This window comes from Chryseobacterium echinoideorum, from assembly GCF_007474535.1.
Lineage (GTDB): Bacteria > Bacteroidota > Bacteroidia > Flavobacteriales > Weeksellaceae > Chryseobacterium > Chryseobacterium echinoideorum.
This window is the reverse complement of sequence record NZ_VKNW01000015.1, coordinates 1-57,671: the sequence shown is the minus strand read 5'-3', so window position 1 is coordinate 57,671 and position 57,671 is coordinate 1. Positions and strand designations below refer to the sequence as shown.

55 protein-coding genes (1 of these 55 running past the window's edge) are annotated in these 57,671 nt (G+C 35.6%); 41 read left to right on the top strand and 14 right to left on the bottom strand.

Annotation, left to right across the window (positions count from 1 at the left end; genetic code table 11):
* The 35 genes from FOL89_RS16380 to FOL89_RS16210 form a co-directional block, all read left to right on the top strand.
* A protein-coding gene (locus tag FOL89_RS16380; protein ID WP_144283847.1) for a hypothetical protein crosses the window boundary here: on the top strand, positions 1-746 show its 3' portion. The gene continues 64 nt to the left of window position 1, outside the view; only the last 746 of its 810 coding nucleotides appear in the window; the start codon falls outside the window, past its left edge; its stop codon occupies positions 744-746.
* A gap of 14 nt (positions 747-760) precedes the next feature.
* Complete coding sequence (locus FOL89_RS16375; protein ID WP_144283846.1) at positions 761-1,519, top strand: hypothetical protein; 759 nt, start codon at positions 761-763, stop codon at positions 1,517-1,519.
* A 139-nt stretch (positions 1,520-1,658) separates the two neighbouring features.
* Entirely contained in the window at positions 1,659-2,285 is a 627-nt protein-coding gene (locus FOL89_RS16370; protein ID WP_144283845.1) for a hypothetical protein, read from the top strand.
* Positions 2,286-2,363: 78 nt separating this feature from the next.
* Complete coding sequence (locus tag FOL89_RS16365; protein WP_144283844.1) at positions 2,364-5,453, top strand: DUF6923 family protein; 3,090 nt, start codon at positions 2,364-2,366, stop codon at positions 5,451-5,453.
* 27 nt (positions 5,454-5,480) lie between these two features.
* The gene (locus tag FOL89_RS16360) at positions 5,481-6,017 is read left to right on the top strand and encodes a hypothetical protein (RefSeq protein WP_144283843.1); all 537 of its coding nucleotides are present in this window, start codon (positions 5,481-5,483) and stop codon (positions 6,015-6,017) included.
* Between the two features lie 411 nt (positions 6,018-6,428).
* Complete coding sequence (gene rpoB / locus FOL89_RS16355; RefSeq protein WP_144283842.1) at positions 6,429-10,250, top strand: DNA-directed RNA polymerase subunit beta; 3,822 nt, start codon at positions 6,429-6,431, stop codon at positions 10,248-10,250.
* Positions 10,251-10,364: 114 nt separating this feature from the next.
* Positions 10,365-14,630, top strand: coding sequence for a DNA-directed RNA polymerase subunit beta' (gene rpoC, locus FOL89_RS16350; RefSeq protein ID WP_144283841.1), 4,266 nt, complete (start codon positions 10,365-10,367; stop codon positions 14,628-14,630).
* Between the two features lie 142 nt (positions 14,631-14,772).
* The gene (locus FOL89_RS16345; RefSeq protein WP_089745554.1) at positions 14,773-15,081 is read left to right on the top strand and encodes a DUF3467 domain-containing protein; all 309 of its coding nucleotides are present in this window, start codon (positions 14,773-14,775) and stop codon (positions 15,079-15,081) included.
* A gap of 180 nt (positions 15,082-15,261) precedes the next feature.
* The gene (locus FOL89_RS16340; protein WP_144283840.1) at positions 15,262-16,602 is read left to right on the top strand and encodes a carboxylesterase family protein; all 1,341 of its coding nucleotides are present in this window, start codon (positions 15,262-15,264) and stop codon (positions 16,600-16,602) included.
* Positions 16,603-16,699: 97 nt separating this feature from the next.
* Complete coding sequence (locus tag FOL89_RS16335; protein ID WP_144283839.1) at positions 16,700-17,785, top strand: 2Fe-2S iron-sulfur cluster-binding protein; 1,086 nt, start codon at positions 16,700-16,702, stop codon at positions 17,783-17,785.
* Positions 17,786-17,899: 114 nt separating this feature from the next.
* Positions 17,900-18,838: a 1,2-phenylacetyl-CoA epoxidase subunit PaaA gene (gene paaA, locus FOL89_RS16330; RefSeq protein WP_144283838.1), complete on the top strand. Its 939-nt coding sequence runs from the start codon at positions 17,900-17,902 to the stop codon at positions 18,836-18,838.
* A gap of 124 nt (positions 18,839-18,962) precedes the next feature.
* Entirely contained in the window at positions 18,963-19,244 is a 282-nt protein-coding gene (gene paaB, locus FOL89_RS16325; RefSeq protein WP_039364405.1) for a 1,2-phenylacetyl-CoA epoxidase subunit PaaB, read from the top strand.
* Between the two features lie 73 nt (positions 19,245-19,317).
* On the top strand, positions 19,318-20,067 hold the full coding sequence (gene paaC / locus FOL89_RS16320) for a 1,2-phenylacetyl-CoA epoxidase subunit PaaC (protein WP_144283837.1): 750 nt from the start codon (positions 19,318-19,320) through the stop codon (positions 20,065-20,067).
* Positions 20,068-20,074: 7 nt separating this feature from the next.
* Positions 20,075-20,620, top strand: a complete 546-nt coding sequence (locus FOL89_RS16315) for a hypothetical protein (RefSeq protein WP_144283836.1) — start codon at positions 20,075-20,077, stop codon at positions 20,618-20,620.
* A 157-nt stretch (positions 20,621-20,777) separates the two neighbouring features.
* On the top strand, positions 20,778-21,215 hold the full coding sequence (gene paaD, locus FOL89_RS16310) for a 1,2-phenylacetyl-CoA epoxidase subunit PaaD (RefSeq protein WP_376747137.1): 438 nt from the start codon (positions 20,778-20,780) through the stop codon (positions 21,213-21,215).
* Between the two features lie 128 nt (positions 21,216-21,343).
* A complete protein-coding gene (locus FOL89_RS16305) occupies positions 21,344-22,144 on the top strand; it encodes an enoyl-CoA hydratase/isomerase family protein (RefSeq protein ID WP_144283834.1) in 801 nt (266 codons plus the stop codon).
* Between the two features lie 81 nt (positions 22,145-22,225).
* On the top strand, positions 22,226-23,359 hold the full coding sequence (locus FOL89_RS16300; RefSeq protein WP_144283833.1) for a 3-hydroxyacyl-CoA dehydrogenase NAD-binding domain-containing protein: 1,134 nt from the start codon (positions 22,226-22,228) through the stop codon (positions 23,357-23,359).
* A gap of 103 nt (positions 23,360-23,462) precedes the next feature.
* The gene (locus FOL89_RS16295) at positions 23,463-23,777 is read left to right on the top strand and encodes a hypothetical protein (protein WP_144283832.1); all 315 of its coding nucleotides are present in this window, start codon (positions 23,463-23,465) and stop codon (positions 23,775-23,777) included.
* 2 nt (positions 23,778-23,779) lie between these two features.
* The gene (locus FOL89_RS16290) at positions 23,780-24,193 is read left to right on the top strand and encodes a PaaI family thioesterase (protein WP_144283831.1); all 414 of its coding nucleotides are present in this window, start codon (positions 23,780-23,782) and stop codon (positions 24,191-24,193) included.
* A gap of 91 nt (positions 24,194-24,284) precedes the next feature.
* Positions 24,285-25,490, top strand: coding sequence for a 3-oxoadipyl-CoA thiolase (gene pcaF / locus FOL89_RS16285; protein WP_144283830.1), 1,206 nt, complete (start codon positions 24,285-24,287; stop codon positions 25,488-25,490).
* Positions 25,491-25,623: 133 nt separating this feature from the next.
* A complete protein-coding gene (locus FOL89_RS16280) occupies positions 25,624-26,217 on the top strand; it encodes an acyltransferase (protein WP_144283829.1) in 594 nt (197 codons plus the stop codon).
* Positions 26,218-26,312: 95 nt separating this feature from the next.
* Complete coding sequence (gene paaZ, locus FOL89_RS16275; RefSeq protein WP_144283828.1) at positions 26,313-28,808, top strand: phenylacetic acid degradation bifunctional protein PaaZ; 2,496 nt, start codon at positions 26,313-26,315, stop codon at positions 28,806-28,808.
* A 110-nt stretch (positions 28,809-28,918) separates the two neighbouring features.
* Positions 28,919-29,602, top strand: coding sequence for an SMUG2 DNA glycosylase family protein (locus FOL89_RS16270; protein ID WP_144283827.1), 684 nt, complete (start codon positions 28,919-28,921; stop codon positions 29,600-29,602).
* Between the two features lie 93 nt (positions 29,603-29,695).
* Positions 29,696-30,460, top strand: coding sequence for an enoyl-CoA hydratase/isomerase family protein (locus FOL89_RS16265; RefSeq protein WP_144283826.1), 765 nt, complete (start codon positions 29,696-29,698; stop codon positions 30,458-30,460).
* Positions 30,461-30,550: 90 nt separating this feature from the next.
* Positions 30,551-31,777: a cation:proton antiporter gene (locus FOL89_RS16260; RefSeq protein WP_144283825.1), complete on the top strand. Its 1,227-nt coding sequence runs from the start codon at positions 30,551-30,553 to the stop codon at positions 31,775-31,777.
* A gap of 326 nt (positions 31,778-32,103) precedes the next feature.
* A complete protein-coding gene (locus tag FOL89_RS16255; protein WP_144283824.1) occupies positions 32,104-32,721 on the top strand; it encodes a hypothetical protein in 618 nt (205 codons plus the stop codon).
* Positions 32,722-32,769: 48 nt separating this feature from the next.
* On the top strand, positions 32,770-32,982 hold the full coding sequence (locus tag FOL89_RS16250) for a four helix bundle protein (protein WP_144283823.1): 213 nt from the start codon (positions 32,770-32,772) through the stop codon (positions 32,980-32,982).
* A 144-nt stretch (positions 32,983-33,126) separates the two neighbouring features.
* Positions 33,127-33,417 carry a winged helix-turn-helix domain-containing protein gene (locus FOL89_RS16245; protein ID WP_144283822.1) on the top strand — a complete coding sequence of 97 codons (291 nt, stop codon included), beginning with the start codon at positions 33,127-33,129 and terminating at the stop codon, positions 33,415-33,417.
* 64 nt (positions 33,418-33,481) lie between these two features.
* Positions 33,482-33,769, top strand: coding sequence for a hypothetical protein (locus FOL89_RS16240; protein WP_144283821.1), 288 nt, complete (start codon positions 33,482-33,484; stop codon positions 33,767-33,769).
* Positions 33,770-33,778: 9 nt separating this feature from the next.
* Positions 33,779-34,618 (top strand): metallophosphoesterase, encoded by an 840-nt coding sequence (locus FOL89_RS16235; RefSeq protein WP_144283820.1) that lies wholly within the window; start codon positions 33,779-33,781, stop codon positions 34,616-34,618.
* A 611-nt stretch (positions 34,619-35,229) separates the two neighbouring features.
* Entirely contained in the window at positions 35,230-35,715 is a 486-nt protein-coding gene (locus tag FOL89_RS16230) for a Coq4 family protein (RefSeq protein ID WP_144283819.1), read from the top strand.
* Between the two features lie 17 nt (positions 35,716-35,732).
* A complete protein-coding gene (locus tag FOL89_RS16225) occupies positions 35,733-37,103 on the top strand; it encodes a DUF4153 domain-containing protein (protein WP_144283818.1) in 1,371 nt (456 codons plus the stop codon).
* Positions 37,104-37,120: 17 nt separating this feature from the next.
* Positions 37,121-37,621, top strand: a complete 501-nt coding sequence (locus FOL89_RS16220; protein WP_144283817.1) for a hypothetical protein — start codon at positions 37,121-37,123, stop codon at positions 37,619-37,621.
* Positions 37,622-37,741: 120 nt separating this feature from the next.
* Complete coding sequence (locus tag FOL89_RS16215) at positions 37,742-38,257, top strand: hypothetical protein (protein WP_144283816.1); 516 nt, start codon at positions 37,742-37,744, stop codon at positions 38,255-38,257.
* Between the two features lie 168 nt (positions 38,258-38,425).
* The gene (locus FOL89_RS16210; protein WP_144283815.1) at positions 38,426-38,791 is read left to right on the top strand and encodes a DUF1304 domain-containing protein; all 366 of its coding nucleotides are present in this window, start codon (positions 38,426-38,428) and stop codon (positions 38,789-38,791) included.
* A 52-nt stretch (positions 38,792-38,843) separates the two neighbouring features.
* Here the strand turns inward: FOL89_RS16210 and FOL89_RS16205 are convergent, their stop codons facing one another.
* Positions 38,844-39,305 carry a thioredoxin family protein gene (locus FOL89_RS16205; protein WP_144283814.1) on the bottom strand — a complete coding sequence of 154 codons (462 nt, stop codon included), beginning with the start codon at positions 39,303-39,305 and terminating at the stop codon, positions 38,844-38,846.
* A gap of 128 nt (positions 39,306-39,433) precedes the next feature.
* Positions 39,434-41,506, bottom strand: a complete 2,073-nt coding sequence (locus FOL89_RS16200; RefSeq protein ID WP_144283813.1) for a TonB-dependent receptor plug domain-containing protein — start codon at positions 41,504-41,506, stop codon at positions 39,434-39,436.
* A 167-nt stretch (positions 41,507-41,673) separates the two neighbouring features.
* Between FOL89_RS16200 and FOL89_RS16195 the strand changes: the two genes are divergently transcribed.
* The 3 genes from FOL89_RS16195 to FOL89_RS16185 all read left to right on the top strand — a co-directional run bounded on the left by FOL89_RS16195 (position 41,674) and on the right by FOL89_RS16185 (position 45,021).
* Positions 41,674-42,861, top strand: a complete 1,188-nt coding sequence (locus FOL89_RS16195; RefSeq protein WP_144283812.1) for a homogentisate 1,2-dioxygenase — start codon at positions 41,674-41,676, stop codon at positions 42,859-42,861.
* 186 nt (positions 42,862-43,047) lie between these two features.
* Positions 43,048-44,553 carry a malate dehydrogenase (quinone) gene (gene mqo, locus FOL89_RS16190; protein ID WP_144283811.1) on the top strand — a complete coding sequence of 502 codons (1,506 nt, stop codon included), beginning with the start codon at positions 43,048-43,050 and terminating at the stop codon, positions 44,551-44,553.
* Positions 44,554-44,625: 72 nt separating this feature from the next.
* Positions 44,626-45,021: a hypothetical protein gene (locus FOL89_RS16185; protein WP_144283810.1), complete on the top strand. Its 396-nt coding sequence runs from the start codon at positions 44,626-44,628 to the stop codon at positions 45,019-45,021.
* A gap of 145 nt (positions 45,022-45,166) precedes the next feature.
* On the opposite strand, the gene FOL89_RS16180 is transcribed toward FOL89_RS16185, so the two are convergent.
* The 3 genes from FOL89_RS16180 to tsaE are packed head-to-tail and all read right to left on the bottom strand — an operon-like array spanning position 45,167 to position 47,187.
* Complete coding sequence (locus tag FOL89_RS16180) at positions 45,167-45,538, bottom strand: hypothetical protein (protein ID WP_144283809.1); 372 nt, start codon at positions 45,536-45,538, stop codon at positions 45,167-45,169.
* Positions 45,538-46,731: an alanine dehydrogenase gene (locus FOL89_RS16175; RefSeq protein ID WP_144283808.1), complete on the bottom strand. Its 1,194-nt coding sequence runs from the start codon at positions 46,729-46,731 to the stop codon at positions 45,538-45,540. Before FOL89_RS16175 ends, FOL89_RS16180 begins: the two co-directional genes overlap by 1 nt.
* Before the next feature lie 48 nt (positions 46,732-46,779).
* Positions 46,780-47,187, bottom strand: a complete 408-nt coding sequence (gene tsaE / locus FOL89_RS16170; protein WP_144283807.1) for a tRNA (adenosine(37)-N6)-threonylcarbamoyltransferase complex ATPase subunit type 1 TsaE — start codon at positions 47,185-47,187, stop codon at positions 46,780-46,782.
* A gap of 78 nt (positions 47,188-47,265) precedes the next feature.
* Between tsaE and dnaG the strand changes: the two genes are divergently transcribed.
* Together dnaG and clpP are read left to right on the top strand one after the other, a co-directional pair.
* Positions 47,266-49,239 (top strand): DNA primase, encoded by a 1,974-nt coding sequence (gene dnaG / locus FOL89_RS16165; protein WP_144283860.1) that lies wholly within the window; start codon positions 47,266-47,268, stop codon positions 49,237-49,239.
* A 55-nt stretch (positions 49,240-49,294) separates the two neighbouring features.
* Positions 49,295-49,978 (top strand): ATP-dependent Clp endopeptidase proteolytic subunit ClpP, encoded by a 684-nt coding sequence (gene clpP, locus FOL89_RS16160; protein ID WP_143884171.1) that lies wholly within the window; start codon positions 49,295-49,297, stop codon positions 49,976-49,978.
* A gap of 75 nt (positions 49,979-50,053) precedes the next feature.
* Here clpP and msrB read toward each other — a convergent pair whose 3' ends face one another.
* From msrB to FOL89_RS16125, 7 genes are all read right to left on the bottom strand, one after another.
* The gene (msrB, locus tag FOL89_RS16155) at positions 50,054-51,148 is read right to left on the bottom strand and encodes a peptide-methionine (R)-S-oxide reductase MsrB (RefSeq protein WP_144283806.1); all 1,095 of its coding nucleotides are present in this window, start codon (positions 51,146-51,148) and stop codon (positions 50,054-50,056) included.
* Between the two features lie 23 nt (positions 51,149-51,171).
* Complete coding sequence (locus FOL89_RS16150) at positions 51,172-51,609, bottom strand: DUF417 family protein (protein WP_144283805.1); 438 nt, start codon at positions 51,607-51,609, stop codon at positions 51,172-51,174.
* Between the two features lie 77 nt (positions 51,610-51,686).
* Complete coding sequence (locus FOL89_RS16145; RefSeq protein ID WP_144283804.1) at positions 51,687-51,953, bottom strand: hypothetical protein; 267 nt, start codon at positions 51,951-51,953, stop codon at positions 51,687-51,689.
* 11 nt (positions 51,954-51,964) lie between these two features.
* Positions 51,965-52,519 carry a sigma-70 family RNA polymerase sigma factor gene (locus tag FOL89_RS16140; RefSeq protein ID WP_144283803.1) on the bottom strand — a complete coding sequence of 185 codons (555 nt, stop codon included), beginning with the start codon at positions 52,517-52,519 and terminating at the stop codon, positions 51,965-51,967.
* A 151-nt stretch (positions 52,520-52,670) separates the two neighbouring features.
* Positions 52,671-54,119, bottom strand: a complete 1,449-nt coding sequence (gene asnS, locus FOL89_RS16135) for an asparagine--tRNA ligase (RefSeq protein ID WP_144283802.1) — start codon at positions 54,117-54,119, stop codon at positions 52,671-52,673.
* Positions 54,120-54,255: 136 nt separating this feature from the next.
* The gene (locus FOL89_RS16130; RefSeq protein WP_144283801.1) at positions 54,256-54,855 is read right to left on the bottom strand and encodes a CDP-alcohol phosphatidyltransferase family protein; all 600 of its coding nucleotides are present in this window, start codon (positions 54,853-54,855) and stop codon (positions 54,256-54,258) included.
* A gap of 3 nt (positions 54,856-54,858) precedes the next feature.
* Complete coding sequence (locus tag FOL89_RS16125; protein WP_144283800.1) at positions 54,859-55,095, bottom strand: hypothetical protein; 237 nt, start codon at positions 55,093-55,095, stop codon at positions 54,859-54,861.
* Between the two features lie 103 nt (positions 55,096-55,198).
* Between FOL89_RS16125 and FOL89_RS16120 the strand changes: the two genes are divergently transcribed.
* Positions 55,199-56,143 carry a helix-turn-helix domain-containing protein gene (locus FOL89_RS16120; RefSeq protein ID WP_144283799.1) on the top strand — a complete coding sequence of 315 codons (945 nt, stop codon included), beginning with the start codon at positions 55,199-55,201 and terminating at the stop codon, positions 56,141-56,143.
* Here the strand turns inward: FOL89_RS16120 and rimM are convergent.
* Both rimM and FOL89_RS16110 read right to left on the bottom strand, forming a co-directional pair.
* Positions 56,127-56,669 carry a ribosome maturation factor RimM gene (gene rimM, locus FOL89_RS16115; protein ID WP_144283798.1) on the bottom strand — a complete coding sequence of 181 codons (543 nt, stop codon included), beginning with the start codon at positions 56,667-56,669 and terminating at the stop codon, positions 56,127-56,129. The two genes, FOL89_RS16120 and rimM, sit on opposite strands and share 17 nt — an antisense overlap.
* Positions 56,670-56,769: 100 nt before the next feature.
* Complete coding sequence (locus FOL89_RS16110; RefSeq protein WP_144283797.1) at positions 56,770-57,333, bottom strand: 30S ribosomal protein S16; 564 nt, start codon at positions 57,331-57,333, stop codon at positions 56,770-56,772.
* Positions 57,334-57,671 lie beyond the last annotated feature (338 nt).

Here is a 57,671-nt window from a genome sequence, read left to right as displayed (position 1 = left end):
CCCAAGTAGGGATCAATACTGAAACACCAAGAGCAAGATTGGACGTGCAGGGAAACTTAAATATAAGAAACAGGATATATCTGGGAGGCTCTGATAGCACAAACGGATTGTTGGGTGATGTGGGGTCGGTTTTGGTTTCGCAAGGAGCTAATAATCCTCCGGTTTGGAAAGTCATCAGAAGACCTGACTTTGATCCTTTTTTGTATACAATTTTCAATAATGTTGCTGCAGAAACAAAGTTGGGAGATACTTTTAATTCAACAACGACAGGTGCTGAAATTCATACACTAAATCAGACATTAGCTTCTTTTGGTGGAATTCAGATCTCAGCATTACAAAAGGATTTTCAAATAGACAATCAGGAGAATATTACGATATTGACTTTTGAGACTATAGCACATATGAATTCAACCGATATAAATTCAGCTGTAGAATTTTCTTGTGGCATTTTCGTAGATGATTTGTTAAAGGGAATTCGTGTGTATACTTTAAATCAACCGGGGTCGGCTACGAATCCGTTTTATACTTTTGATTTGGTAGCGTCAGTCAACAACTTGACAATAGCATCACATACAGCTAAGGTATCTTGTAAAAGGAGAGCAAACTTTAATTCTTTTGCAGGGACATTAGGTGTTGGGAAAGCAGTAAGTGGTAATTTAAATGACTTTATGACCAAATCATCTTTGGTAGTAGAAACATATGAAAAACCAAGTACTGGAAATACGGTTCCTGTCTATAATCCTTAATAAGTAAAATTACAATGAAAAAATATATTTTATTGTTATCTCTGATAACAAATCTGAGTGTTTTATTGGCGCAATCTGGAAATGTAGGGGTTGGTACAACAGTACCACGTTCCAGGTTGGATGTTAACGGAACAATGAACGTAAATAATGAAATTAATCTGGGAGGTACAAACTCTACAGTGGGTAACTCCGGTACAGTAGGTGACCTTATTTCTGCTAACGGAGCAGCTAATCCTACATGGAAAAAATTTGATTTACCTAATGGATATCTTGATGGTCTTGTTCTTACAGCATCATCTTTAAAATCAACAACCGTAGGAGTATCTTTCAATGGAGCAGGGGCAGATGGAGTTGCATATAATGAAAATCAGGCACTCCCATCAGATTGGTTAGAAATCAGTGGAGTAAGCGAACCTGCATTCAAGGTTACAAAGGCATCTAATATTGTCAATATCTTTGTACAAACAGTGGCGCAAGTTACCGGAACAAGTGGAACAGGATCTTTCGGCTGTGGAATATATATTGATAACGAATTGAGATTTACGCGAACCGGCATCGTTAGTGGTGCATCTGGCTCGTACCGAATACTTACACTGAACGCTTCTATACCCAATTTAGGGGTAGGAACTCATACTTACAAATTTGCATGTGCCCAAAGAAATGTTCCTGTAGGAAACACTTTAACGATTGGTCAATCGCAGAATACATCAGTTTTGAGTTCCTCTATGGCAGGAACGTCATCTTCTTTGAAAATACTGGAGCCGATTCAGTAATATGATGCGAATAATCTAATTATAAATTGCTTTCTATTGATGAAAGCAATTTTTTTTTAAATATTAATTTAATATTCATATTCTTTACGGGAATAATTGCTATTTTTGCGGCTTACTATTTTTTTTGAAAATACATTTATTGAATATCAATCTACGTAAAAATATTACAATTTCTTTTCCGGAATTGAAGTTCTTTTTGTTTGCTGTTTTTCTTAATCTTAACCTGTTTCTGAGTGCACAGCAAAGTTTTGATAATCATCAGAAAATTACACTTCATGGTGATGTAAAAATATATTCATCTGATAAGTATTTTAATGAAAAAGTTGTTTCAGGATATATTGATGAAGAGTACAACTTAAATGGTAAAAATGTAGTCGTATTTAATGGAATAAACAATACTGTAAAAGAAAAATACGATCTTAAAAAAAATGTAAAAGCAGCAAAAGAAAAAAGAAATAAGCTCGCTTTTAAAGAAATAAAAAAGAAGATTGATGACTTCGAAAAACGTAAGGAATCTTTTGATTTTCATCATTTAAGGGGCTGTTCTTCATCTGAAGATTTCCTTTCTTTATCACGTCTTCTTAAAGATTCTGCAACTACTTTCTATTCTTATCATCTTTTAAAAACCAACTGCATTGCAGAGAATTATATTATTAAAATATCATTAGAGTTTTTACATGATTCGCGTTTTCATTATTATAATAACAAATCTTTAGATTATTGTTTCTCTGAGGTCTTTTCTGTAAGACCACCTCCTGCTTGCTAAATTTTACACATTTAAATTTTTGAACTTTTAATTATATCTTTTTCTAAAAAGGAAAAAGGTATTAAAATTTATTATCATATGACAAGTAAATATATTTTTACAACGATAAAAAAAACAGTAACACTTTTAATGTCGTCATTAGGTTGTGTTGCTTTTGCTCAGTCTATTCCATGTGATTTCAAAGCGGAATCGACACCAATCTATAGTAATACTTTCGGAACAGGAACAGGAACAAGTACAGATCCCAATGTGATTGGTCATACTTTTGTGGCTTCTTCTCCACCAGATGGATCTTATACGGTGACCAGATCGCTTTCACAAACGGCACAACATACACAGACGGATCTTACGGGAAATAGAGATGCAGGCTATAATACAATTACTGATGGTAGCACAGATGGCAGATATCTTATGATCAATATTAATTCTGGTGCAACGCTCAATCAAGCTATCTATCGTATAAGTAATCTAGGTGTAATACCTGGTCAGGAGTATAGATTTAGAATTGATATGGCAGGGTTGTGTAACAACTGTGCTGATATACCTAATCTACGATTGAATATCAGAGATGCAAGTAATAATGTTCTTGCGACTGCGACTTCTTCTGCTTTGGGAATGGCTAATGATGATGTTTGGAGAAGGCTTACTCTTAATTTTGTGGCTAATACTTCTACAGTGAATTTAGAAATTGTTAATCTACAGGGAAATGGGGCAAGTGGAAATGATTTAGGAATAGATAATATTGTATTTACACCGCTTGAGTGCGATTCTGATGGAGATGGCATTGCAAATTCTTTGGATCTTGACGATGATAATGACGGTATTGATGATTGTACCGAAAAAGGAATAGATCCTAATTCTACAGTGAGTGACATTTTTAAGCTTAATGGGAATGCTACACAGATTAACCCAATGCAAGTAAGACTTACTCCTGCTACCAATACTCAAGCGGGGGAGATGTGGTCTTATGGTAAAGTAGATTTTAGTAAAAGCTTTACATTAACATATCAAGCTAATTTTGGAAGTAGTGATGCCGGTGCAGACGGGATTGCCACAGTTTTTCACAATTCTCCGGATGGAGTTGATGCAGTAGGTGCTTCAGGAGGAGGGCTTGGTGCTTCAGGAATCCAAAATGGTATTGTACTCGAAGTGGATACTTATGATAATGGAACTTCTGTGGGAGATATTCCTAATGATCACGGTCAGATTTGGGCTTCTGCAAGTCAAAGTGGAGCTAACTTGCTTACAACTGCTATAGATTTAGGAAATGTTGAAGATAATGTTTGGAGAACGGTTGTTATAACATGGGACTTTCCCAATAAGAGGCTTTCTTACACTGTAGGGGGAGTCTTGGCAGGAAGTTATACCTTCCCAACTTCAAATCCTATTACCAGTTATTTTGGCGGTACGAGTAGGGTTTACTTTGGTTATACAGCCTCTACAGGAGGAGCTGTAAATGAGCAAAGTGTACGTTTTACAAATTTTTGTTCTGATCTTCCTTTAGAGCTTGATACTGATGGAGATGGTATTGCTAATCATTTAGATCTGGATTCTGACGGAGATGGTTGTTTTGATGCAATAGAAGGAGATGAAAATGTAACATTGTCACAAATAAACGCTAACGGAAGTATCAATACGGTTGCTAATGGTGGCGTAAATGCTAATGGTGTTCCCAATTTAGTCAACCCATCAGGTGCTGCAGATATTGGAAGTGATGTTGGACAAGGAATAGGAGCTTCACAAAATTCAGCATTACAGGATGTTCAATGTGCGAGTGCTTTTGGATGTACTAATTCGATGTATCTTTCCCAAAGTGCTACTTTGTACAATGTAAACACGAGCTCAAATCCTTTTACCTATCCTCCGATAGGAACAGCCTCTGTAACTTATAATGCGATAGGATTAAATCCATTGGACGGGCGTATGTATGGAATGGAGACTTTGAATTCTAATAATGTTGTAGTGATTAATACGGATGGCACTTCTATTAATCTAGGTCCTGTGACAGGGCTTCCTGTAGCAACTTATAATTCAGGTGAGATTGATAATTCAGGTAATTATTACGTGAAAGCGAATACTAATAACAACCAGCTCTATCGTATAAATCTTAATACAATGACCGCTACATTAATTACATTGTCATCAAGTATCAATTTGGCAGATTTTGCTTTTAGAACCAGTAATGGCCTTTTGTATGGAGTCAATTCTGGGAATGGTCAGCTTGTATCAATTAACCCTTCCACTGGTGAAGTTATCGGGATAGGGATAACACCTGGAGCGGTAAATTTTGGTGCAATGTTTGGCTCAAGTACAGGAGAAATGTATGGAGCAAATAATACAGGCGGCTTTTATCAGTTTAATCTTAATAATGGGCAAAGAGTTTTGATTTCAAGTTCTCCTGCCAGTTCTGCAAATGATGGGGCGCATTGCGTTACATCTCCTATTGCCTTCAGTGCTGATCTTGCGGTAACTAAAACCGATGGCGTAACAACCTACTCTTCAGGAACCAATACAACCTATACAATAGTAGCAAGTAATAATGGTCCTTTCGGTGTTTTGGGCGCTACCGTTTCTGATCCTGTTCCTTCGGGAATTCCTTCGGCAAATGTAAGTTACACCGCAGCTGTTGCAGGTGGTGCTACCACTTCAGTTAGCGGAACGCAGACGGGGGCAATTAATGATGTCGTTGATTTGCCTGTTGGTGGAACCGTTACCTATACTGTAGTGGTGAGTATTCCTTTTTCATTTAATGGAAATCTTGTAAATACCGTAACTGTGACTCCGCCTTCGAATATTACAGAAACTACTCCTGCTAATAACACGGCTACAGATACAGATACTCAAGCTGTTTGCTACAAACCGGCTGTTACTGCCGGGACTGTTTTAGATACTTCTCATGGAATTACTTCTCTAAACAGAGCGGGTAACAGTGCATCGGGAAATAACTGGCCGATGGTAAGAAAAGGAGCGTGGACTGCTTTGGAATCTAAAACAAAAGGTTTTGTGCTAAACAGATTGACAACAACTCAAATTTCACAAATACCTGCTGCTGATTTGGTAGAAGGAATGATGGTTTACAATACAACATTAGATTGTTTACAGGTAAATACCACAGGTACTCCGGCAGGCTGGGCTTGCTTTAATACACAGACATGTCCTACTAATTAAACAGATTAATAATTAAAGAAATTTAAAATGAAAAATATATTCACAATACTATTTGCGTTGATTTCCGTATCTGTTTTTTCTCAGGTAGCAATCGGAAAAGCAACTGTTGCATCACCATCGGTGTCTTTAGATTTTGGAACAGGAAACCGTGGGATGATTTTACCTTGGGTTACTTCTACAGCGGCAGTTACTGGCGTAGTAAACGGAAGTATGGTGTATGATCTTACAGATAAAAAAGTAAAAGTAAAATATAATGCCGCAGTATGGAAAGACCTTAGTGTAAATACACAAGGGACAACCGTAGATCCTTTAACAAGTGTTGATGGTGCGCTTATACAAAACACAGCAACAGAAAATACTCTTGCTAAATCTGCTATAGGAACGCTTACTGCCACTCCTGGAATTTTAGTTTTGGAAGACACTAATAAAGCGATGGTTTTACCGAAGGTAGCGAGTCCTCATCTCAATATTATCAATCCTGCACCGGGAATGATAGTATATGATACTTTTAATAAGCAATTAGCTGTTTTCAATGGGACGGTTTGGTCTTTCTGGAAACCATAAATAAAATTTAGCAGATAAAATTTTAACCACTTCATTTTGAGGTGGTTTTTTTGTTTAAGAACTAAAAAATATGTAAATTTGCAGTCTCTTTTGGCGCTTAAATTATACATAATACGGTAAAATATTGAAAATCAACTCTTTCGTAAATTGAAAGGGCTTTTCGTGTTTTATGCTTATTCTGTTATTTTAATCCCATAAGATATCATAAAAATATTTTGCACTACACTGTGAAAAGATATACCAGTGTTGCAGTTAGAATTAGATTTTTTAGAATAAAGAATCAAGAACAAAGACCACTTCTGATAGCGCCAAACATCAAATGTCTTTTCTCCTGCTTCTTTTCTCTTTAAAACTTTTTCTGATATTTTTTAATAAAAACAAAATATTTTTTAACCCTTTCTTAAAAGTTTTATGAGTAAAACAACATCAACAACTAAGGGAGTGGAGAGAATTAATTTCTCTTCGGCTAAAGGAAAAATTATTACTCCTGACTTCTTGGATATCCAATTAGAGTCATTCAGAGAGTTTTTCCAGTTAGACACACTTCCTGAAGACAGAAAGAAAGAAGGTTTGCACAAAACCTTCCAGGAAAACTTTCCAATTACCGATTCCAGAAACCAATTTGTATTGGAATTCTTAGATTATCTGGTAGATTCTCCGCGTTATTCGATTGACGAATGTGTGGAAAGAGGTTTGACGTATTCCGTTCCTCTTAAAGCAAGACTTAAACTGTATTGTACAGATCCTGAACATGAAGATTTTCAGACGGTTGTACAGGATGTTTATTTAGGTCCTGTTCCTTATATGACTCCGTCCGGTTCATTTATTATCAATGGAGCGGAGCGTGTTATTGTAACTCAGTTACACAGATCTCCGGGGGTTTTCTTCGGACAGACTTATCACGCAAACGGAACCAAATTATACTATTCAAGAATTATTCCTTTCAAAGGATCTTGGATGGAATTTACTACCGATATCAACAGCGTAATGTACGCGTATATCGACCGTAAGAAAAAATTACCTTTAACTACATTATTAAGAGCAATCGGTTTTGAATCTGATAAAGATATTCTTCAGATCTTCGACCTTGCAGAAGAAGTGAAAGTTTCTAAAGCAGCACTTAAAAAAGTAGAAGGAAGAACATTAGCTGCAAGAGTTTTGAACACTTGGTTTGAAGATTTCGTAGACGAAGATACCGGTGAAGTTGTTTCTATCGAAAGAAACGAAATCATCTTAGACAGAGAAACGATTCTTGAAAAAGAACATTTAGATCTTATTTTGGATGCTGGTGTGAAATCTATTTTGATTCACAAAGAAAATTCAAACGAATTCTCTATCATTCAGAATACATTACAAAAAGACCCTACCAACTCAGAAAAAGAAGCGGTAGAATATATTTACCGTCAGTTGAGAAATGCAGATCCGCCAGATGAGGAAACTGCAAGAGGAATTATTGAAAAATTGTTCTTCTCTGAGCAAAGATATTCTCTTGGTGAAGTAGGACGTTACAGACTAAACAAAAAATTAGGTCTTAACATTCCTACAACTACCGAGGTTCTTACAAAAGAAGATATCATTGCAATTGTAAGACACCTAATCGAATTGGTAAACTCTAAAGCTGAGGTTGATGATATTGACCACTTATCAAACAGAAGAATTAAAACTGTTGGTGAACAATTGGCAGGTCAGTTCGGGGTAGGTCTTTCAAGAATTGCAAGAACAATCAAGGAAAGAATGAACGTTAGAGATAACGAAATCTTTACTCCGCTTGATCTTGTTAATGCGAAAACTTTAACATCAGTTATTAATTCATTCTTTGGTACCAACCAGCTTTCTCAGTTTATGGATCAAACCAATCCGTTATCAGAAATCACGCATAAGCGTAGACTTTCTGCACTAGGACCTGGTGGTTTATCAAGAGAAAGAGCAGGTTTCGAGGTACGTGACGTTCACCATACTCACTATGGTAGAATTTGTCCTATCGAAACTCCGGAAGGACCAAACATTGGTTTGATCTCTTCTTTAGGGATCTATGCTAAAATCAATACTTTAGGTTTCATCGAAACTCCATACAGAAAAGTAAATGATGGTACTGTAGATTTGAATGCAGATCCGATCTACTTAAATGCAGAAGATGAAGAAGATAAAGTAATTGCTCAGGCAAATGTTGAGCTGAATGATAACGGTGGTTTTGAAACAGATAGAATTATTGCCCGTCTTGACGGTGATTATCCGGTTGTTGAACCTTCTGAAGTTAATTTGATTGACGTTGCTCCGAACCAGATTTCCGGTATTTCAGCCTCACTGATTCCATTCCTGGAGCATGATGATGCAAACCGTGCATTGATGGGATCAAACATGATGCGTCAGGCAGTTCCTTTGTTGAAGCCACAAGCTCCAATCGTAGGGACAGGTCTGGAACAGCAGGTTGCTAAAGATTCAAGAATCCTGATCAATGCAGAAGGAAGAGGTACTGTAGAGTATGTAGATGCAGATAAGATTATCATTAAATATGAAAGAAGCGAAGACGAAGACTTAGTGTCTTTCGAATCCGCTACAAAAACATATAACTTAACTAAGTTTAGAAAAACCAACCAAAGTACAACCATCACTCTAAGACCAAACGTAAGAGTAGGGGATACAGTGGAAAAAGGACAGGTGCTTTGTGACGGTTACGCTACTGAAAAAGGAGAATTGGCTCTTGGTAGAAACTTAGTGGTTGCGTTCATGCCTTGGAAGGGGTACAACTTCGAGGATGCGATCGTAATCAACGAAAAAGTTGTGCGTGAAGACTGGTTTACTTCTATCCACGTTGATGAATATTCTTTGGAAGTTCGTGATACCAAATTAGGTATGGAAGAATTGACAGCAGATATTCCGAATGTTTCAGAAGAAGCTACAAAAGATCTTGACGAGAATGGTATGATCAGAATTGGTGCTGAAGTGAAACCTGGAGATATTATGATCGGTAAGATCACTCCAAAAGGTGAATCTGACCCTACTCCTGAAGAAAAACTTTTGAGAGCGATCTTTGGTGACAAAGCTGGTGATGTGAAAGATGCTTCATTGAAAGCAGATTCTTCATTGAGAGGTGTTGTGATCAACAAAAAGTTGTTCTCAAGAAACATTAAAGATAAAAAGAAAAGAACTGAAGAAAAACTTAAGCTTGAGGAAATTGAAAACACCTACAAAGCTAAGTTTGATGAGTTGAGAAATACTTTAATCGAAAAATTAAATACTATGGTTGGTGGTAAGACCTCTCAAGGGGTTACCAATGACTTAGATGAAGAGATTATCGGTAAAGGGGTGAAATTTACTCACAAGTTATTGACTTCAGTTGAAGATTATGTAAATGTAAGTGGTGCAGACTGGACCGTTGATGCTGATAAAAATGAGTTGATCAAGCAGTTGATTCACAATTATAAAATAAAGTACAACGACATCCAAGGAGTTAAAAACCGTGAGAAATTTGCTATTTCAATCGGAGACGAACTTCCTGCAGGAATCATGAAGCTGGCTAAAGTTTACATTGCTAAAAAACGTAAGCTTAACGTAGGAGATAAAATGGCGGGTCGTCACGGTAACAAAGGTATCGTTTCGAGAATCGTTCGTGAAGAAGATATGCCATTCTTAGAGGATGGAACACCGGTAGATATCGTATTGAATCCACTTGGGGTACCTTCGCGTATGAATATAGGTCAGATCTATGAAACTGTTTTAGGATGGGCTGGTCAGAAGTTGGGAATGAAGTTCGCTACACCAATCTTCGACGGTGCAAGTCTTGATCAGATTACTGAATATACTGAGAAAGCAGGTCTTCCTAAATTTGGTCACACTTATCTTTATGATGGGGGTACCGGAGAAAGATTTACACAGGCTGCAACGGTTGGAGTAATTTATATGCTGAAATTAGGACACATGGTTGATGATAAGATGCACGCACGTTCTATTGGTCCTTATTCATTGATTACTCAGCAACCATTAGGAGGTAAAGCTCAGTTTGGTGGTCAGAGATTTGGAGAGATGGAGGTTTGGGCTCTTGAAGCATTCGGAGCATCCAATATCCTTAGAGAAATCTTGACGGTGAAGTCGGATGACGTGATTGGTAGAGCAAAAACTTACGAAGCGATTGCGAAAGGCGAAGCAATGCCAGAACCTGGTATTCCGGAATCTTTCAACGTATTACTTCACGAGTTACAAGGTCTTGGATTAGACGTAAGATTGGAAGAGTAAATTAAAAGATTTAATTATTAAAAAATTAAAGCATTAATTAAACTCAGAGATAATAAGTGCGAAAGTAATTTTTAAATCTTTCAACCTTTTAATCTTTTAATCAAAATAAAAATTATGTCAAATAAAAATAAATCAAGTAGATTTAATAAAATAACCATCGGTTTAGCTTCACCGGAGTCCATTCTTCAGGATTCCAGAGGAGAAGTTCTTAAGCCGGAAACTATTAACTACAGAACGCATAAACCTGAAAGAGACGGTTTGTTCTGTGAAAAAATCTTTGGTCCTATCAAAGATTACGAATGTGCTTGTGGTAAATACAAGAGAATTCGTTACAAAGGGATCGTTTGTGACCGTTGTGGGGTAGAGGTTACAGAGAAAAAAGTACGTAGAGAGAGAATAGGGCATATCAATCTGGTAGTTCCTATTGCTCACATCTGGTATTTCCGTTCTTTACCAAACAAGATCGGTTACCTTTTGGGAATTCCTTCCAAGAAATTGGATATGATCATTTACTACGAAAGATATGTAGTGATCCAACAAGGTATTGCTAAAAAATTAGACGGTTCAGATTTCGATCACATGGAGTTTCTTACTGAGGAAGAATACCTTGATATTATGGAGACTCTTCCGATCGAAAACCAGTATCTTGATGATTCTGATCCAAACAAATTCATCGCTAAGATGGGTGCTGAAGCGGTTGAGGAACTATTAAAAAGAATTGATCTTGATGCATTGTCTTTCGACTTGAGACACAAAGCTCACAATGAAGGTTCAAAACAAAGAAGAACTGAAGCTCTGAAAAGATTAAACGTAGTAGAAGCATTGAGAGGTGCTAATACAAGAATGATCAACAGACCAGAGTGGATGATTATGCGTGTGCTTCCGGTTATTCCACCAGAACTAAGACCATTAGTTCCGTTGGATGGAGGACGTTTCGCAACTTCCGATTTGAATGACCTTTACAGAAGAGTTATTATCAGAAACAACCGTTTAAAGAGATTATTGGAGATCAAAGCTCCTGAAGTAATCTTGAGAAACGAGAAGCGTATGCTTCAGGAATCAGTAGATTCATTATTCGATAATACAAGAAAATCATCAGCGGTAAAATCTGAATCAAACAGACCATTGAAATCACTTTCAGATTCATTGAAAGGGAAGCAAGGTCGTTTCCGTCAGAACCTATTAGGGAAAAGGGTAGATTACTCTGCGCGTTCGGTAATTGTTGTAGGTCCAAACTTACAGCTTCACGAGTGTGGTATTCCTAAAGATATGGCTGCTGAGCTTTACAAACCATTTATCATTAGAAAACTAATTGAGAGAGGGATTGTAAAAACAGTAAAATCTGCAAAGAGAATTATTGATAGAAAAGAACCGGTAGTGTATGATATCCTTGAAAATGTGATGAAAGGTCACCCTGTTCTACTGAACAGAGCACCTACGCTTCACAGATTGGGTATTCAGGCTTTCCAACCTAAGATGATCGAAGGTAAGGCAATCCAGTTACACCCGTTGGTAACAACAGCATTCAACGCCGATTTCGATGGTGACCAGATGGCGGTACACTTACCGTTAGGTCCTGAAGCAATCCTTGAGGCTCAGTTATTGATGCTAGGTTCTCAGAATATTTTGAACCCTGCAAATGGTTCTCCTATTACCGTACCTTCTCAGGACATGGTTCTTGGTCTTTATTTCATGACTAAAGAATTAAGCTCTACGGAAGATATGAAAGTAAAAGGGGAGGGTCTTGCATTCTATTCTCCTGAAGAAGCGGAAATCGCTTATGCTGAAGGTAGAGTATCTTTAAATGCTAAAGTAAGATGTAGACTTCCGATCAAAGAAAACGGAGAAATCGTTACAAGATTGATTGAAACTTCTGTAGGTAGAATCTTGTTTAACCAGATTGTACCTAAACAATCAGGATATATTAATGAACTTTTGACTAAGAAATCATTAAGAAATGTTATCGGTAAGATCCTTGCTGATACAGATTTCCCTACAACAGTTAAGTTCCTGGATGCAATGAAAGACTTAGGTTATTCAAATGCATTCAAAGGAGGTCTTTCTTTCTCATTAGGAGACATTGTTGTTCCTGTTGAGAAAAAGCAGATGATTGCGCAGTCTATTGAAGCCGTTGACGAAATTAGAGCCAACTATAACATGGGTCTTATTACAGATACAGAAAGATATAATCAGGTAATCGACGTTTGGACAAACACAAACGCAGGATTAACTGAAATGATCATGAGCAGAATGAAAGTTGACCAAGGAGGATTCAACTCTGTATACATGATGCTTGATTCTGGTGCGAGGGGTTCTAAAGAACAGATCCGTCAGTTATCAGGGATGAGAGGTTTGATGGCAAAACCGCAAAAAGCTGGTTCTACCGGTGCGGAGATCATTGAAAACCCGATCCTTGCCAACTTTAAAGAAGGTCTTTCCATCTTAGAATACTTTATCTCTACCCACGGTGCTCGTAAAGGTCTTGCGGATACCGCTCTTAAAACTGCCGATGCGGGTTACTTAACGAGAAGACTGGTAGACGTTGCACAGGATGTTATCGTTACAGAAGAAGACTGTGGAACTTTAAGAGGAACCGAAGTTACTGCATTGAAGAAAAACGACGAAATCGTTGAAAGAATCTCTGAGAGAATATTAGGTAGAGTATCTCTTCATAATATTTATGATCCTGAAACTGACGAATTGGTTGCTAATGCTGATCAAATTATTGATGAAGCTTTAGCTAAGAGAGTTGAAGAAATGGGTCTTGAATCTCTAGAAGTACGTTCACCACTTACTTGTGAAACCAAAAAAGGAATTTGTGCTAAATGTTATGGTAGAAATCTGGCAACTGGTAAAAAAATCCACATGGGTGAAGCAGTAGGTGTAATTGCTGCACAATCTATTGGTGAACCGGGAACTCAGCTTACATTGAGAACTTTCCACCAAGGGGGTACTGCGGGTAACGTATCAGAAAATCCTTCCATCGTGGCAAGAAGAGACGGTATCGTTGAAATGGACGAAGTAAGAACTATTACTTCTGAGGATGAAAACGGAAATAAAGCTGAGGTGGTAGTTTCCCGTTCAACAGAATTCAGATTGGTTGCTGATAACGAAGCTAGAACTCCTTTGATGGTTGCCAACATTCCTTATGGTGCTATCTTGGCTGTAAAACCGGGAGATAAAGTAAGTAAGGGAGACATGATCTGTAGATGGGATCCGTATAACGCCGTTATTATTGCTGAAACTGCAGGTAAAGTTGAGTACGAAGACATTATTCAGGGTGTTTCATTCCAATTGGAAATTGACGAACAAACTGGTTTCGAGGAAAAAGTAATCTCCGAATCAAGAAATAAAAAAGCAGTACCTACCTTGAAAGTAGTAGATTCTAAAGGTGTTGAACAAAAAGGGTACAACTTACCGGTAGGAGCTCACTTAATGGTTAATGATGGTGAAAAAATCAAGGCAGGTAAAGTCCTTATCAAAATCCCGAGAAAATCTGCAAAAGCAGGGGATATCACCGGAGGTCTTCCAAGAGTTACCGAATTATTCGAAGCAAGAAACCCTTCAAACCCGGCGGTTGTTACAGAAATTGATGGGGTAGTTTCTTACGGAAAAATCAAGAGAGGTAACCGTGAATTGATCGTTGAAGCTAAAACTGGCGAAAGAAAAATTTATTTAGTTAAATTATCAAACCAGATTTTGGTACAGGAGAATGACTTCGTAAGAGCTGGTTCGCCACTTTCTGACGGTTCTGTTACTCCGGACGATATCTTGAAGATCAAAGGACCAACTGCCGTTCAGGAATATTTAGTAAATGAAATTCAGGAAGTTTACCGTTTACAAGGGGTAAAAATCGACGACAAGCACTTCGAAATCATCGTAAGACAGATGATGACAAAAGTATCTATTGTTGACGGAGGGGATACTCAATTCCTTGAAGGAGCTCTTGAGCATAAATATGATTTCTTGGAAGAAAACAACAGAGTATTCGGTCTTAAAGTAGTTACTGAAGCAGGAGATTCTAAAGCTTTCAAACCGGGACAGATGATTACTGCAAGAGAATTGAGAGACGAAAACTCAAAATTGAAGCGTGAAGATCAGGCTTTGGTTGAAGTAAGAGATGCATTACCTGCTACAGCTACACCAGTATTGCAAGGAATTACAAGAGCTGCTCTTCAGACCAAATCATTCATGTCTGCTGCATCATTCCAGGAAACAACTAAGGTTCTTAACGAAGCTGCAGTTGCTGGTAAAGTTGATGAATTGAATGGTCTTAAAGAAAACGTGATTGTAGGACACAGAATTCCTGCAGGAACGGGTCTTAAAGAATATCAAAGTGTAATCGTAGGTTCTAGAAAAGAATTCGAAGATCTCAACTAATAAAAAGAATTTTGTGTTTCGCTATATGCCTTTCATATACCGAATCCTTAATTCAAAAAAATAATTATAAATTAATGTTCAGGGTTCAAAGTTTTATTTATTTTTGAACCTTGAATTTTAAAACAAAAACATTAAACAAAAAATGGACAATCAAAATCAAAATCCACAAGACGGAAACATCAACATCCAACTAAACGAAATGATCGCTTCAGGAGTGTACTGTAACTTAGCTTTAGTAAACCACTCTCCATCTGAGTTCGTTGTAGATTTCATCCAGTTAATGCCGGGTGTGCAACAAGCAAACGTAAGATCAAGAGTGATCTTGGCTCCGCTTCATGCGAAAAGAGTTTTAGCTGCACTTCAGCAAAATGTTGCCAACTATGAGCAGCAGTTTGGAGAAATCAAAGAAGTTGAACCTTTCGTATTAGGTGGTAACAACGTAAACGCTTAAGATTTTTTCTTAATCAAGATAAAGATGCCTCAGTATAAACTGGGGCATTTTTTGTTTTGAATAAAAATCCTTTAATGATTTCTTTATAAAATAAAGTTAATTTTAATAAAATTAGCTTTACAAAAAACATTTAATTCCTGATTTAATCTTACATTTATAGTTGAAAGTATTATAATTAGAATGCAAAATCAGGCTAAAACTCATACATTTCACACTTCTTTCGGAAATATTCTCGCAATTTGTGAAAATGACGTTTTAAAAATTAAAAATATTCGTTATGCGCGTTCAGAAAGATTTAAGCTTCCGGTTGGCTTAAAAGAAAAAGACTCTGAACAGCTGTTCCATAAAACTCCCGTTTGTCCGCAAAAAATCAGTCCCTTATTAGATCGCTTGATACAAAAGACTGATCCCGATGATTTTCAACCCGACGAATCACCGCAATTTCTTACCATTACTCGTCCTGTAATTTCACAAAGTATCGAGAAATTTCCTGTTATTGTTTGGATTCATGGCGGGTCTTATGAAATTGGATGTGGAAGTTTGCCAACTTCAGACCCTTCAGTTTGGGTAAAAGAGCAAAATATAATGGTGGTTTCACTCTCTTACCGATTGGGTTTGTTCGGTTTTTTAGGCGGAAATGATGAAAGACCTGCTAATTTAGGTTTGTTTGATATTATTAAAGCCTTAGAATGGATTCAGAATTATATTGAAGATTTTGGCGGGGATAAAAACAACATTACACTTTTCGGACAGTCTTCCGGCGGTGATGCTATTGCTCATCTGATGATTTCAGAAGGTGTAGAAAGATTGTTTCACAGGGCTATTATTCAGAGTGCACCCCTCGGTTTCAGGCATAAAAGACAGCAAATGTCAAAAGAATTTTTTCGTAAAACAGAGGTGCTGAAAAATGAAAAAGATGCCCTGAAAATGGTAGACAGCTATGAAGGCGTTTTGCCATCTTTCAGAAAGTACGGGTTAAAGACTTCCATGCCTTTTTGCACTCAATATGGCTTTCCTCCTCTTTGTAAAGAAGAAGAAAGTTTAGGTTTGTGGAAAAAAAATGCTTCTAAATATGACGTTTTGATCGGTTCAAATCATGATGAGACTGCATTTTATGTAAAGACAGCCCAAGAAGGATTGTATACTTATCTTCCTGAAAAAATTCTCAATAGAATTGTACGATCGACCACAAAATCCATTTACGAAAAACCTGCTCATATTTTTGCGGAAAATTATGCGAAGGGAGGTGGAAATATTTATCTGTATAAAATTTATTCTTTGTCAGATAAAAGTTACACCGGAGCTTCTCATTGTATAGATCTTCCCTTGATATTTGCGAATGAAAAGGCATGGAAAAATTCCCAACTTATGAAAGATATTGTATGGAAAGATATTTTTGAAGAAGGTAAAAAAATCCGTGCACTTTGGGCAGAATTTGCCAGAACAGGAAAGGTTTCAGACAACTTACGAACATCGAAAGTTTTAGAAATAAAAAAAATCAATCAGCATGATTCAAGATAAATTTTGCTATCCGTAAAATTATTTTTAAATTTACAACCTAACAAGTGTTAGTTAGTTTTAGTAAAAGCTAAGAATTAAAGATTACTTTATAAAAATAATGAATTCATTTTATAAACTAAAAACCGTTAAGGTCGAGAAAGATACCAACGATGCGGTGAGTGTAGCTGTTGAGATTCCGGAGGAGCTGAAAGATAAATTCAGATTCAAACAAGGTCAGTATCTTAATTTTAAATTGATGGTTAATGGAAACGAAGAGAGACGTTCTTATTCCATTTGCAATGCACCCAGCGAGAAAAGCAATACGCTGGAAGTTCTGGTAAAATTACTGGAAGGAGGAAAAGTTTCCGGCTATTTCAATGAGCATCTCCACATGGATGAGATTTTGGAAGTGATGCCTCCGATGGGTGGTTTCAATACTTCGTATCATCCTACCAACGTAAAAACGTATGTGGGTTTGGCAGCAGGAAGCGGGATTTCTCCAGTTTTATCGAATCTTAAAGAAAGTCTTTATCAGGAACCAAACTCAAATGCTTATCTGTTTTACAGCAACAGGAGCATGAATCACATAATGAAAAAGGCAGAAATTGAGAGGTTGGTAGAGCAGTTTAACGGAAGGCTGAAAGTAGTCTACTTGGTTAGCCGTGAAAAGCATGAAGATCCTATTTTTGAAGGAAGAATCTGTCCGGATAAACTGGAGCTTTTGTTTGAAAGATATGCGGATATTGATGTGAAAGAAGCCACTTACTTCATTTGCGGACCCTCGGAAATGATCAAAGGGATTGCAGATTATTTAAAGAAAGATAAAAAAGTACCGGCAATTCAGGTTTTATTTGAATATTTCACCGCTCCTGACGAAGAAAATACGGAAGAAATGAGCGATGAGTTCAAAGCGATTGCCAACATTGAAAGTATGGTAACGGTGATTATTGATGATGATGAATATTCTTTCCACCTGAATTCAAAAAAAGAGAGTATCTTAGATAAAGCATTGAAAGACAATCTTCCTGTACCTTTTGCATGCAAAGGAGGAGTATGTTGTACGTGTAAAGCCGAAGTTTTGGAAGGTGAAGTTTTCATGGAAAAAAACTACGCGCTTACCGAAGAAGAAGTAGCCAGAGGGTACGTTCTTACCTGTCAATGTCACCCGACAACGAATGTGGTGATGCTTAATTATGATGTTTAAAATTATTATAACAATCTAACAATTTACCAGTGTAACAATCACTGTCATGCTGAGCTTGTCGAAGCATCTCTAATTGGTACATTGCTAAACTGATACATTGCTAAATTGAAAGTTATGGATTTAGAAAAATTTGTACAATACGTACACGACGAAAATAAAGTAGAACCAAAAGATGTAATGCCCGATGATTACAGAAAACTATTGGTTCGTCAGATTTCACAGCACGCCCATTCTGAAATTGTAGGAATGTTGCCGGAAGCCAACTGGATTTCAAGAGCACCTTCATTGAGAAGAAAAATGGCTCTTCTGGCGAAAGTTCAGGATGAGGCAGGTCATGGTTTATACCTTTATTCGGCTACTGAAACTTTAGGAAACGGAACGATCAGAGCAGACAGAGACGCGACTTATGAAGATATGTTGGAAGGAAAAGCAAAATATTCAAGTATTTTCAATTATCCTACTTTGAGCTGGGCAGATATCGGAGCAATCGGTTGGTTGGTTGATGGTGCTGCGATTATGAATCAGGTTATGTTGATGGGGAATTCTTATGGTCCTTATTCAAGAGCTATGGTAAAAATATGCAAAGAAGAATCTTTCCACCAAAGACAGGGTTACGAGATTTTGATGGCACTTTGCCGTGGAACAAAACAACAGAAGGAAATGGCTCAGGCTTCGTTAAACCGTTTCTGGTGGCCGGCTTTGATGATGTTTGGTCCCAATGACGACAGTTCGCCAAACTCTAAAATTTCTATGAATTACAGAGTGAAAAGAGAAAGCAATGACAGTCTTCGTCAAAGATTTATTGATGTTACCGTTTCTCAGGCAGAATTTTTAGGATTAACGATTCCAGACCCAGATTTGAAATGGAATGAAGAAAGACAGCATTACGATTTCGGACAACTTCCTTGGGATGAATTTATGGAAATATTGAAAGGAAACGGACCTGCCAACAAAAAACGTATCGAAACCAAGAGAAAAGCACAGAGAGAAAATTCTTGGGTAAAAGAAGCGGCGGCGGCTTTCGCAGAAAAACAACAAAAGGAAGTAATATAATTTGAAAATGTGCTAATTTGGAAATTTGAAAATGACCTTAATCACGTTCATTATTCTCAAATTTTCAATTACTCAGATTCATCAATTTTCAAATTAACTAATTCTCAAATTTTCAAATTAGAATATGGCAAATTTAGATATGTGGGAAGTGTTTATTCAGACTAAACCGGGATTATCTCACAAACATGTTGGAATTGTACAGGCGCCAACAGCAGAAATGGCTTTACAAAACGCAAGAGACGTTTATACAAGAAGAAAGGAGGGAACTTCAGTCTGGGTGGTTCCAAGCAAATACATTGTAACTTCAGAAGGAGTGGATAAAGAAGCTTTCTTCGATCCGGCTGATGACAAATTATACCGTCACCCGACGTTCTACGACATTCCAAACGATGTAAAAAATATGTAATAAAGAAGTTAGAAGTTAGATTCTAGAATTTAGTCTAATATCTAACCTCTAATATCTAAATTCTATAAAAAAAATGAACCCATTATATAATTATTTATTAAAACTAGCAGACGACAGTTTCATTATGGGACAGCGTTTGTCTGCGTGGTGCGGTGAAGGTCCTTATTTAGAGGAAGATATTGCATTAACGAATATCGCGTTGGATGAGCTTGGTCAGGCAAATAACTTTTACGTGTACGCTTCAAGACTTTTAGACGACGGAAAATCTGAAGATGATATCGCCTTTTTAAGATATGAACACGAATATTTGAATGCACACTGGACAGAACTTCCGAACGAAGATTATGCTCAGACGATTTTAAAAGTGTATGTTTTTGCAGTATACCAGAAACTGATGTACGAAGCATTATCAAATTCTACGAATGAAGAACTTTCTGCTATTGCTCAGAAATCTTTGAAAGAAGTAAGATATCATTATACTCACGCTGCTTCATGGATGAAAATTTTCGCTCAGGGAACTGAAGAAAGTAAATCCCGTTTAGAAAAAGCAATCGAAAATATTTGGGAATATACCAAAGGTTTGTTTGCAAAAACAGAAGGAGAAGATGATTTGATAGCTTTAAATATTGCTCCGAATTCAGACGCTCTTTACGAAGAATTTCTTGTGATTACACAAAAAGACTTTACGGACTTTGGTTTAGAATACCCTACAAATCCTTTCATGCAGCCAAAATCAAGAACAGGTTACCACACAGAATATTTTGGATATATTCTTTGTGAATTGCAGTATATGCAGAGAGCGTATCCGGGTTGTACTTGGTAAGATTAATATGGATTTCAAAATAAAATATCAAGTTATCAATTCGAACATTCTCACAAATTATGGGATAATTATTGAATTAGATAATGTGGAAAACGGTTTTCCTGTTGAAAAAGCGGTTTTAAAATCCGTACATTCAAATTTATTTTGGGAAATTGAACAAAGAATTATTGAAAATCTTGAAGAAAAACGTTTTGACAATGAAGAGATAGTTTTTTCACATATTAATTCTAAAAATCCATTAAGTTCCGAAGTACTTAAAAATAGAGAAGAAAAAAACATCAGACTGTATAAAATCTCTCCAATAGGTCACAAAGAACAACCAAAAATTGGTGAAAATCTAGTTTTTCATTCAACAACATTCAGAAAAAAAATAAGGATTAAAGAAATTTATGATAATTATTTTCTTCTTGAAGGTGAGAATAATTATATTGGTGTGATTCCTAAAAGAAAGGTTGTTAGAAATCACATAGCATTAGTTGGTGATTACGTGAGGCATTGCGAACATCAGTTTCATGATTTAGTCGATGCAAATGATAAGTTTATTTATAGATGATTTGCAACTGTTAGATTTATATTTTGTTGACTTTGCTGAGTGAAACGCCTTTGCGAACTTAAAAACATTTAGTAGTCAAAAAAAACTTAGCGCGCTTTGCGTTTTAAAAAACTTTTCAGATTAAAGAATATTGAAAAATCCTTTAGAAATATTAGAAATGGTTCCCGATCCGGAAATTCCTGTGATCAATATTGTGGAATTGGGTATTGTAAGAGAAGCGAAAATTACCAGTGAGAATTCTTGCGAAGTAACAATTACGCCAACGTATTCTGCCTGTCCCGCCATGTTTACCATTGAAGAAGATATCATAAAAATCATGAAGGAAAATGGTTGGGATGCGAAAGTCGTTACCAAAATGTTTCCGATTTGGACGACGGATTGGTTAACGGATGAAGCGAGAGAAAAACTCCGGGTGTACGGAATCACTCCTCCTGAAAAAGGAGCAGACGAACATCACATCGGGAAACCGAAAAAATGTCCGCGTTGCGGTTCTATGAATTCAAAACAGATCAGCAGATTCGGGTCCACTTTGTGTAAGGCTTCATACCAATGCTTAGACTGTCTAGAACCTTTTGATTATTTTAAATGCCACTAGATTAATGTAACAATTGAGCAATGTAAATATGTAACAATTTTGAATGCGGCAAATATTGTTAGACCGGTAAACTGATACATTGCTACATTTTTATGCGTAAATTTACATTAATTATAAAAATTAAAACTATGTACACACAACTTGATATTGAATCGCATTTTGACGGAAAACTTAAAATTGCTTATCTCAATCAGCCAGATACCATGAACGCGCTTACAAAGCCGTCTTTATCAGATCTGAAAGATTTTGTAAAAGAATGCAGTGACGATCCCACAGTAAGATGTGTGGCAATTTCAGGAAGGGGAAGAGCTTTTTGTTCCGGTCAGAATTTGGATGATGCCTTCGTTCAAGGAAGCGAACATCACGATGAAGACATCATCAGAAGAATTGTAACCGATTATTACAATCCTTTGGTAATCGAAATTACGCATTGCAAAAAACCTGTAGTTGCATTAGTAAATGGTCCTGCAGTAGGAGCCGGTGCGATGTTAGCTTTAATTTGTGACTTCGTTTTAGCCAATGATAAAGCTTATTTTGCTCAGGCATTCTCTAATATTGGGTTAATTCCTGATACAGGAGGAACATATTTCTTACCTAAATTATTAGGAAGACAATTAGCAAATTATTTAGCGTTTACCGGGAAAAAATTATCCGCAGAAGAATCTAAATCTTACGGTTTAGTTGCTGAAGTTTTCACTGAAGAAGAATTCAATTCAAAATCAATGGAAATTTTGGAAAGAGTTTCCAGTATGCCGACAATTGGGTTAAAATTAACCAAAAAAGCGTTCGCTCATTCTTACGCTAATACACTGAAACAACAATTGGAACTCGAAGGAGATTTACAACAGGAAGCTGCCGAAACAGAAGACTTCAAGGAAGGGGTAAGTGCATTTTTAGAGAAAAGAAAACCTAACTATAAAGGAAAATAAAATTATAGAATTTAGAAATTAGAGGTTAGAAATTTAGCAAAAGTCTAACTTCTAACTTCTGGCTTCTAACATCTATAAATAATGAAAAATGTAGGAATTATTGGTGCCGGAACGATGGGAATCGGCATTGCACAAGTAGCCGCAACGAATGGATGCAAAGTTTGGGTTTATGATGCGAACGCAAAACAAGTAGAAGCGGCGACCGTAGGTTTGGAAAAAACATTAACCAAATTAGTTGATAAACAAAAAATTTCGGCAGAAAAAATGACCGAAATTTTAACTAATATTTCCATTGCTACAGAATTGAAGGATTTCAAAGAATGTGATCTCATTATTGAAGCCATCATCGAAAACAAAGAAATCAAAACCAAAGTTTTCACAGAATTAGAAAAATATATTTCTGAAAGCTGTGTTATTGGTTCCAATACATCATCCATTTCCATCACCTCTCTTGGTGCAGAGCTACAGAAACCGGAGCGTTTCATCGGGATTCACTTTTTTAATCCGGCTCCGTTGATGCCTCTGGTTGAGGTTATTCCCTCTTTATTAACAGAAAAATCTTTAGTGAATAAAATCTACAATTTGATGAAAGATTGGGGGAAAACACCGGTTATTGCAAAAGACATCCCGGGATTTATCGTCAACAGAATCGCCCGTCCTTACTATGGTGAAGCGCTAAGAATTGTTGAAGAAAATATCGCAACGGTAGAACAGGTGGATGAAGCCATGAAAACTATGGGAAACTTTAAAATGGGACCTTTTGAACTGATGGATCTAATTGGTGTGGATGTGAATTTCTCGGTTACCACGACCGTTTACAAAGATTATTTCTACGATCCGAAATACAAACCATCTCTTCTTCAGCAAAGAATGTCTGAAGCCAAACTTCATGGCAGAAAAACAGGAAAAGGTTTCTATGATTATAGCGAAGGAGCTGTAAAACCAATTGCTGAGAAAAACGAAAATTTGTATGATGATATTTTTCACAGAATTATGGCAATGCTCATCAATGAAGCGGTAGAAGCAAAAAGATTAAAAATAGCAAGTGATGAAGATCTTGAACTCGCAATGCAGAAAGGTGTAAATTATCCGAAAGGATTATTGGCTTGGGGAAAAGAAATCGGATTTGATTTAATATCAGATATATTAGAAAATCTTTACGAAGAATATCAGGAAGAAAGATACAGACAAAGCCTGTTACTTCGTAAAATGTAACAATATACTAATCTAATAATGTAGGAATTTATTTGTCATTCTGAGCAAAGCGAAGAATCTCAATTGGTAAACTGTTACATTGTTAAATTTTTACATTAAAACTATGAATATAGATGGATTCCGAGCCGAACTGGAAACAAGGCTTATCATTGAAAAAGAATACATTACTCAGGAGCTTTCTTCGATAAATGATTATCAGGAAAAGCTTGAATTGTTAGGGAAATTCAATGAAAAATATAAGGAGCTGGTTAAAAGGATTGCTAATGAAGAAGGAATTGACTTGAATGCTTTTTATCCAGAAGAAAATCCATTAAACTTAGAAAGTCTTTCATACGAGCAGATCATTCTTGGCAAAACCATGAATATTTATGATCAATTGGCTGATGAATTATATGAAAAAGTAACAAGCAAAAATTAAGAATGAATCCGAGACAGATTGCAGAATATATGTTCGATCAGGATTTTTTTTCCCAATGGATGAATATCAAGCTGATTGAAGTCAGAGAAAGTTATTGTTTAATAGAAATGCCCATTAAAAAAGAAATGATTAATGGGCTGAAAACGGTTCACGGAGGCGTTACATTTGCTTTTGCAGATTCTGCACTGGCTTTTTCATCAAATAATTCCGGAGATGCAGCCGTTGCATTAAATTGCATCATCAATTTTACGAAAGCAGGAAAAGAAGGCGATATTTTCAGAGCAGAAAGCATTTTAGTAAATGAAACCAGAAAAACAGCTGTTTACGACATTAAAATTACCAATCAAAACGAAGAATTGGTTGCAAAATTTGTCGGAACAGTTTACAAAATTGGTAAAAAAGTAATAGAATTATAAATAAGCGGTAAGCTTCAAGCAATAGGCAGTAAGCTTTTTTCAAATCTGGTAATGCCTACTGCATATAGCTTAAAGCCTAAAGCAGATAAAAATGAACAACGTATACATTATAGATTACATAAGAACTCCCATTTCAAAATTAAGCGGGGGACTTTCAGAAGTTAGAGCCGACGATTTGGCTGCCATTGTTATTAAAGAAATCGTTGCAAGAAACCCTGAAGTTCCTGTTGAGGAAATTGAGGATGTTATTTTCGGATGTGCGAATCAGGCAGGAGAAGACAACAGAAACGTTGCAAGAATGGCACTTTTACTGGCCGGACTTCCTTATAAAATCGGAGGCGAAACTGTGAATAGATTGTGTGCTTCGGGAATGTCGGCGGTAGCTAATGCGTTCCGTTCGATTGCTTCCGGTGAAGGTGAAATTTATATCGCAGGTGGAGTAGAGCATATGACACGTTCGCCTTATGTAATGTCAAAACCAAGTACAGCCTTTGGAAGAGACAGCCAGATGTTTGATACCACTTTCGGATGGAGATTTGTCAATCCTAAAATGAAAGAAATGTACGGTGTTGACGGAATGGGAGATACTGCCGAAAATTTAGCAGATATGCATAATATCAGCAGAGAAGATCAGGATAAATTTGCACTTTGGTCACAACAGAAAGCTTCAAAAGCTCAGGAAAGCGGAAGATTGGCAGAAGAAATTGTAAAAGTTGAAATTCCACAGAAAAAAGGCGAACCGAAGATTTTCGACACTGACGAATTTATTAAACCTACTTCTTCTATGGAAGGATTAGGAAAACTTCGTCCGGCTTTCAGAAAAGAAGGAACAGTAACGGCAGGAAATGCTTCTGGAATGAATGACGGAGCAGCAGCTTTAATTTTAGCAAGCGAAGAAGCAGTAAAAAAATATGGCTTACAGCCAAAAGCTAAAATCTTAGGATCTTCTGTTGCAGGTGTTGAACCAAGAATCATGGGAATCGGACCTGTTGAAGCGACTCAAAAACTATTGAAAAGATTAAATCTTTCACTAGATGATATGGACGTTATCGAGCTGAACGAAGCGTTTGCTGCTCAATCTTTAGCAGTAACAAGAAGTTTAGGTTTAAAAGATGATGATTCCAGAATTAATCCAAACGGTGGAGCCATCGCGATTGGTCACCCACTTGGAGTTTCTGGAGCAAGAATTATTGGTTCTGCAGCTTTAGAACTTCACAAACAAAATAAAAAATATGCTTTGTGTACACTTTGTATCGGTGTTGGACAAGGTTATGCAATGGTGATTGAAAAAGTATAACTTTTTCAATAATGTAACAATATAGAAATTTATCAATGTATCAATTCCATTGTCATGCTGAGCTTGTCGAAGCATCTATTGGTAAACTGTTAGATTGATACATTGTTAAATTAAATTTTTGAACAAAAATTTTATGAATATTTACTCTTATCATGGAATTCGTCCCATTATCAAAACATCGGCTTATGTTCATCCACAAGCGGTGATTATTGGGAATGTGGAAATTGGTGAAGAAGTTTATATTGGTCCCAATGCGGTGATCCGTGGTGACTGGGGTAAAATTATTGTGAAAGACGGAGCCAATGTTCAGGAAAACTGTACTCTGCACGTTTTTCCGGGAATTGAAACCATACTTGAAGAATCTGCACACATCGGTCACGGTGCGATTATTCATTCCGGACATATCGGAAAAAATTGTCTTGTCGGAATGAATTCAGTCGTGATGGACAAAGCGGTTATTGGTGATGAATGCATCATCGCTGCTCTGGCTTTTGTTCCTGCCAACTTCAGATGTGAAGCAAGAAAATTAATTGTGGGAAGTCCTGCAAAGATTATCCGTGATGTTTCTGATGAAATGATCAAATGGAAAACAGAAGGAACAAAACTATATCAGGAATTGGCAAGAGAAGGAAAAGATGCTATTTTGCCTTGCGAACCTTTTTCAGAATATGTTCAGCAAATTCCTACGAAAGTTGTGGATTACAGCATCTGGGATGATATTAAGTAAAATTAAATAATTTGAAAATGTGCTAATTTGAAAATTTTATCATAGGAAACTAATTTTCAAATTGACTCATTCTCAAATTTTCAAATTATATAAATATGGAAAAATTAAAAAACTATATCTACGGCGAATGGATTGAAGGAAACGGAAACGGAATTCCTTTATATAACGCTGTCAATGGAGAGCAGGTTGCTGTTTCCGACACAGAAGGTCTGAATTTTGAGCAGGCTTTGGATTACGGAAGAACAGTAGGCTACAAAAACCTTTCATCCATGACGTTCTACAATCGTGGGGAAATGCTGAAAAAAGTAGCGCTTTACCTTTTAGAAAGAAAGAAAAAATATTACGAATTATCATACAAAACAGGCGCAACTCACGTTGATTCCTGGGTTGATATTGAAGGAGGTTTTGGTACTTTTTTCACGTATTCAGGTTTGGCAAAAAGAATGCTTCCGAATACTCCGTTTTGGGTAGATGGTGATACGCAGAAAATTTCTGCAAACGGAACTTTCCTGGGAACTCACATTTTAACACCAAGTGAAGGGGTCTCAATTCAAATCAATGCATATAACTTTCCTGTTTGGGGAATGTTGGAAAAATTATCCACCTCTTTATTGGCGGGTGTTCCGTCAATTGTGAAGCCTTCTCCGTTTGGTTCTTATTTAACGAATGCCGTTTTTCAGGATATGATTGAAAGCGGAATCCTTCCGGAAGGAGCGGTTCAGTTGGTTTGTGGTGATCCGGGAAATATTTTGGATTATGTTCAGGATGGAGATTCTGTGCTGTTTACAGGTTCTGCAAATACAGGAAGAAAGTTAAAATCTCTGTCTTCGATTGCCGGAAATGCCGTTCGTTTCAATATGGAAGCAGATTCTTTAAACTGCTCAATTCTTGGATTGGATGCAAAACCGGGAACTCCGGAATTTGATTTGTTTATCAAGGAAGTCCGTAATGAAATGACTACAAAAGCAGGACAAAAATGTACGGCTATTCGTAGAATTATCGTTCCGGAAAATTTAATCGGAGATGTTCAGAATGCTTTGTCTAAGGCTTTAGACCAGACAAAAATCGGAAACCCGTTGAGCAGAGAAACAAGAATGGGATCTTTGGTGGGAAAACAGCAGTACGATGAAGTTGTAAGAAAAATCAATTTATTAAAAGCTGAAACAGAATTAATATACGACGGAAAGCACGAATTGGTAGATGCCGATTACGAAAACGGAGCATTTATGAGTCCGAAACTGTTCCTGAATGATAAACCATTTGAAAAAAACATCTCTCACGATGTTGAAGCTTTCGGTCCGGTTTCTACATTAATGCCTTACAAAGATGCGAAAGAAGCGGCGGCGTTGGCAAAAAGAGGAAAAGGAAGTTTGGTAGGTTCCATCGTTTCTCATGATAACCATTTCGTAGCCGAAACGTCTTGGAAAATGGCTTCACAGCACGGAAGAATTTTTGTGCTAAACAGAGACAGCGCAAAAGAAAGTACAGGTCACGGTTCTCCGCTTCCGACTTTGATGCACGGTGGTCCCGGAAGAGCAGGAGGAGGAGAGGAAATGGGTGGATTAAACGGTCTTCATTTCTTTTTACAAAAGACAGCAATTCAGGGTTCTCCGGATGTTTTAACAGCCATTACAAAAGTTTATCAGCAGGGTGCTGAGAAAAAATATTCAGACAAACATCCTTTCCAGAAATATTTTGAAGAAGTGGAGGTTGGAGATTCTTTGGAAACAGCAGGAAGAACGGTTACTGATGCGGATATTGTGAATTTCTCCAATGTTTCATGGGATCATTTCTACGCACATACGGATGCTACAAGCTTAACAGGAACGATCTTCGATAAAACCGTTGCTCACGGCTATTTCATCCTTTCCGCAGCGGCTGGATTGTTTGTTTCAGGTAAAAAAGGACCGGTTATCGCCAATTACGGGTTGGAAAACTGTTCGTTCTTCAAGCCGGTTTATGCGGGAGATACCATTACGGTATATTTAACGGCGAAAGAAAAAATCAATCGTGGCGTAAAAGGAAGAAACATTCCTTCCGGAGTGGTAAAATGGCTGGTTGAGGTGGTAAATCAAAGAGATGAAATCGTTTGTGTTGCTACTATTTTAACTTTGGTGGCAAAACAGTCTCCTTTTATTGATTTAAACGTAAAAAACATTCAAAAAGCTTTAAATGGATTAACGGAATCTACTCAGCCAGGTTGGGGTAAAATGTCTCCGCAGCAAATGATTGAGCATTTGGAGCATGGCATTTTGGTAAGTCTTGGTGAACCGGAAGCAGACAAATGCTTCACTCCTGAAGAACAGTTGGAAAAATGGCAGGATTCTCTGTATAATCACAGAAAGATGCCCAAAGATTTCCCTGCACCGTTCTTAGCGGAAGACGAAAAATTATTAGAATTAAAGCATAAAAATTTGGATGCTGCAAAACAGTCTTTTATTGATAATTTGAAGAAATTTGTGATGTATTACAAAGAAAATCCACAGGCGGAACACATGAATTTCGTATTTGGAAAATTGAATAAAGAAATGTGGGAATTGATGCATAAAAAACATTTTACCCATCATTTTGAACAGTTTGGATTGATTTAATTCAAATAATCAATATACCAATATAACAGCGTAACAATTTTGTTGCGCTGTTTTTTATTTCAAACTTTACAATCATAAAAATACATCTGTTAAATCATTATATTTATTTTATGGAAACTTTTGCTCAGCAAGTAATTGAATTCAATAAAAAATTGCAATATTCTGGAAATCTTCCCGATGATTTTCAGGTGCTTAATCCATATCTTGATAATCCTGAAACGCTGGTCGTCATGGAGAAATTTTATCAAAAGTTTTACAACGATTCCAATCAAAGAAAATTTTTAATAGGAATTAATCCAAGTCGTCATGGGGCTGGAGTTACAGGAGTGCCGTTTACCGATACCAAACGTTTGGAAAATGTTTGCGGAATCAAAATGAAATCTGCCCGAACTCATGAAGTTTCTTCGGTTTTTATATATAATATGATCGAACAATATGGTGGGGCAGAAAAATTTTACAAAGAGACTTACATCAATTCTCCATTTCCGTTGGCGATTGTAAGAAAATCGAAAGGAAGCTGGATCAACGCCAATTATTATGATGATAAAGCTTTATTTAATGATGTGAAAGAATTTATGATCAGTTCTTTACGAAAACATTTAAGTTTAAATCTTGATACTTCGGAAGTTTTTATTTTAGGGAAAAAGAATGCTGATTTTATTTCAAAGCTGAATCAGGAAGCTAAATTATTTGATAAAATGACAGTTTTGGAACATCCGAGATATATTCAGCAATACAAATCGAAAGAGCAGCAATTGTATATTGACAAATATATTTTAGCTTTAAAAAAATAATAGCCAGATTTATTTTGAATCATATTTTCACTTTTATTTTTCTAAAAACTCTGTTATTAGTATTTTTGTAAAAATCCACTTTAAATTGTAAAAATGAGCGATTTCGTAACATCTGAAATTAAAAATAATATTGCCGAAATTACCTTCGGAACAGCAAAAAGCAATTCTCTTCCGGGAGCAATTCTCGAAAAATTAGCCCAAACCATTCTTGATGAAGGCGCAAAAAATGAAGTGAAAGCAATTCTTGTGAAAAGTGATGGCGAAAAAGCTTTCTGTGCAGGAGCAAGTTTTGACGAGCTTTTGGCTATTGAAGAATTAGAATCTTCTAAGAAATTTTTCGGAGGTTTTGCAAAAGTTCTGAATGCCATGAGAAACTGCGGCAAAATTGTAGTGGTAAGAGTTCAGGGAAAAACTACCGGTGGCGGAGTAGGTCTGGCTTGTGGAGCAGATTACTGTTTTGCAACTAAAGATTCTGCTTTGGCATTAACTGAGATTAATTTAGGAATCGGACCTTTTGTTATCGGACCTTATGTTGAAAGAAAAATAGGAAAGTCACAATTCTCAGCAATGGCGATTGATGCAGATTTCAGGTCGGCAGAATGGGCAGAGCAGCACAACATTTATCATTCTGTTTCGCCTACCATTGCTGAAATGGATTCTCAGCTTGGAAAATTTTTAGAAAAACTCTCTTCGAGAAGCAAAGATGCTTTAGCATTGATTAAAAAGGTTTCCTGGGAAGGTACAGAGTATTTTGATGAATTGATGCCGGCAAGAATTCACATGAGTGCAAGTCTGATTCTTGAAGAATCTGCAAAGAAAAACATTCAGGCAATCAAAGAAAAATTAAGGGCTAAATAATACCTTCTTTCTTTGATCCTTAAAAACCGTTGACTATATTACAACGGTTTTTTTTATAAAAACTTAATCATCCTTTAAAAAATAACTAAAATGGGTTCTTACGAAATTTTCATTTTGCTGATATGCCTTTCAGCCGCATTTGCCTTCATTAATCAAAAATTTTTGAAACTGCCTTTTGTGATAGGTTTATTTTTTTTATCGACAGCCTTATCGGTGGTTGTAATCAGCTCACAGTTTTGGATGGATATAGATGTCCAGGGCATTGAAAAATATCTTGAAAACTCACATCTGGACAGGCTGATCATTGATGTCTTTCTTGGGTTTCTTCTTTTTGCCGGTGCGCTTCATACCAATTGGGGTAATCTGCGATCTCAGATCAAGCCTATTGCAAGTTTTGCTTTAGGAGGAGTTATTCTTTCCACCGTTATTATTGCTGGTTTATTTTATTTTTGTGCAGGCTTACTGGGAATTGAGATCAATTTTGTATACTGTCTTATTTTTGGAGCTTTAATTTCACCTACCGATCCGATTGCTGTTCTGGGGATTTTAAAACAGGCAGGAGTTCCTAAGAAAACAGAATCTATCATTGTAGGAGAAAGCTTGTTTAATGACGGAATCGGCGTAGTTTTGTTTATTGCATTGCTGGATACACTTCGTGTGGGAGAATTTGATTTGGGACATTTTGGTTTTCTGTTTATGCAGGAAGCGGTGGGAGGAATTTTGCTCGGTCTTGTTTATGGATATTTCCTCCATTTGCTATTGAAAGCTGTAGATCACTACGAGACCGAAATTCTGATTACTCTGGCTTTTGTAATGGGAGGATATTATCTTGCCAATCATTTTCATATTTCAGGAGCTTTATCTATGGTCGTAATGGGATTAATGGTCGGAAATTTTCGCACCAGTGTTTCGATGAGTGATACTACTCAGGAATACGTCAATAAATTTTGGGAATTGGTGGATGTGGTGCTCAATGCATTACTTTTTATTCTGATCGCATTTGTGCTTATTGAGGTTGATTTTAAGATCGAATATGTAATTCTTGGTATTGTCTCAGTTCTCATTATTCTTTTAACCCGTGCTTTTTTAGTATATCTACCATTAAGTATTTTTCCTAAATTTTTTAATCTGAATAGAGCAGATGCAAGAATTATTTCCTGGGGTGGACTTCGTGGCGGACTTTCGCTCGCATTGGTTTTGTCGCTTCCTCATAATTCTTCTAAAGAAATTTTGCTGGTTGCGACATATTGTACAGTTTTATTCAGTATTCTGATTCAGGGGCTTACTGTAGGAAAGGTCGCCAAATGGAGTAAATAATAAATTTAAACGAAAATAAAGCGTTGAGGGTTTCAACGCTTTACTTTTTTATGGTCTGCTTTCAATAAAGAATATAAAACAGAATCCTCAAAAATTCCGTTACTCAAATAGTGTTCACGAACGATGCCTTCCTTTGTAAATTTCATTATTTGATTCAAAAATTTTATTCATCATTTCTGTATTAAGTTTTTGAAGAAGCAATCGCTCTGTCTCTATTGTTTCAAATATCATTTTAATATGGTTTAAAAGAAAAAAGTAAAATTATCAAAAAATATTTTGGAAGATTCGAAAATAATTATAGCTTTGTAATTCAAAGTTCTTTTAATATGGATTCAAAAAACTATCACGAAGACTTATCACACATTCGTTCTATGATGGAACGATCTTCAAGATTTATTTCATTAAGCGGATTATCCGGAGTTTTTGCAGGACTTGCAGCCATAGTCGGAGCAATGTATGTTTATTTTGTTTTTCAGAGAGAAGGAATTGATTATTTTGACGGAGACAGAAATGTTTTCGGAAAAGAACTTGTAAAGGAATTGGTGATGATTGGGTTTTTAATTTTGGTGACGGCACTTTTGAGCGGCTATTTTTTTACCGCAAGCAAAAGCAGAAAAAAAGGACTCAAAATCTGGGATGCGACCACAAGAAGATTATTGCTGACCTTTTCCGTTCCCCTTATAACCGGAGGATTATTTTGTCTCCTGCTTCTTTATCATCATTTGTTCGTTTTGGTAGCTCCGGCAACTTTAATTTTTTATGGTCTTGCTTTAGTGAGCGCAGAAAGATATACTTTGACGGATATAAAATATTTAGGATATTGTCAGATAATCTTAGGGTTACTCTCCTTTATGTTTCTTGGTTGGGGTTTGGTAGCCTGGACAATCGGCTTTGGTGTTCTGCACATTGTCTATGGATGGATAATGCATGTGAAGTATAAATAGTTAGTTAGTTAGTTAGTTAGTTAGTTAGTTAGTTAGTTAGTTAGTATTATGGGAAACATTATTTCGTTTAAAGATTTGATTGTCTGGCAAAAGTCGCATGCATTTGTTTTGGAAATTTATAGAATAAGTTCTTCATTTCCAAGAGAGGGAATTGATGCTTTGACGAGTCAAGTAAAAAGAGCGGCAGTATCAATTCAGGCTAATATTGCAGAAGGATTTAGTAAGAAAACCTTACCTGAAGGATTTAGATTATATAAATAATGCAACATTTGAAAATACGGTTATTTTGTGTGAGGAAATTGGGAAATTATTAAACGGATACATTAAAACAATTAAGAATTATCATCAAAAGAAATAGCTATTACAACTAAAAAACTTTTTAGCTGAATAACCAAAATACTAACAATGATCAACATCAGTCAACTCAACAAAGAATTTGAAAGCCGTGTAAGATTGGGTATTATGTCCGTTCTTATGGTGAACGATTGGGTTGATTTTTCTGAAATGAAAAGTTTGTTGGAAATCACAGACGGAAATTTGGCAAGCCACAGCAATGCGCTTGAAAAGTCGAATTATATTGAAGTGAAGAAAGAATTTGTAGGTAAAAAGCCAAAAACTTCTTATCGGGTAACACAAAATGGGAGAACAGCTTTTACACAACATTTGAATGCTTTGGAAAAATTACTCGGGAAATAGAAGCTATATTTTTTTAAATATTAACTTTGAAATACAAAGTACTTTATAATAAAAATTAAATGAAATGACACACAGAAACACAACATTAGCAATTTTTGCTGTCCCTGCACTTTTGTTGGCAGCAGCATTTTTAGGAAACCTTTTTGTAGAAGGCTGGAATTGGTCACGATTTGATTTCCTTGTTGCCTCAGTCTTACTTTTCGGAACAGCGGGTTTAATCTTTTTGGTGCGGACTTTCGTACAAAACAGAAATTACAGAATCTTATTAAGTCTCATAATTGTCATATTTCTTGTTTTGACATGGATAGAATTGGCAGTAGGAATATTCGGAACTCCATTCGCAGGTAATTAAAAAACAAAAATGACCAGAAAAAAATTTATAAAAAGACTTTTTCAGCTTTCAGCATTCGGAGCATTACCGTTTCTTTATTCGTGGCAGATTGAGCCGTTCTGGGTAGAATTTGTAGAAAAAAAACTTCCTGTTAAAAATTTGCCTGAAAATTTAGAAGGAAAAATTTTAATGCAGATTTCCGATTTGCATGTCGGTAACAGATTCGACTGGAATTTTTTGATTGAGTCTTTCGCAAAAGCTCAAAATTTTCATCCTGATTTTGTGGTGTACACAGGTGATTACGTCAATCATGGAACAGCTGAAGATCATAAAAATTTAGAAAAAGTAATGAAGAAAGCCGTCTTCGGAACATTGGGAACTTTCGGAATTTTAGGAAACCACGATTACGGAAAAAACTGGAAAGATCTCGGTTCTTCGGAAGAAATTTGCCGCATTTTAGAAAATAATGGTATCATGATGCTCAAAAATCAGCAGACAGAATCTCACGGATTAAATTTTATCGGCTTTGATGATTTATGGTCACCCAATTTCGATCCGATGAAGGTCATGAAAGATTATAGTCCTGAAAAAGCCAATGTAGTACTTTGTCACAATCCCGATGTTTGCGATAAAGATGTCTGGAACGGTTATCAAGGCTGGATTTTAAGCGGCCATACTCATGGCGGACAATGCAGGATTCCAGGAGTGGTTACCCCGATTCTTCCGGTAGAAAACAGGAAATATATTTCAGGAGAAATTGATCTGAAGGACGGAAGAATGCTTTATATCAACCGTGCTTTGGGACATTCTTTTCAGGTGCGTTTTATGGTGCGCCCGGAAATTACGGTGTTTACTTTAATTCAAGCTTAAAATAATGAAGGATTCAACCATCATAAATATAGGAAACTACGCTTTCTGGGTTTCGTTTGTTCTAATAAGTTTTTGCTTTTTAGGATCATTTACAAGTGAAAGATTTTTATTTGGAATTCTTGGAGCAATTCTAATACTTTTTGGAGGCTTTATTAATTTGATGATATTTTTTTTCCTTTTGATTTATGGTTCTTATCACGAATCTCAGTTCAATATTTGTTATAAATCGGCTATGACAATTTTAAAGAATATTCTTGTTATAATTTTTTATGGAATTTTAATAAAAATAATAGAATTATGAATAATCAAGCTATTTAAACATAGGAAAATATACATTCGGATTGTTTTTTCTTCTTGGAAATATCTGTCTTCTCGGATATATGAGTACAAAAATTGATGCTTTCCAGATTCAGGATTTACTTTATTGCAATTCACAATTCCTATTTCTGTCCTTACTCATTTATGGTTTATTCCGAAAAACTAACTTAAAGAATGTGTTAAAGCGTCACTAATCATTTGCATTAACAATCCCATTGTAATTCTGTATTTTCTATTTAGTAATTTTCTTAATGGGATTTTAATTCTAATTAATCTTCAAAAATACATCAACTATGAAAAAACTACGCACAAAATTTATCATATTCATGTACGAAAATTCCCAAAAACAGTACAGAAAATATTTTAAAAAGAAAAAAAGGCAATGGCAGTTTAACGAAGAACAATTGTTAAGCTTTAAGCAAGATTCTTTGGGACGAACCTTAGGCGAATTTTATAAAAAGCACGGTTTCAGGATGATTCCAAAAATGGAAAATCACGATGTTTATCATCTGATTACCGATTGCAGTACCAATATTCAGGATGAGATTGCCATGCAGTATCTGCTTTTCGGAAACGGAAAAAGAAGCGCTTATCTTTTGGGTGTTTTGGTTTTGGGAACTATTGTCTTTCCGGAATACTGCAAAACATACATCAATGCGTATAAAAAAGGCAGAAGCATGAGAACCTTTTATCACTGGGATTTTGAAGGACTTCTGTGGCAGAATTTTGAACATCTGAAAGATTTTATTAGACAAAAAGAAACTCCAGTTATTTATTAACCTCAACCTTAATTTTCATGAAAACAAATCACTATATATTCATTTCGACCATACTTTTCGTTATCCTTTTTTATAACGAAAGTATTGGTCTTAATCTCGGAATTCTCGGAATTTCCTATTCAGTTTTTACAATAATCAAAACGCCGAAAAGAAATTATAGCAAAATATTTCTTTTGCTTTTTGTGACGAGCATTTTATCAAGTCTTGCTTTTGCTTGGTTTGCTGATTTTGCCTCTTTTCTGGCATTGGTTTTATCGCTTTTGCTGCTGTCTTTTAAGGCTAAAAACAAAAGGATGAAAAGCCTTTTTCTGCTTCCCGTATTTGTTGTGAATGTTTTTACTTTTATTTGCAGGGTTTTCAGTTTTGACGAATGGCTTCCAAAACAGAATACTTCACAACTCTGGAAGAAAGTTTTTGCCTTCGTGCTGATTCCTTTTATTTTCGTTGCTGTTTTTTTTGGAATTTATTCTGTGGGAAGCAGTCATTTTGCCAGTATTTTTAAAGATGTTGAACTGGATATCAACCTGTTTCAGGTTTTTGCATTGGGAGCTTTAGGATTTTTCATTGCGTTCAATTACTACAATTTTGCGGTAGAAAAGTTTTTGTATAAACAAAATTGCTTGCTGGATAATGATTTTCAGGAAAAGCATAAAATACCTCAACCAACATACTCATTTCTGGACTTGAATACCGAAAGAATGAGCGGTATTATTTCTCTTATTTCTCTGAATGTACTTCTTATATTCTTTATCATCACCTACAATTATGAGCAGTTTTATGAAACAGTAAAAAGTCCTAATCAACTTTCTGAAGAAACGCATGAAAGAGTAAACGCAGTGATTTTGTCGATTATTATGGCAATCCTGGTAATGATGTTTTATTTTAAGTCTAATTTTAATTTTGATTCTAAAGCGGGAATGCTGAAAATTTTTGCCAAAGTATGGCTGCTGCTCAATGCTGTCCTGATTTTTTCGGCAATATTAAAAAATACGGAATACATCAGTAACTATGGTTTTACTTACAAACGACTGGGAGTATACGCTTTTCTGCTCTTATCACTAATCGGATTGATGCTTACTTTCATCAAGATTCAGTACAGAAAAACCAATGCATTTCTTTTCAACACAATGAGCTGGAGTTTTTATGGAATAATTTTAGTATGCAGTTTTGTTAATTGGGGTGGTATCATCACTTCTCAAAATATGAAGAGAAAATATTTTGCAATAAATTATCATCTGAACAGCATCAATTTTAGTGAAAAACAGCTTTTGAAATATGCAGAAGATCATAAAGATACATCACTGAAAAGTAAAATTTCAGAAACAGTTAATCAGCAACGGTCAACATCTTTTCTTTCTCAGATTTTGTACTACAAAACAATAAATTAAGTTTAAACTATATCAAAATGAAAAAATCAGTTTTTTTAATCATTCCTTTACTGATGGCTTCATGTACCAAACAAAGTTCAGAAGCTCAGAGAAATACAGATTCACTCAAAGCCGTAGTCAATACTGACGTCGATATTTACGATTCGGTTTCTAAGCCTGTCGTTGAAGATTCGCTTCAAACAGAAGAAACAGAGAAGCAGGGTGAAGCGGTAAAAATTGTAAATGCCGAAAAACTTCCGTGTACCATTGATCAGAAATTTGATGCTAAAATTCAGAAACTGGTGATCAGAATTCCTAATTACAGCAAATCGGAAATTCACGGAAGTATTTCTCCACAAAACAACAAAATGAATATTCGTTTCAACCAAATCAAATTACCGGACGGGAATTATGATGGTCCTTTTGGACGGGAAATTTCTTATCAGATTAAAGAGAAAGGTGAAGTTTGGCTGATAATTGGCAAAAGTCTTATGGCTGAAGGAGTGAATGAAGGTGATTTTTCGGTAACGATAGAATAAGTTGGTATAATTTCTGTAATTAAGAATTTTATATCAAATTTTGTATGAAATAGTCTCAGCTGTAAAATCACAGTGTAGCGATTATACAAAAATTTAAAAATCATTAAAAAAAATCTACATATGAAAAAGGTATTTTCAATAGCCATTGTTTCGTCGGTACTATTGGCGAGTTGTGGGGCTGTACAATCTATCGTTCAGAATACATTTCCGTATACGACTAATGTTCTTATATCAACGGGTGTTCCTGCCAACAAAGAAGTTTCATCTACTTCTACAGCTTCCAATGTACAGACTTGGGTAGGGGGAAATAATAATGCCCAAATCAAAGATGTGCGTATTTCTGATGCTAAAATTTCTGTAGTTTCTCCTGTAGGAGGAAATTTAAGTGCATTAAAATCAGTAAAAGTATACATTTCGTCAAATGGGACAAGTGAAAGGCTGGTTGCATCCAGAAACAATATTTCTACGACTTCATCCAGTTTAAATTTAGATCTTAACAACGAGACGGGATTTTTGGATAATATTGTAAAAAGTTCAGGACTTTCGGTAAGAACGGTTTATGAGCTGAAGAATCAGACATCATCGGACATGAATATCAAAGTAGCACTCAATTTCAGCAGTGTTCCTGTAAGATAATTTTAAATCAGTTAAATTTTGTAAAAAATAGCTTTTCAATTTGGAAAAGCTATTTTTATTTCCTCTTTAGGAATACACTTATCTCTTTAAAATGAATAATAATTTTTAAATTCTTTGAAGAGGATTTATTTTATTTCTTTAGCTTTACAATTCAAAAAACACTCAACAATGGAAATCGTAGCCAAAATCTTAATTGCAGTTGTAGCCATAGAACATTTTTATATTCTCTGGATGGAAATGTTTGCCTGGGAAACCAAGGGAAAGGAAGTTTTTAAAAAAGCTTTACCTTCAGAACTGTTTACACCAACAAAAGGTTTAGCGGCAAACCAGGGTTTGTACAACGGTTTTCTGGCTGCAGGCTTGATCTGGTCTTTTTTCATTGAAGATCCCAAATGGCAGACCAATATTGCTTTATTCTTTTTAGGATGTGTTGCGATAGCCGGGATTTACGGAGCTGTTTCTGCAACAAAAAAAATATTCTTTGTTCAGGCATTACCCGCAATTATAGCAATAGTTGCTGTTCTTTTGAAATAAATTTGTTGAATACTGTTCTGAATCATTATTCGGATGAATAACAATTTATGAATTAAGGAAACAAGATCTTCTTTAGTTTTTCTGCCATGTTTTTAGGGGTAAACAAACCTTCATGATAATCAATAAGCTTCTGGTTTGCATCTAAAATAATCCATAAAGGATAAACCGGCTGATTTTTATTTTTAGATAAAGCTAAAGCAAGCTCGTGAATTCCTAAATTTCCGTTAGGTAAATAGTTGAATTCTTTTCCTTGAAAATTGATTGTTTCTTTTGTTTTTTCTGCTTCAAAATTGATGAAATAAAAATTATCATTGATGTATTGAGTCAGATCTTTATCTTTATTGAGTTTAAATGATTCAATTGTACAAACCGAACACCAATCAGTATAAATGTGAATAATTACTGGTTTGGGATTGTTCTTTTGCAGAGTTTCTACCTCCAAAAAAGAATGTGATTTTAACTGTGAAAAGCAAAATCCTGAAATAAAGAACAATATAATTATTAGAAATTTCATTTTTATAGTATTCAATTTTCTTGCTCTATTTTAAATTGAAATATTTTACACTTTATTAGAACTTGATCACACCAATTTTTTTTAAGCTTCTTTGCTGTTTAAAATAGGATCTTTGCATTAATAAAAGCTTACTTCAAATTATATTTAACGCCTAAAAAACCTCTTATTTTCTGCATAGGCGCAAATCCGTAAGTCGTATCAAAAGTATAACCATTCGGATTCCTTATAGGATCATCAACATTTTTATCGAAAGGATCAAATGGTCTCATCAAAGGATCATCTGGTGTAAAGTTGAATAAATTTTTAATTCCGCAATACACTTCAAATCCGGATCTGAAAATTTTTGAAATCTGAATATTTGCTAGAGAATACCAAGGAGAATATTCCGGTCTGTAATCGTTTTCTAAAACCGGCAGCCTCATGGGTCCGTACAACTGTCCCGTAAAATCTACGGTCAGATTATTATTAAATTTGTAAGTTAAGCTGTATGTTCCGCTCCATTTTGGTGCGTGAAGCTGCTGCGATTTTTGTCTTTCGTCATCAAATTTTTGATAAACATCAAGATATGTTATTCCCAGGTTGACACTCAGTGGAAAACTGAAGTTAAAATCAGCATTCAGAGAAACCCCTCTCGAAATACCGTAGCCATTAAGATTATCATAAATAATTTTTTCAGGATCTGAGTCAAAATCGCCCACAATTTTATTACTGAAATAGGTGTAAAAAGCCGAAGCATCAAGATTGATCAGCTGGTTTCCTGCCGGAATTTTCCACATATAATTCAAATTCCCGTTGACTGATCTTTCAGGCTGCAGATCAGATTGGATTATTACTTCTCTGGAACCCGTTAAAGCAGCATGATCTTCAGTAAATAAATTTACAACACGGAAACCTGTTCCGAAATTGAACCGCAAAGTATGAAACGGATTGGGTGAAAATTTCCATGCAAATCTTGGTGAATGTACGCTGTGATGTATTCGATCATAATCAAATCGGTAACCGAGCAATAAGGTGTTTTTTTCGCTGATTTCCCATTGATCCTGAATAAAAGCTCCAAAAAGTGGTGAATTCATCGGTTCATTATTCAATTCGTCTGATGATAAAGTTGCGGGTGTATTGTCATCATAAAAAGTTTTTTTATAGGTCAATCCTACAATAAGATCATGATGTTGTATTTTTTTATCCCAATAAGTCTGTACAAAAGCTGTTTTTTGTGTTGCGAGATAGGAATTATTACCGTAAAAAGAATTCTGGTCATGAAAATTATACGAAAACTGGGTCATAATATTTTCTTTGAAAGGGAGCTGATAAATACCAAAAGCTTCAAACCGATTAGTATAAATGCTTTCTCCGTAAAGCTGATTACTTCCTCGATAAGATTTATTCCACTGCATTTCTCCGCCAAAGCGATCTTCATATAGATATCTAAGTGCAAAGCTTACCTGTCGGTTTTCTTTTCTTCTAAAATTCCATTTGTTAAAAACAGAAATCCTGTTCTGCAAAGCTCCGTCTGTAAAGTTGTCATTATTTTCGTCCAATCTTTTGGTGAAATTAAAATAATTGAGACTCAATAAAGAAGCAGCATTTTTACCGGCATTAAATTTAGCAGAGAAGTCAAAATTATTTTCTGCCCAACTTGTCGTCATGAGATCAATACTCAGTTTTGGTGCTGTCAAAGCATTTTTAGTAATGATATTGATGACTCCACCCATCGCTTCAGAACCGTAGATTGATGAAGCCGGACCTTTTACAACTTCAACTCTGTCTATCAGACTATTGGGGATTCCGCTTAATCCATATACAGTGGAAAGGGAGCTTACGATCGGCATCCCGTCAATTAAAACCATTGTATAAGGTCCTTCCAACCCGTTGATGTGAATGTCTCCTGTATTACAAACCGAACAGTTTAGCTGTGGCTGCACACCATTAACCATTGAGATGGCTTCAAATATATTAGGCGTTGGGTTTTTCTGGAAAAATTTCTGAGAATAAATTTCCACAGCAACCGGACTTTTTGATTTACTAACCGGTTTTAATGTTCCTGTAATGACAACATCATCAATGTCTTTAGTGTTGATCTCTTTCTTATCAGGAATTGCAGCCGAATCTGTTTTTTTTAATTGATCAGCAACCAGACTATCTCTTTCCTGAGCAAAACAAAATAAAGACAAAAACATGAAAGGAAATAATATTTGTCTCATAAAGTTAAAATTGTTAGACAAAGCTAACAATTATTTTTAGAATATAAAAACTAAATATTCTCGAAATTAAATTTTATAAAAACTGATGCTAAAAAATGTGATTTAAATTGTTCTTATTCATTTCATTTAAAAATGTTAAATTTGAGAATCACATATAGCAAGTAAAAATGAGATACCACCAGTCGGGAAATATCCCTCAAAAAAGACATACGATTTTCAAATCACCGGAAGACAAATTCTATTACGAACAGCTTTTCGGAACAGAAGGTTTTCACGGAATTTCTTCACTTTTATATCACATTCACCGTCCTACCCAGATCAAATCAATAGGCGAGGCGAAAGATGTTGCTCCGAAAATTGCAATTGAGAAAAATGTAACTCCAAGAATGTTTAAGGGAATGAATGTAACTCCCGAAGACGATTTTTTAGACAGCCGTAAATTTCTAATGGTCAACAACGACCTGAAAATGGGATTGTCGAAGCCGAGAAAGTCAATGGATTATTTCTATAAAAATGCAGAATGCGATGAGCTTTTTTTTGTGCACCACGGAGCCGGAATTCTGAAAACTTTTGTTGGAAATCTGGAGTTTTTTGTAGGTGATTATCTGATTATTCCAAGAGGGACGATTTATCAGGTTGAACTGAATTCGGAAGATACAGTCTTGTTTGTTCTGGAAAGCCATTCTCCGATTTATACCCCCAAAAGATATAGAAATGAATTTGGTCAGCTGCTTGAACACTCTCCGTTTTGCGAAAGGGATATTATTGCACCCACATTTGTTGAGCCAAAAGATGAAAAAGGAGAATTTTTAATTAAAGTAAAAAAAGAAAATCAGATCACAGATTTCATCTATGCGACACATCCGTTTGATGTGGTAGGTTGGGATGGATACTTTTATCCATATAAATTTAATATTAAAAACTTTGAACCAATTACCGGAAGAATTCATCAGCCGCCTCCGGTCCATCAGAATTTTGAAGGACACAATTATGTAGTTTGTTCTTTCTGTGCAAGAATGTACGATTATCATCCGCAGGCAATTCCTGCACCTTATAATCACTCAAATATTGATTCTGATGAGGTTTTATTTTATACTGAGGGTGATTTTATGAGCCGAAATCATATTGATCTGATGGATTTTACGCTTCATCCGGGAGGAATTGTTCACGGTCCGCATCCGGGGGCTATGGAAAGAAGTATCGGAAAGAAATTCACCGAAGAATATGCCGTAATGGTAGATCCTTTCAAACCCTTAAAAATTACTGAGGAAGCCTTGAAAGTTGAAGATCCTTCTTATAAAACTTCTTGGCTTGAGAGTGAAGATCATACTTTGAAAGATCGTTTGCAGGAATAGTGTTAATAATTAATATAATATAGAACATCAGTAATTGTTGCTGATGTTTTTTATTGGCTGAAACACCACTTTATAAATCTATTTTAAAATGATTTCAGAAAAGATTGAAAAATTTTTATGTTAAAAAAACTTAAAGCGTAAACATCAAAAAAAACTTTTCCCGAAATTAGTAGTAAATTTCAGGATATGCGAAAAGCAATTGTTAACAGAACTCCAAAACCAAATTATGATATTGTATTGATAGGTGGCGGAATTATGAGTGCCACTTTGGCTACTTTACTTCACGAATTTGATCCGAATCTTAATATTGCCATCTTTGAAAGATTGGGAAGGTTTGCCAAAGAAAGTACTGCTGCATGGAATAATGCAGGAACAGGACATTCTGCTTTTTGTGAACTTAATTATACTCCGGAAAAAGAAGACGGAACAATTGATATTGTTAAAGCTGAAAATATTGCTGAACAATTTGAAATTTCCAAACAGTTTTGGTCTTACCTTGTTGATAAAAAATATATTCAGAATCCACAGGAATTTATCAACTCATGTGCTCATATGAGTTTGGTTTTTGGTGAAAAAGATGCCGAATATCTTCGTAAAAGACATACAGCAATGACCGAATCGCCGTTATTTTCTGGAATGGAGTTTTCTACAGATCATCATCAGCTTAGAGAATGGATTCCGCTGGTAATGAGCAAAAGAAATGATTCTGAAATTTTGGCGGCAACAAAAATGGATCTGGGTACAGATGTTAATTTTGGTGCATTAACCAGAAAAATGGGAAGACATTTGGTGGAAGATTCTCATGTAGAAGTTTTTCTTTATCATGAAGTAAAAGATATTGACCCGCGTGAAGATGGAAAATGGGAAATAACAGTGAAAGACCGTATTAACAACCACAAACAGGAAATAGTTGCAGATTTTGTTTTTATAGGAGCGGGCGGTTATGCCCTGCCTCTTTTGGAAAGTTCGGATATTAAAGAAAGTGAAGGATACGGCGGTTTCCCTGTTTCAGGAGAATGGCTGGTTTCTTACAATCAGGATCTTGTGGAAAAGCATCATGCAAAAGTCTACACTCAGGCGACGGTAGATGCGCCGCCAATGTCGGTTCCGCATCTTGATTTAAGGATTATTGATGGTAAAAAAGCACTTCTGTTTGGTCCATTTGCCGGATTTTCAACAAAATTTCTGAAGGAAGGAAGTTATCTTGATCTTCCTGAAAGTATTAATACTAAAAATATACGGTCTTTATTTGGAGCGTGGTGGCACAATATTCCGCTGACAAAATATCTTATTCAGCAGGTTGCCATGACGAAAGCTCAAAGAATTCAGCATTTGCGGGAGTTTATAAAAGATGCTAAAGAAGAAGACTGGGAATTGAAAGTTGCGGGACAGCGGGTACAAATTATTAAAAAAGATGAAAAATATGGCGGCAAGCTGGAATTTGGAACCGAGGTTGTGGTTAATCAAAGAGGGACAATTGCTTCACTTTTGGGCGCTTCACCCGGAGCTTCTACGGCGGTTTTTGCCATGCTGACCGTTTTGGAAAAATGTTTTCCCGATAAATTACACGGAGAATGGAAAAATAAATTGCTTGAAATGATTCCTTCTTATGGACAAAAACTGTCTGATAACGCTGAGCTTACCAATCAAATAAGAGCTTATAGTAAGGAAAAATTAAAACTGAAATACTAAAAGATAAGTAAAGATGTAGTTTTAAAAATAAGTAATTTTGCAATACTGCATTGTTGCTCATTGCCCATCACTATGGAACAAGTTATTGTAAAACCAATTATTGCGAAAGAATTGCTGGAATCTCTCCAGACAAAAATAGAGGAAGAGAAACAGGTCATTGTACACTGTTGTTTTCCGGCATCTCCCTTTTGGGGAAATCTTATCAGAATTTGGAATACAACTTACCTTATTGATGAGACTTCAGGACACAAAAGTAAACTTATTCACGCAGAAAATATCAGCATTTATCCCAACTGGACTCCCGTTCCTTTTATGAGAGACTTTTGGTTTACACTGGTTTTTTCGGGTTTGCCTAAAGATTGTAAGAGTTTTGACTTCAAAGAAGTTATTCCCGAAGAAGGTGGTTTTTTCGTTAAATCTATTAAAAGAAATACATCGGATATTTACAGAATTAAAATCTCGGAATAAATTTTATTTTAAACTGAGCAAAACAGGGTTTTATAACTTCAATCCCGTAAAAGAAATTTAAAACTTACTGTTTGTTATTTTAAAACCGTACTTAATTTCCAATATTTACCACAGAGATTTAGCTACGTTAATAATTTAATTCAAATTATTTCAGTTTTTTCAGGGAAAGTAAAACCGCCTTTTCTTCACATTTTTCAAATGTAATTTCAAAAGAAGGATTTTTTTCAGGATAAGACAAAAGGTAATCCGGACATGGTTTCTTTTGAGCATTGCTTCGGTCAAAATCAATTTTTCCGTTGGTAATGATGCTGTCTTTTAGAAATTTTTCATCTATTTTCAAAGCATTCATTTCAGATTTAAACTGATCAGAATATTCAAAGTCTTTAGAAAGTGTTTCGGCAATAACACGGCTGTTGGGAAGATATCCGCTGCAGCTTACGCCTTTTTTATTAAGTACGAAAAAAACAATGATCAGCCCCGGAACAAGACCAATTAGAAAGAATTTTAGTTTTTTCATTAGAAAATTAAAAGATTGATGTCATGGTAAGTAAGTCCGAAACGGTCGCAGATTACTTTTTTAGTATGCCTGCCTTTATACATATAAAGACTTTGCTTCATTTCATTTTTTCTTAAAAGCATATTTTCAAAACCTCCTTCTTCATCATAATTCAGGATGTATGATAAAAAGAAATTTGAAATTGCTTTGGTTGTGGTTCTTGGCATTTTAGAAGTAAGATTCGGAAGTCCGCAGTGGATAACGCCGTGCTTAATGATATAAGGATCTTCCATCGTAGTAAGCTCAGACGTTTCTATCGCTTTACCGTTGTCAATAACAATATCAATAATTACGCTTCCTTTTTTCATTTTCATCACCATTTCTTCCGTGACAATAGGCTGCATATTGAGTCTTGGTAAAGCTCCGATCACCACATCAGCTCTTCGGATGCTTTTGCTGAGTTCTTTCGGATCAATAATAGAAGTAGGAACTCGGCTGTCTACCAAAGTATGTAGTCTTCTGAGTTTGGAAAGTGAGTTATCAAAAACTTTTACGCTGGCTCCCAGTCCGATCGCAGCTTTGGTAGCAAATTCTCCTACAATTCCTGCTCCCAGAATCACAACTTCTGTAGGTCGTACTCCGGTAATTCCGCCAAGCATCAATCCGTTGGATAATGCTAATAATTCTGATGCATAAAGAATAGAAACGCTTCCTGCAATTTCCCCGATTAATCTTACCAATGAAAGCTGTTTGTATTCATCCGCAATAAATTCAAAAGCAATGGCATTGATTTTTTTCTCGGCAAGCTTCATGAAATAATCTTTGTCGCGAAGATTGATCTGAAGAGCAGAAACAAGATAAGAATTGGATTTCAGATATTCTATTTCCTCTTCAGTGGGAGGATTTACTTTAAGAACAAGATCCTGTGCAAACGCTTCTTTGGGATCCTGAGTAACTTTTGCACCTGATTCTGAGTATTGTAAATCTGTAAAAAATGAGCCTTTTCCTGCGCCTGATTCTACAATGATTTCGTGACCATGCTCTATCAAAACCTGTACTGCATCGGGAGTGATACATGTTCTTCTTTCGTTGAGGCATGTCTCTTTTGGAATTCCGATACTGAATTGTTTACCTTTTTTGATTACTTCCAGTTTTTCCTCTTTCGGCATCAGTTCTTCTTCTGAAAAAGGCGTAAAAATATTTGTAGTACTCATTTTTATTCAATTATGACTTACCATTTTGTTCAGCAAAGATATAATTTTTTAATCGAATGTAATTTCTCTGCTTTCACCAGTATTCTGAATACTCATTGAGTGAAATTTCAGACCGTAGAGCTCATCTTCATATACTTCGGGCCATTCTATGATGCACAAAAAAGAATTATCCAGATATTCTTCAATTCCGATGTCGTAAACTTCATCAATGCTTTTCAGACGGTATAGATCAAAATGAAAAATTTTTCCCCTTGGAGAACTGTATTCATTGACGATGGAGTAGGTGGGTGAGCTTATTTCATCTTCACTTCCCATCTTTTTAAGCAAAAATTGCGTGAAAGTTGTTTTTCCGGCTCCCAAATTTCCTTTTAGCAAAAGAATGTTATGCTGCAGCTCAGGTAAAATTGCATCGGTGACTTTTTGCCAGTCGGTGATGTTTTTTATGCTGAAATTCATTAAATTTATTTGTTGCAAAATTATAACAAAACTATCATATTTGATACTTTAATTCCTATTTTCATTACTTTTGCGGTTATGATTTCCAAGCAGACGATAGATAAAATATTTTCCACAATCAGGGTAGAAGAGATTGTTGGCGAATATGTGCAGCTGAAAAGGGCAGGATCCAATTTTAAAGGTTTGAGTCCTTTTCACGAAGAAAAATCGCCCAGCTTTATCGTCTCTCCCAGCAAACAGATATGGAAAGATTTCTCAACAGGAAAAGGAGGAACGGCGATTTCATTTCTTATGGAAATCGAAAATTTCACCTATCCGGAAGCGCTTCGCCATGCAGCTAAAAAATACGGAATTGAAATTGAAGAAGACAAACGGGAATTTTCTGAAGAAGCCAAAATTGCGCAGTCGGAAAGAGATCTGCTCTACAAAATTCATGAAGTTGCCAATGAGTTTTTCCAGAATATTCTTTGGGAAAACGAAGAGGGAAGATCAATTGGTCTTTCTTATTTCAGAGAACGGGAACTGAAAGATGATATCATCAGAAAATTCCAGCTCGGATATTCTCCTGAAAAAAAGAATGCCTTTACGGAATTTGCACTTGAAAAAGGGTATTCCAAAGAAGTTTTAGAAAAATCCGGACTATCTATTTTCCCTGAAAATTCTCCCGGCGGAATCGACCGTTTCCGGGAAAGAGTGATTTTTCCGATCCACAGCTTCTCGGGAAGAGTTCTGGGTTTTGGAGCCAGAATTTTAAAAAGCAATGTTAAGACTGCCAAATATCTCAATTCGCCTGAAACAGAAATTTATCATAAATCTAATGTCCTGTATGGTTTAAACCAAAGTAAGCAGGCAATTTCCCGGAAAAATGTCTGCCTTTTGGTAGAAGGATATATGGATGTGATTTCTCTGCATCTTTCAGGAATTGAAAATGTAGTGGCGAGTTCGGGAACTTCTCTCACAACGGAGCAGATTAAGCTCATCAAAAGACTGACGGAAAATGTCACTATTTTGTTTGATGGCGACAATGCAGGAATTAAGGCGAGTTTCAGAAGTATTGACATGCTTTTGACAGAAGGAATGAATATTCGTGTTCTGCTTTTTCCTGAAGGTGATGATCCTGATTCTTTTGCCCGAAAACATCCGCAGGATTATGTGGAAAAATTTATCGAAAACGAAGCAACAGATTTTATAGATTTTAAAGCAGAAATTCTTCTGAAAGATGCGGGGAATGATCCGATCAAAAAAGCAGAAGCGATAAGAAATATTGTAAAATCTGTGTCTTTTGTACAGAATGCTTTAAAGAAAGAAATTTATTTAAAAGAAGTTTCCAGTAAATTTGGTCTTTCTGAGCAGAGCTTATTTAATGAGCTGGATGTGCAGCGGCAAATTACCGATAATCAAAACCAGAGACTTCAGCAGAAAGAACAAAAACCTGCCAAGCTTGAAATTGTTCCTAAACCTGAAGTGGAAGTTGATTCTGTTCAGTTCAACATCTTTCACCAGGAAAACAAGCTTATCAATTTGATGATGATGTTTGGAGATGTAGTGCTGCAACGTGTAAATGATGAAAAACAGGAATACGAAATTACAGTGATTGAAGAAATTCTCCATCATTTTGAAGAGGAAAACTATGAATTTCAGATAGAAATTAATCAAAAAATTATTGACTCTATTAAGGAAGGAATTGAAAACGAAGAACTGCGTTCGGGTAACTTTTTCCTTAAAATGATGGATGAAAATATTACCCATAAAGTTGCAGATGCTCTTATGATTCCGAATGAATTGAGTGACTGGACAACCCGAAATATTTTTCCACCCAATATCGGTGATTTTGTTTCTACTGAAGTGGAAGCTGATATTCTGATTCACAAGTATTATTATATTCATTTTATGATTAAAAAAATGACACAGGAATTAGAACAGTACCGCGATACGGATCATCAGACATATTTTGAAAATATTAAAAAGATCATGATGCTTACAGAATTTTCTAAACATATTATTGATAGACTAGGCTGGTCACCTGTGACAAAAAGTCCTATAAAATTTTAGGAATAAAAATTGTAATTTAGGTATCAATAAATTTTAAGAAATTATACCAATAGATATGGACATAAAAAAAGAATTCAGAGATTTCTCAGTAAAGCATTTGGGAAACAGCGGTTTGGTAACCGATCAATATATGGGAGCATTCAATCCTACCAATCTTACGCCTTACATTATGGAGGAAAGAAGAATGAACGTAGCGCAGATGGACGTTTTTTCCAGATTGATGATGGACAGAATTATTTTCCTTGGAACAGGAATAGATGATCAGGTTGCGAATATTGTCACAGCACAGTTATTATTCTTAGAAAGTTCGGATCCTAATAAGGATATTCAGATTTACATCAATTCTCCGGGCGGAAGCGTTTACGCAGGTTTGGGAATTTATGATACCATGCAGATCATTAAGCCCGATGTTGCAACCATCTGTACCGGAATGGCAGCTTCTATGGGAGCAGTTCTTTTGGTAGCAGGTGAGAAAGGAAAGCGTTCTGCATTGAAGCATTCCAGAGTGATGATTCACCAGCCGAGCGGCGGTGCACAAGGGGTTGCTTCAGATATGGAAATTAATCTGAGAGAAATGCTTAAGCTGAAAAAAGAGTTGTACGATATTATTTCTGAACACTCCGGTCAGACTTATGAATGGGTAGAAAAAGCGTCTGACAGAGATTATTGGATGACTTCTTCAGAAGCCAAAGAGTTTGGAATGGTGGATGAGGTTTTACACAGATCAAAAGAGAAATAATTTTTTCCCTGAACAAAACAAAAAATCGGCGCGCCTCGCAGAGGCGCGCCGATTTTTATTTGATATTAAGATCTATTATTTTTTGTCTAAAAGCGAAATATATTCTCCATATCCCTTCTGTTCCATTTCAGCTTTCGGAATAAATTTCAGAGAAGCTGAATTGATGCAGTAGCGAAGCCCGCCTTTATCAGCAGGACCATCGTTGAAAACATGACCCAAATGCGCATCTCCTGTTTTGCTTCTTACTTCCACTCTGGTCATTCCGTGAGAACGGTCTAATTTTTCATCAATCAGCTTTTTGGTAATCGGCTTAGAAAAACTTGGCCATCCGCAGCCTGATTCAAATTTATCTGTTGAAATAAACAAAGGCTCACCTGTCGTAATATCTACATAAATTCCCTCTCTTGTTTCGTCCCAGTATTCATTTTGAAATGGTCTTTCTGTTCCGTTTTCCTGCGTTACATTATATTGTTCGGCAGTCAGTTTTTCTTTCAAAGCTTTTTTGTCCTGTTTTTGGTATTTTATTTCTTTTTTGGGCAGTGGGTTTGCATTTCTTGCCATTTCAAAAAGACCTGGTTCAATATGACAGTATCCTCCCGGATTTTTGTCCAGATAATCCTGATGATAATCTTCTGCTTTATAGAAATTTTTCAGAGCAATAGTTTCTACAACGACAGGTTTACTATAATTCCGGGCTAATTTTTCGACTTGAGCTTTTACAATCGCTTCAGTTTCTTTGTCGGTCGAGTAAATTCCTGTTCGGTATTGATTTCCTCTGTCATTTCCCTGCTTGTCTATACTTGTAGGATCAATCGTTTTAAAATACAAATCAATTAAAAGTTTAAGATCTATCTGTTCAGGATCGTAAAGTACTTTTACCGTTTCGGCAAAACCCGTAGTGTGGCTTACCACTTCTTCATAAGTGGGATTTTTAGTATTGCCGTTGGCATATCCTACTTCGGTTTTTACCACTCCTCGAACTTGCTGAAAAAAATGCTCGGTTCCCCAGAAACATCCTCCTGCAAAATAGATTTCTTTTAAGTTTTTACTGTTCATAATGGTGTTATTTTCTTTTTTATTTTCTGTGGCTTTTGGTTTTGCATCTCCACAACTTCCTGCGAATACAGCTATTCCGAAGCTCAATCCGAATAACATTAATATACTTTTCATTTTTCTCTTATTATTTAAATTCATTATTTATCATTTAAAATCATTAACCCAAATCCCAAGAGCATCAAATCTTTCAGAATGAAAAAATCTGTAACAGGAAATCCGTCAACAACTTTCCACATTCCGGGAGTTGTGAAGAGATAGCTGAGTGTTACTGTGAACACTGCGATCATTCCGATTCCTGCAAACCTTTTCAGAACTGCAAATTTCGCACTAAACAATAATACAATTGCAATGATAATTTCTATCGTTCCGATAGTATTTGATACCCATTGAACATTTATATAATCATAAACGAAAAAAGTAAGGAAATGGTTTTCCAATAAAGGTTTTATTGCGTTGGCTTCAGTAGGGGTAAACTTAAAAAGTCCTATCCAAAGCAAGATCAGGGAAGCTCCTAATAAGGAAATAGTGTAGCCTGTTTGATACGTTTTGTTTTTAACTGATGTTGTTCCGCTCATTTTTTTAGTTTTAAATGAAATACTTTTAGTTTCAAAAGTATAGTCGGAACAAGAATAAAATCCTGACAGATTTTTTTCTATATTTTGAGATTTTTTATCGTTTTTTCTTTAAATTTCTGAATATCAACTGAATCAGTTTGGTCTTCGGATTGTATTTTTCTTTTTAGAATATCATCCAGAATTTTTAATTTTTCCTGATAAGATCTGCACCACTTGCATATTTTCAAATGAATATTGAGTTGTTTTTGCTCTTTGGAAGAGATGGTTTTTGCCATACTTTTCTCCATGAGCAGGGTAGCGGTACTGCATGGTAAAAAGAGTTTATGAATTAGTTTTTTTAGCATCTTCAGTTCATTTATGTTGGAGAAAACCAATTGAGTTGCAAACACTCTCTTAGCTGTAACCTGCTTCTTTGTAGAATCTTCCAAAGGTTAGTCGCAGAAATTTTTAGTTCCTGACACACTTCTTCTCCTTTTTTTTCTTGAAGATAATACAATTTTACGGGAATTTTCCATCTTTCCGGTAAGTTTTCTATACAATGATCAAAAGTTATATTAAAATCTGTATCATTCATCAACTCATTTTCTTTATCTGAAATATTCCAGTCTGCCAAAACATCATCATTTCTCCAGGAACCTGTTTCATCAAAATACTGATCAAAACTGATGTGAGGCTTAGATTTATATTTTTTTCGGTAATAATCAGAAACTTTTCTTTGCAAAATGACCATAAGCCACGTCAAAGGTTTGCTTTTGCCTTCAAAAGATTCATAAGAATGAAAGGCGGCAACAAAAACCTCCTGTACGATGTCTTCTGCTTCTGTTTTGTCTGAAAGTAGAAAAACGGCACGTTGTAGTAAAGGAGCCGAATACTGATTAATCCAGTTTCTGAATGTTTCGTTTTTAGTCATTCTTTTACTGATGGATTAAGCACCTGGAAGTAATTCTGTCATTAGAATAAAATTTGAAAAATATAATGATAAGTAAATTTAATTTTAATTTCAGTATTTAGCAAATAAAAAAATGTCTCTGAAAATTTCAGAGACATTGTAAGTTTAATCGTTAAAATTCAGCATTCTTAGGCGTTCTCGGAAAAGGAATCACATCTCTGATGTTCGTCATTCCCGTTACGAAAAGAACTAATCTTTCCAATCCCAGACCAAATCCGGCATGCGGTACAGAACCGAATTTTCTGGTATCTAAATACCACCACAATTCGTGCTCATCAACGTGCATTTCTGCCATTTTTGTTTTTAGAACATCTAATCTTGCTTCTCTTTCGGAACCACCGATGATTTCACCGATTCCCGGGAAAAGTACATCCATTGCAGCAACCGTTTTATTATCATCATTAAGCTTCATGTAGAATGCTTTGATTTCTTTTGGATAATCAAATAGTACTACCGGGCTTTCAAAATGTTTTTCAACAAGATATCTTTCGTGTTCAGACTGAAGATCAGTTCCCCAGTTTTCAACCGGAAACTGGAATTTTCCTTTTTTATTTTCTTTTGAATTTAATAAAATCTCTATTGCTTCTGTGTAAGAAACCCTTTTGAATCGCTTAGAAACTACATTTTCAAGCTTTTCAATCAAACCTTCTTTTGCTCTCTCTTTTTCAGGTTTAGATTTTTGTTCTTCTGCAAAACGTTTATCCAGAAACTCCAAATCATCTCTACAGTTATCTAAAACATATTGAATAACGTACTTCAGAAAATCTTCCGCCAAATCAATATTGTCTTCCAGATTATTGAATGCTACTTCTGGTTCAATCATCCAGAATTCTGCCAAGTGACGCGTTGTGTTTGAATTTTCTGCACGGAAAGTGGGTCCAAAAGTATAAATTCTTCCCAATCCCATAGCTGCTGTTTCTCCTTCAAGCTGTCCGGAAACCGTCAAATTGGTTTTTCTTCCGAAGAAATCCTGGGAATAATCAATGTCTCCCTGCTCATCTCTCGGAATATTGTTTAAATCAAAATTGGTTACCCCAAACATTTCACCTGCTCCTTCTGCGTCAGCTCCTGTAATTACCGGTGTATTGATATAAAAGAACTGGTTTTGGTTAAAGAAAGAATGAACGGCAAAACTCACCGCATGACGCACTCTGAAAACAGCTCCGAATAAGTTGGTTCTGAATCTCAAATGTGCCTGATCTCTCAAGGTTTCTAAAGAGTGTTTTTTAGGCTGAAGAATTGTTTTGTCTCTTTCTTCGGTAAAATTATCTCCTAAAACGATAATTTTTTTCGCCAGAATCTCTACCGTTTGTCCCGCTCCCTGACTTTCAACAACTTCACCAACAATTTTAAGCGAAGCTGCTGTACTGATTTTAGAAATTACTTCTTCATCAAAATTCTCAAAATCAACAACGATTTGCAAATTATTAATTGTAGAGCCATCATTTAGCGCAATAAAGCGATTAGAACGGAAAGCTCTTACCCAGCCATAAACCGTAATATCATGATGTAATACTTTTTTGTAATCCTGTAGGATTTCCTTAATTGTCTGCTTTTTCATTTGTTGATGATAAAATTTTTGTCTAAAAATTAATGTGTGCAAAGTTACAAAAAAACAGCGCAATTTGAAGATTAGGCTGTTTTAATTAAAATCATTTATCAATTATTTGATGAAAAAACTATTCTTTAGATAAGAGTCAATTAAAGAAAACTGATTTGTTCCTATGTTTTCCTTTCCTGATTTTCCATGCATGATAAAAACTGGGCACATCATATTGCCACTTTGGAAGTATTAAAATAATCAGAATAACGTCAAGGTGAGAAATAAATCCCAGAATGACTGTCAGATTAAAAGTCCAGTCTGTTCTTTGCCAACCTATTAAATAAGTTAAAGCTAAAAGTAAACTTAATCCCCACAACTTTGAAAGCCATGCATGAGTGCAGGTTTCCTTTCCGAATTTTAACCAGCTTATGATATAGCATAATCCTTCCATTATAAAAATTAAAGCAATTCCTTTCCATTCATTTTTTATCAACTGAGGACTTAAAAAATATGCGGCGAGTCCTAAGGAAAGCCAAAAAATCAAATCGGTCTGGCTATCTAGTCTTCTCAATTTTTCTGAGGAAACGCCAACTTTCCGGGCGATAATTCCATCGAAAATATCTGTTAGCAGACCAAAATACATTAAAACTAAAATTAAACATCGGGAATCTTCTCCTTTTAAATAAGCTAATAAAATAATGATGGGTGAAAGAATAAATCTGGTGGCGACTAATAAATAAGGCATTGTTTTCATGATTTATTGTTTTTCAAAAGTTAAATTATAGTGAAGTGTTTTCCAGTCGCTCATTACAACTGCAAATCCGTTGCAAAAGAAATAATTGCTTTGAACCTTCAAATGATTACCTTCCATTCCCAATCTGGATTTCTGGATATTCCATCCTTGAATAACCGATTCGCATGACTCTATATTTCTAAAACCTACGCAATTCATTATAAAAAGTGATAAGAATAAATAAAAAATCAATTTTTTCATTTTCAATATTTTAAATTACACTTCAAAGCTACTTTTGAAAACCGTTTTAATAAATGCGAAAAAAAATTAAAATAATTACTTAAATTTGTGAAAATCGCAAATTATGTTTCAGGAACTTTTACTAAAGGAAATTCGAAGGAGAATCGGCAGCAAATCTCTTAATGATGAGATTGCGAATATTCTTAACATCAGTTATGATGCAGCGCATAGAAGAACCTCTCTAAAGGCGAAATTTAGTTTTGAGGAAGCTTTGGAATTGGCAAAATATTTTCAGATTTCTTTGGATCAGTTTCATACTTCTGATCATCATATTTTGGTTAAAAGAACAACAGCTGTAGAATGTACAGAAGATTTAAAATCTTTTTTTCAGAATAATCTGAATGTTTTTGAAAGTCTTCCTCTTTCCGATGAGATGACGATTTATTATTCTGCGAAAGATATTCCATTTTTTTATACACTCTCAGATACCATGCTTTCCCGTTTCAAAGTTTATGTATGGATGAATCTACTGAATGGGAAACAGGTCTTTATTCCTTTTTTGGAATTTTACCCGCCTGATTTTGAATTGGACACAAAAGAATTAAAGAAAAAATATGAAGAACAGAATGTAGTTGAACTATGGAATGAAAATACTATCTCCAGCATTTTACAGCAGATTTTATTTTATTATGAAACAGCATTGCTTGAAAAAAATGAAGCACAGGTTATTCTTCAGGAATTAAAGGAACTCATCAAGTATATTGAAGACAAAACAGAAAATAATTATAAATTTCAATTGTATGAAAATGAACTGATGCATCTCTCTAATGACATCTTTTTTCATCATCCGCAACAATCACTTTTTGCCATTCCTACCAATATGTTTGGTTACATCCTGATTAATGATGAGAAAACCTGTAAAGAAACACAGAATTATTTTGAACATCAGATCAAAAATTCAAAGTCACTGAATACTTCCGGTAACCGGGACCGGAAAATATTCTTTAATAAAATGTATCTCCGTATTGAGAGCCTGAAAGAAAAATTAAAAGTTATTCGTCTTTCTTAGAAGGAACTAAAAATACATCAATAAGACCTTCCGGAAGCTCCATTTTGATGAATCTTTCATCTCTGTTTACCTCAAGAATCCAGTCTTTAATGATTGGGATGACTACTTCTTTTCCGTCCAGATTGGTTACAAAATAATTTTGAGCTGTCTGATCGTTTACAGATCTTATAACACCGCAGTTATTTCCTGTATGATCCAAAATTTCAAAACCGATAATTTCGTGATAATAAAACTGTTTTCCGGTAAGTTTTGGAAGCGTAGACAACGGCAAATAGACATTTTTTCCCAAAGACTGATCTACCAATGCTTCTGTAGAATTTTTGAAAGCAATATTCAATGCATCATTTTTACTCCATGAAGATTTAGCAATAAAAAAAGGAACCAGTAAGCCATTAATTTCTAAAAAAATAGATTCCAGCTTATTGTAAATCTCTGGCTGATCAGTATCAAGTTTTAGGATAACATTTCCGGCAAGACCATGTCTTCTGGTAATTTTACCGAGTAAATAGCAGTCTTCTTTTTTCATTTTTATGAATTTTAGTGGTAGTTTATAAATATCTTCAAAATTTATTAAACAATAAAGACACGATAAAAATCGTGCCTTTACTTTGTATTTTCTTAAAAGATTAAGCCTGAGCTTCTTCAGTTCCTTCTGCATCAGCAGCTGGAGCTTCTCCTTCAGCAGTAGTTTCTTCAGCCGGAGCATTAGCAGCCTCTTCGGCGGCTTTTGCATCTGCCTCTGCCTGTGCAGCAGCAGTAATTCTAGCTTCATTTACTTTTTGCTCAGCTTCTAAAGCCGATTTTTTTGCATCAGCCTTAGCAGTTGCCAAACCTTCAACTTTACCTTGTACTTTTGCATCTTTAGCTTCTAGCCAAGCATTGAATCTTTTTTCTGCTTCAGCCTCGTCAAAAGCACCTTTAGCCACACCACCTTGTAAGTGTTTTTTGTAAAGAGCACCTTTGTAAGAAAGAATAGCTCTTGCCGTATCAGTTGGCTGAGCTCCGTTGTTTAACCACTTTACAGCAGCATCAACGTTCAGGTCAATAGTAGCAGGGTTAGTAACTGGGTTGTAAGTTCCTATTTTTTCGATGAATCTACCATCTCTTCTTGCTCTGGAATCTGCAACCACGATGTGAAAGAAAGGCTTACCTTTTTTACCGTGTCTTTGTAATCTGATTTTTACTGACATAAATGTTTGATTGTTATGGGAACTCGTCCCGGTTAAATATTTAAGTCTGCAAAGATATATAAAAAAAACAATTCTGAGAAATTTGCTTGAAATTTTAAGTCTTAGTATCTTTCTTCTTATACTCTATATTATAATATCTCATCATTTTTCCAGACATAAGAAAATGTATTCTATCTATTAGGAGGTATTTTTTAATACAGACTTTCTATCTCCAGTGCTTCAACCCCAACTTCCCACCCGTCGTCCTTCACTTTTCCTTTTTGCTTTTTTTTTAAATTTTTCTCACAGTTATTCAGGGAGTTAAGGGGAGATATTAATTTAGGATTAATTTTATGTTA

Bases quoted from the DNA above. Each gene is read 5' to 3' on its own strand.
- FOL89_RS16240 (WP_144283821.1), top strand. From the start codon at position 33,482: ATGACACACAGAAACACAACATTAGCAATTTTTGCTGTCCCTGCACTT.
- FOL89_RS16360 (WP_144283843.1), top strand. From the start codon at position 5,481: ATGAAAAATATATTCACAATACTATTTGCGTTGATTTCCGTATCTGTT.
- FOL89_RS16315 (WP_144283836.1), top strand. From the start codon at position 20,075: ATGGATTTCAAAATAAAATATCAAGTTATCAATTCGAACATTCTCACA.
- dnaG (WP_144283860.1), top strand. From the start codon at position 47,266: ATGATTTCCAAGCAGACGATAGATAAAATATTTTCCACAATCAGGGTA.
- paaA (WP_144283838.1), top strand. From the start codon at position 17,900: ATGGATTTAGAAAAATTTGTACAATACGTACACGACGAAAATAAAGTA.
- FOL89_RS16200 (WP_144283813.1), bottom strand. From the start codon at position 41,506: ATGAGACAAATATTATTTCCTTTCATGTTTTTGTCTTTATTTTGTTTT.
- FOL89_RS16150 (WP_144283805.1), bottom strand. From the start codon at position 51,609: ATGAGCGGAACAACATCAGTTAAAAACAAAACGTATCAAACAGGCTAC.
- FOL89_RS16120 (WP_144283799.1), top strand. From the start codon at position 55,199: ATGTTTCAGGAACTTTTACTAAAGGAAATTCGAAGGAGAATCGGCAGC.
- asnS (WP_144283802.1), bottom strand. From the start codon at position 54,119: ATGAAAAAGCAGACAATTAAGGAAATCCTACAGGATTACAAAAAAGTA.
- msrB (WP_144283806.1), bottom strand. From the start codon at position 51,148: ATGAAAAGTATATTAATGTTATTCGGATTGAGCTTCGGAATAGCTGTA.
- rpoC (WP_144283841.1), top strand. From the start codon at position 10,365: ATGTCAAATAAAAATAAATCAAGTAGATTTAATAAAATAACCATCGGT.
- rpoB (WP_144283842.1), top strand. From the start codon at position 6,429: ATGAGTAAAACAACATCAACAACTAAGGGAGTGGAGAGAATTAATTTC.
- rimM (WP_144283798.1), bottom strand. From the start codon at position 56,669: ATGAAAAAAGAAGACTGCTATTTACTCGGTAAAATTACCAGAAGACAT.
- FOL89_RS16290 (WP_144283831.1), top strand. From the start codon at position 23,780: ATGAATCCGAGACAGATTGCAGAATATATGTTCGATCAGGATTTTTTT.
- FOL89_RS16210 (WP_144283815.1), top strand. From the start codon at position 38,426: ATGGAAATCGTAGCCAAAATCTTAATTGCAGTTGTAGCCATAGAACAT.
- FOL89_RS16140 (WP_144283803.1), bottom strand. From the start codon at position 52,519: ATGACTAAAAACGAAACATTCAGAAACTGGATTAATCAGTATTCGGCT.
- FOL89_RS16345 (WP_089745554.1), top strand. From the start codon at position 14,773: ATGGACAATCAAAATCAAAATCCACAAGACGGAAACATCAACATCCAA.
- FOL89_RS16220 (WP_144283817.1), top strand. From the start codon at position 37,121: ATGAAAAAATCAGTTTTTTTAATCATTCCTTTACTGATGGCTTCATGT.
- FOL89_RS16180 (WP_144283809.1), bottom strand. From the start codon at position 45,538: ATGAAAAAACTAAAATTCTTTCTAATTGGTCTTGTTCCGGGGCTGATC.
- FOL89_RS16145 (WP_144283804.1), bottom strand. From the start codon at position 51,953: ATGCTAAAAAAACTAATTCATAAACTCTTTTTACCATGCAGTACCGCT.
- FOL89_RS16260 (WP_144283825.1), top strand. From the start codon at position 30,551: ATGGGTTCTTACGAAATTTTCATTTTGCTGATATGCCTTTCAGCCGCA.
- FOL89_RS16195 (WP_144283812.1), top strand. From the start codon at position 41,674: ATGAGATACCACCAGTCGGGAAATATCCCTCAAAAAAGACATACGATT.
- FOL89_RS16205 (WP_144283814.1), bottom strand. From the start codon at position 39,305: ATGAAATTTCTAATAATTATATTGTTCTTTATTTCAGGATTTTGCTTT.
- FOL89_RS16130 (WP_144283801.1), bottom strand. From the start codon at position 54,855: ATGAAAACAATGCCTTATTTATTAGTCGCCACCAGATTTATTCTTTCA.
- mqo (WP_144283811.1), top strand. From the start codon at position 43,048: ATGCGAAAAGCAATTGTTAACAGAACTCCAAAACCAAATTATGATATT.
- FOL89_RS16335 (WP_144283839.1), top strand. From the start codon at position 16,700: ATGAATTCATTTTATAAACTAAAAACCGTTAAGGTCGAGAAAGATACC.
- pcaF (WP_144283830.1), top strand. From the start codon at position 24,285: ATGAACAACGTATACATTATAGATTACATAAGAACTCCCATTTCAAAA.
- FOL89_RS16225 (WP_144283818.1), top strand. From the start codon at position 35,733: ATGAAAACAAATCACTATATATTCATTTCGACCATACTTTTCGTTATC.
- FOL89_RS16215 (WP_144283816.1), top strand. From the start codon at position 37,742: ATGAAAAAGGTATTTTCAATAGCCATTGTTTCGTCGGTACTATTGGCG.
- FOL89_RS16175 (WP_144283808.1), bottom strand. From the start codon at position 46,731: ATGAGTACTACAAATATTTTTACGCCTTTTTCAGAAGAAGAACTGATG.
- FOL89_RS16270 (WP_144283827.1), top strand. From the start codon at position 28,919: ATGGAAACTTTTGCTCAGCAAGTAATTGAATTCAATAAAAAATTGCAA.
- FOL89_RS16295 (WP_144283832.1), top strand. From the start codon at position 23,463: ATGAATATAGATGGATTCCGAGCCGAACTGGAAACAAGGCTTATCATT.
- FOL89_RS16375 (WP_144283846.1), top strand. From the start codon at position 761: ATGAAAAAATATATTTTATTGTTATCTCTGATAACAAATCTGAGTGTT.
- paaB (WP_039364405.1), top strand. From the start codon at position 18,963: ATGGCAAATTTAGATATGTGGGAAGTGTTTATTCAGACTAAACCGGGA.
- clpP (WP_143884171.1), top strand. From the start codon at position 49,295: ATGGACATAAAAAAAGAATTCAGAGATTTCTCAGTAAAGCATTTGGGA.
- FOL89_RS16265 (WP_144283826.1), top strand. From the start codon at position 29,696: ATGAGCGATTTCGTAACATCTGAAATTAAAAATAATATTGCCGAAATT.
- paaC (WP_144283837.1), top strand. From the start codon at position 19,318: ATGAACCCATTATATAATTATTTATTAAAACTAGCAGACGACAGTTTC.
- FOL89_RS16185 (WP_144283810.1), top strand. From the start codon at position 44,626: ATGGAACAAGTTATTGTAAAACCAATTATTGCGAAAGAATTGCTGGAA.
- paaZ (WP_144283828.1), top strand. From the start codon at position 26,313: ATGGAAAAATTAAAAAACTATATCTACGGCGAATGGATTGAAGGAAAC.
- FOL89_RS16245 (WP_144283822.1), top strand. From the start codon at position 33,127: ATGATCAACATCAGTCAACTCAACAAAGAATTTGAAAGCCGTGTAAGA.
- FOL89_RS16230 (WP_144283819.1), top strand. From the start codon at position 35,230: ATGAAAAAACTACGCACAAAATTTATCATATTCATGTACGAAAATTCC.
- FOL89_RS16235 (WP_144283820.1), top strand. From the start codon at position 33,779: ATGACCAGAAAAAAATTTATAAAAAGACTTTTTCAGCTTTCAGCATTC.
- FOL89_RS16250 (WP_144283823.1), top strand. From the start codon at position 32,770: ATGGGAAACATTATTTCGTTTAAAGATTTGATTGTCTGGCAAAAGTCG.
- FOL89_RS16300 (WP_144283833.1), top strand. From the start codon at position 22,226: ATGAAAAATGTAGGAATTATTGGTGCCGGAACGATGGGAATCGGCATT.
- FOL89_RS16110 (WP_144283797.1), bottom strand. From the start codon at position 57,333: ATGTCAGTAAAAATCAGATTACAAAGACACGGTAAAAAAGGTAAGCCT.
- FOL89_RS16255 (WP_144283824.1), top strand. From the start codon at position 32,104: ATGGATTCAAAAAACTATCACGAAGACTTATCACACATTCGTTCTATG.
- FOL89_RS16305 (WP_144283834.1), top strand. From the start codon at position 21,344: ATGTACACACAACTTGATATTGAATCGCATTTTGACGGAAAACTTAAA.
- FOL89_RS16365 (WP_144283844.1), top strand. From the start codon at position 2,364: ATGACAAGTAAATATATTTTTACAACGATAAAAAAAACAGTAACACTT.
- FOL89_RS16280 (WP_144283829.1), top strand. From the start codon at position 25,624: ATGAATATTTACTCTTATCATGGAATTCGTCCCATTATCAAAACATCG.
- FOL89_RS16340 (WP_144283840.1), top strand. From the start codon at position 15,262: ATGCAAAATCAGGCTAAAACTCATACATTTCACACTTCTTTCGGAAAT.
- tsaE (WP_144283807.1), bottom strand. From the start codon at position 47,187: ATGAATTTCAGCATAAAAAACATCACCGACTGGCAAAAAGTCACCGAT.
- FOL89_RS16125 (WP_144283800.1), bottom strand. From the start codon at position 55,095: ATGAAAAAATTGATTTTTTATTTATTCTTATCACTTTTTATAATGAAT.
- paaD (WP_376747137.1), top strand. From the start codon at position 20,778: ATGGTTCCCGATCCGGAAATTCCTGTGATCAATATTGTGGAATTGGGT.